35 protein-coding genes (2 of these 35 cut by a window edge) are annotated in these 57,671 nt (G+C 54.2%); 14 read left to right on the top strand and 21 right to left on the bottom strand.

Features of this window, described 5'->3' with window-relative positions; translation table 11 throughout:
* The 3 genes from BLX24_RS14915 to BLX24_RS14905 all read left to right on the top strand — a co-directional run.
* Position 1: a 1-nt sliver of a TVP38/TMEM64 family protein gene (locus tag BLX24_RS14915; protein WP_071503956.1), read on the top strand. The gene continues 620 nt to the left of window position 1, outside the view; a 1-nt sliver of its 621-nt coding sequence is all that appears in the window; its start codon lies off the left edge, out of view; only part of the stop codon is in view: it crosses the left edge, with 1 base visible at position 1.
* An 89-nt stretch (positions 2-90) separates the two neighbouring features.
* Positions 91-2,121, top strand: a complete 2,031-nt coding sequence (locus BLX24_RS14910) for a hypothetical protein (RefSeq protein WP_071503955.1) — start codon at positions 91-93, stop codon at positions 2,119-2,121.
* A gap of 22 nt (positions 2,122-2,143) precedes the next feature.
* Complete coding sequence (locus BLX24_RS14905; RefSeq protein ID WP_071503954.1) at positions 2,144-3,604, top strand: hypothetical protein; 1,461 nt, start codon at positions 2,144-2,146, stop codon at positions 3,602-3,604.
* Between the two features lie 195 nt (positions 3,605-3,799).
* Here BLX24_RS14905 and BLX24_RS14900 read toward each other — a convergent pair whose 3' ends face one another.
* Positions 3,800-4,723: an NADP-dependent oxidoreductase gene (locus BLX24_RS14900; RefSeq protein WP_071503953.1), complete on the bottom strand. Its 924-nt coding sequence runs from the start codon at positions 4,721-4,723 to the stop codon at positions 3,800-3,802.
* A 101-nt stretch (positions 4,724-4,824) separates the two neighbouring features.
* Between BLX24_RS14900 and BLX24_RS14895 the strand changes: the two genes are divergently transcribed.
* Complete coding sequence (locus BLX24_RS14895) at positions 4,825-5,214, top strand: winged helix-turn-helix transcriptional regulator (protein WP_071503952.1); 390 nt, start codon at positions 4,825-4,827, stop codon at positions 5,212-5,214.
* A 41-nt stretch (positions 5,215-5,255) separates the two neighbouring features.
* Here the strand turns inward: BLX24_RS14895 and BLX24_RS14890 are convergent, their stop codons facing one another.
* Both BLX24_RS14890 and BLX24_RS14885 read right to left on the bottom strand, forming a co-directional pair.
* Positions 5,256-6,071 (bottom strand): hypothetical protein, encoded by an 816-nt coding sequence (locus BLX24_RS14890; RefSeq protein WP_143092690.1) that lies wholly within the window; start codon positions 6,069-6,071, stop codon positions 5,256-5,258.
* 87 nt (positions 6,072-6,158) lie between these two features.
* Positions 6,159-7,169 carry a nucleoside hydrolase gene (locus BLX24_RS14885; protein WP_071504138.1) on the bottom strand — a complete coding sequence of 337 codons (1,011 nt, stop codon included), beginning with the start codon at positions 7,167-7,169 and terminating at the stop codon, positions 6,159-6,161.
* Between the two features lie 82 nt (positions 7,170-7,251).
* Between BLX24_RS14885 and BLX24_RS14880 the strand changes: the two genes are divergently transcribed.
* Positions 7,252-9,114 (top strand): outer membrane protein assembly factor BamB family protein, encoded by a 1,863-nt coding sequence (locus BLX24_RS14880; RefSeq protein WP_071503950.1) that lies wholly within the window; start codon positions 7,252-7,254, stop codon positions 9,112-9,114.
* A 101-nt stretch (positions 9,115-9,215) separates the two neighbouring features.
* Here the strand turns inward: BLX24_RS14880 and BLX24_RS14875 are convergent, their stop codons facing one another.
* The 11 genes from BLX24_RS14875 to BLX24_RS14825 all read right to left on the bottom strand — a co-directional run bounded on the left by BLX24_RS14875 (position 9,216) and on the right by BLX24_RS14825 (position 25,359).
* A complete protein-coding gene (locus BLX24_RS14875) occupies positions 9,216-10,250 on the bottom strand; it encodes a glycoside hydrolase family 43 protein (RefSeq protein ID WP_071503949.1) in 1,035 nt (344 codons plus the stop codon).
* Positions 10,251-10,457: 207 nt separating this feature from the next.
* Entirely contained in the window at positions 10,458-11,825 is a 1,368-nt protein-coding gene (locus tag BLX24_RS14870; RefSeq protein ID WP_071503948.1) for a Gfo/Idh/MocA family protein, read from the bottom strand.
* A gap of 417 nt (positions 11,826-12,242) precedes the next feature.
* Positions 12,243-13,604: a TolC family protein gene (locus BLX24_RS14865; protein ID WP_071503947.1), complete on the bottom strand. Its 1,362-nt coding sequence runs from the start codon at positions 13,602-13,604 to the stop codon at positions 12,243-12,245.
* Positions 13,597-16,698, bottom strand: a complete 3,102-nt coding sequence (locus BLX24_RS14860; RefSeq protein ID WP_071503946.1) for an efflux RND transporter permease subunit — start codon at positions 16,696-16,698, stop codon at positions 13,597-13,599. The genes BLX24_RS14865 and BLX24_RS14860 overlap by 8 nt, the downstream gene beginning before the upstream one ends.
* An 8-nt stretch (positions 16,699-16,706) precedes the next feature.
* Entirely contained in the window at positions 16,707-17,741 is a 1,035-nt protein-coding gene (locus BLX24_RS14855) for an efflux RND transporter periplasmic adaptor subunit (protein WP_071503945.1), read from the bottom strand.
* Between the two features lie 64 nt (positions 17,742-17,805).
* The gene (locus BLX24_RS14850; protein ID WP_071503944.1) at positions 17,806-18,204 is read right to left on the bottom strand and encodes a ferredoxin reductase domain-containing protein; all 399 of its coding nucleotides are present in this window, start codon (positions 18,202-18,204) and stop codon (positions 17,806-17,808) included.
* Positions 18,205-18,343: 139 nt separating this feature from the next.
* Positions 18,344-18,907, bottom strand: a complete 564-nt coding sequence (locus BLX24_RS14845; RefSeq protein WP_071503943.1) for a Crp/Fnr family transcriptional regulator — start codon at positions 18,905-18,907, stop codon at positions 18,344-18,346.
* A gap of 50 nt (positions 18,908-18,957) precedes the next feature.
* On the bottom strand, positions 18,958-20,352 hold the full coding sequence (locus BLX24_RS14840) for a glycoside hydrolase family 28 protein (protein ID WP_071503942.1): 1,395 nt from the start codon (positions 20,350-20,352) through the stop codon (positions 18,958-18,960).
* A 101-nt stretch (positions 20,353-20,453) separates the two neighbouring features.
* Positions 20,454-20,894, bottom strand: coding sequence for a nuclear transport factor 2 family protein (locus tag BLX24_RS14835; protein ID WP_071503941.1), 441 nt, complete (start codon positions 20,892-20,894; stop codon positions 20,454-20,456).
* A gap of 18 nt (positions 20,895-20,912) precedes the next feature.
* Positions 20,913-23,768 carry an exo-beta-1,4-galactosidase gene (locus BLX24_RS14830; RefSeq protein ID WP_083421997.1) on the bottom strand — a complete coding sequence of 952 codons (2,856 nt, stop codon included), beginning with the start codon at positions 23,766-23,768 and terminating at the stop codon, positions 20,913-20,915.
* Positions 23,769-24,006: 238 nt separating this feature from the next.
* Positions 24,007-25,359, bottom strand: a complete 1,353-nt coding sequence (locus BLX24_RS14825; protein ID WP_071503939.1) for a Gfo/Idh/MocA family oxidoreductase — start codon at positions 25,357-25,359, stop codon at positions 24,007-24,009.
* 944 nt (positions 25,360-26,303) lie between these two features.
* Here BLX24_RS14825 and BLX24_RS14820 point away from each other — a divergent pair.
* Positions 26,304-27,110, top strand: a complete 807-nt coding sequence (locus BLX24_RS14820; protein WP_071503938.1) for an RpnC/YadD family protein — start codon at positions 26,304-26,306, stop codon at positions 27,108-27,110.
* An 862-nt stretch (positions 27,111-27,972) separates the two neighbouring features.
* On the opposite strand, the gene BLX24_RS14810 is transcribed toward BLX24_RS14820, so the two are convergent.
* The 5 genes from BLX24_RS14810 to rhaM form a co-directional block, all read right to left on the bottom strand.
* Positions 27,973-31,599 (bottom strand): DUF4450 domain-containing protein, encoded by a 3,627-nt coding sequence (locus tag BLX24_RS14810; RefSeq protein WP_071504137.1) that lies wholly within the window; start codon positions 31,597-31,599, stop codon positions 27,973-27,975.
* A 208-nt stretch (positions 31,600-31,807) separates the two neighbouring features.
* Positions 31,808-33,307 carry a RagB/SusD family nutrient uptake outer membrane protein gene (locus BLX24_RS14805; RefSeq protein ID WP_071503936.1) on the bottom strand — a complete coding sequence of 500 codons (1,500 nt, stop codon included), beginning with the start codon at positions 33,305-33,307 and terminating at the stop codon, positions 31,808-31,810.
* A 123-nt stretch (positions 33,308-33,430) separates the two neighbouring features.
* Positions 33,431-36,613, bottom strand: a complete 3,183-nt coding sequence (locus BLX24_RS14800) for a SusC/RagA family TonB-linked outer membrane protein (RefSeq protein ID WP_071503935.1) — start codon at positions 36,611-36,613, stop codon at positions 33,431-33,433.
* Positions 36,614-36,886: 273 nt separating this feature from the next.
* Positions 36,887-37,786 (bottom strand): N-acetylmuramoyl-L-alanine amidase family protein, encoded by a 900-nt coding sequence (locus BLX24_RS14795; protein ID WP_229201811.1) that lies wholly within the window; start codon positions 37,784-37,786, stop codon positions 36,887-36,889.
* Positions 37,787-37,907: 121 nt separating this feature from the next.
* On the bottom strand, positions 37,908-38,222 hold the full coding sequence (gene rhaM / locus BLX24_RS14790; protein WP_071504135.1) for an L-rhamnose mutarotase: 315 nt from the start codon (positions 38,220-38,222) through the stop codon (positions 37,908-37,910).
* A 279-nt stretch (positions 38,223-38,501) separates the two neighbouring features.
* On the opposite strand from rhaM, the gene BLX24_RS14785 reads away from it, so the two are divergent.
* The 7 genes from BLX24_RS14785 to BLX24_RS14755 all read left to right on the top strand — a co-directional run bounded on the left by BLX24_RS14785 (position 38,502) and on the right by BLX24_RS14755 (position 51,952).
* A complete protein-coding gene (locus tag BLX24_RS14785) occupies positions 38,502-39,089 on the top strand; it encodes an RNA polymerase sigma factor (RefSeq protein WP_071503934.1) in 588 nt (195 codons plus the stop codon).
* A 68-nt stretch (positions 39,090-39,157) separates the two neighbouring features.
* Entirely contained in the window at positions 39,158-40,291 is a 1,134-nt protein-coding gene (locus BLX24_RS14780) for a FecR family protein (protein ID WP_071503933.1), read from the top strand.
* A 256-nt stretch (positions 40,292-40,547) separates the two neighbouring features.
* Positions 40,548-43,832: a TonB-dependent receptor gene (locus BLX24_RS14775; RefSeq protein ID WP_229201810.1), complete on the top strand. Its 3,285-nt coding sequence runs from the start codon at positions 40,548-40,550 to the stop codon at positions 43,830-43,832.
* A 14-nt stretch (positions 43,833-43,846) separates the two neighbouring features.
* Complete coding sequence (locus BLX24_RS14770) at positions 43,847-45,466, top strand: RagB/SusD family nutrient uptake outer membrane protein (RefSeq protein ID WP_071503931.1); 1,620 nt, start codon at positions 43,847-43,849, stop codon at positions 45,464-45,466.
* Between the two features lie 205 nt (positions 45,467-45,671).
* Positions 45,672-47,963 (top strand): GH92 family glycosyl hydrolase, encoded by a 2,292-nt coding sequence (locus BLX24_RS14765; RefSeq protein ID WP_071503930.1) that lies wholly within the window; start codon positions 45,672-45,674, stop codon positions 47,961-47,963.
* Between the two features lie 69 nt (positions 47,964-48,032).
* Positions 48,033-49,898 carry a 3-keto-alpha-glucoside-1,2-lyase-like domain-containing protein gene (locus tag BLX24_RS14760; RefSeq protein WP_229201809.1) on the top strand — a complete coding sequence of 622 codons (1,866 nt, stop codon included), beginning with the start codon at positions 48,033-48,035 and terminating at the stop codon, positions 49,896-49,898.
* Between the two features lie 5 nt (positions 49,899-49,903).
* A complete protein-coding gene (locus tag BLX24_RS14755) occupies positions 49,904-51,952 on the top strand; it encodes a c-type cytochrome (RefSeq protein ID WP_071503928.1) in 2,049 nt (682 codons plus the stop codon).
* A gap of 68 nt (positions 51,953-52,020) precedes the next feature.
* Here the strand turns inward: BLX24_RS14755 and BLX24_RS14750 are convergent, their stop codons facing one another.
* Together BLX24_RS14750 and BLX24_RS14745 are read right to left on the bottom strand one after the other, a co-directional pair.
* Positions 52,021-53,976: an Ig-like domain-containing protein gene (locus tag BLX24_RS14750; protein WP_143092689.1), complete on the bottom strand. Its 1,956-nt coding sequence runs from the start codon at positions 53,974-53,976 to the stop codon at positions 52,021-52,023.
* 177 nt (positions 53,977-54,153) lie between these two features.
* Positions 54,154-57,006 (bottom strand): glycosyl hydrolase, encoded by a 2,853-nt coding sequence (locus BLX24_RS14745; protein ID WP_083421994.1) that lies wholly within the window; start codon positions 57,004-57,006, stop codon positions 54,154-54,156.
* Between the two features lie 185 nt (positions 57,007-57,191).
* Here BLX24_RS14745 and BLX24_RS31710 point away from each other — a divergent pair, with 185 nt between their 5' ends.
* A protein-coding gene (locus tag BLX24_RS31710) for a sensor histidine kinase (RefSeq protein WP_083421993.1) crosses the window boundary here: on the top strand, positions 57,192-57,671 show its beginning. 1,716 nt of this gene lie beyond the right edge of the window; the window shows 480 of its 2,196 coding nt (coding positions 1-480); the start codon lies at positions 57,192-57,194; its stop codon lies beyond the right edge, outside the window.

The raw sequence follows: 57,671 nt of genomic DNA, 5'->3' as shown, positions 1-57,671 counted from the left end.
ACCTCCCCTTTATCACATCTATAAGCGATACCCCGCCTTTCTATTACCCTGCCTTTATATTCCTTTTCTTATTCTTAAACCTTTATCCATATGAGTATTTTTAATTTCCCGCGCATCAACATCAAAGGGTTGATGGCTGTCAATGTCGGCACGGCCAATAATGACGACTATTCCAATGACGTATTCCCCCCCGGAAGTCAATATGCAGGGCAGCCTGTCCGCCTGGCCGACTCCGTTAACGTTCAGCCCCTTATGTATGGCATGACCGACGACGAATGGATTACCTGGGTACAGACCAAGGGAACCTTCAGCGATCCGCCGGCAAAGACAACCGCGCTGCAAATGGCCCGTAGCGAGGGCAGTACAGCCACAGCCGATGCTCCTACATACCTCATTCCTGCTGAATGGAACTTTTATGGCGATATGGGCCTGACGATGATGGGCGTTGCGGTGCAGGGGGTAACGGATCCGGACAAGATCATTCCGGACTACCTGCTCAGCGAGCTGCAAACCGCTACGCTTTCGTTTAACAACCGCCCGGACCAAACAGGGCGCAGCACCGGAATGCTCATCGACATCAACCCGGAAGACCCCAGTAACTCGCAAATCTTCGCCGATTTCCTCTCACTGCAGTCGGGAAACAGCTTTCTTTTTTCGGGCAAACCCAGTAAGGCGATCACACGCTGGATTAATTTTCAGCGAAACGTGAATCTGACGGGACCCAATGGAGCGGCGGCATCTTTCCAGTGTGTTATTCCGCTCAGCGAGCTGCAGGGGCAACCTATTCTCGATGGTATGCCAAACCGGTCACCGTCAGGGCAACCATTGGCAGGGGTTGTCTGCCGGATGGTTATGTTCCGGTCTATGCAGGGAATCAATACGTTTAACTATCCGGGCGACACGTGGTTCGATCAGATTGAAGCCCTGTATGCGAAAAAGGGGCTGAATCCTACCTACGTTCAGCTTCAGGGAACGATAGCTCCCTGGTTTGAGGGGGAAATGAAGTCGGCGCCGACGGGGCGTTACCTGATCCCGGGCACCAATACGATACCGGTTCCGGCCGGCTGCCGGGCCAATGGGCCCGCCGTTGCCCTGGCACCGGCTATTGCCACCATCGACCCGGTAAACTACGTCGTCTCCATTGATCTGTCGGCCAGTCTACCCGAAAAGTATGCAGGTTCGTATGACCCCATGGAGACCAGTACCAACCCTAAATACGATTTCGGCACCTTATGCCTTGATATTGTGTATCAGGGCAATACAACCACAATTGCGTCTATTCCGTACACGGATATGGATAACGACAAGACAGGCTGGCTGTTCGACTTCCCTTTCGACGCCGGCCTGCTGACAGCCATACAGGATGGAACGCTGGCAATAAGCAGCCCAACCTACGGAACGTTGCTGTACGAATCGATATACTACGTCGTATCCGACCAATCGGGGGTGTATGCCGAGCAGGATACCACCGTAGCCACAACCAGCCAGTTCAGGGACTATGGGGCCGATACGACAGAAATTTCGTTTACGGTTTTCCGCAAAGGAGCCATCGACACCAACACACCGCTGGCGCTGTGGTACTATGATACAACGCCGAATCAGCAACCCGGCAACCGGCAACCGCTGATGCTGCCGTACACATCCGGCCAACCCATTTCGCTCCCCGTCGATAGTCCCGGGAACCGCCTGATAACGGCCGTACCGGCCACCTACTCACTGCCGCCACTTTCCTACGGGCAATTCAGTCTGCTGACATTTCCGATTATCAATATCCGGATACTACCCAATAACGTCGACTATAGTCAGTACTATGTCAATCCGGAGGACCCGCAACCGGTTGGTAATGAGCTCCTGACGTTTGATGTCATTTACAACGAAGTACTGAGAAACTATTACCTGCTGTACCCGGCCATGAGTATGCGTATTCCGCTCAATGACCCGACGTATTGGAACGATGCCGAAATGGCCGGCCGGCTTATGCAACGCATCAGCCTTGACTACTGGGCCCTGTCGGAAGCCATGCCACGTACGCGCGACCTCTCTGCCTCCCGGCGAACCCTGCTGACGGCCTGGTGCCTGAAGTTTTTCGGGAATACCAACGCTCCTTCACCAGTTGTTTAACCACTCAATCCGATCAAGCATCATGAAATCCTGTTTAAGCATCCTGCTGGCGGTCGTACTGACCGTAGCGAATCAGGCTTTTGCGCAGAACGCCAAAACAAAGCGCAGGCCCGCAACCACCAGCGTGCTGTCGGCTACGACAGCCGCTAACCAGAATACAGGCCGTATTTTCAGTCAGAAAGCGACCAATGTGCCTGCGTCAGCCCCCTTTTCGATCCAGATGTCTGCGATAAGCTGGACCGGAGCGCCTACCCTGCAATCGTATGCGATGGGTCAGTTTCAAGGCTATCTGCTCCTGATAGGTGGCCGGACAAATGGTTTTCACGGCACGTCTGATAATGAAAGCACCTTCCCGACCAAATACAGCAATACCAATATGTTTGTGCTGGATGTAGCTAATCAGAAGGTCTGGAGTTTGCCCGTCCCGGCTGCGGTCAAAGGTCAGTTATCCAGCTCCAACATGGAGTATGAGCAGGATGGTAACGTGTTGTATTGTATCGGTGGCTACGGCTCCAGCTGTGGCAACGATTCGGCCGCCTGCTATCAGACCTTCCCGACCCTCACGGCCATTAATGTGCCCAACGCAATCAATGCCATTCAAAGCAACAACCCGGGCGCATTAGCGGCCAGTATTCTAGCTGTCACCGATGAACGGATGCGCATTACGGGCGGCTCGCTCCACAAGCTGGGAAACTGGTTTTACCTCGTTATGGGGCATAATTATAATACTCAGTACAGAGGAGGCGTTACGGGTATTTACTCGCAGCAAGTCCGCAGGTTTCAGATCGGCAACACCGGCAGTAGCCTGTCTATTCAGAATTACCAGGCGTATAACGCTCCATGGAGCGGTGCTTTTCTGTCGGATCAGTTTCATCGGCGCGACCTGAATGTAGTTGAAACTGTGATGCCTGATAATACTACCGGTCTGACCGTATACGGTGGGGTATTCACGCAGCAGTCAGGCGCGTATCTTAACCCGATCTATATGTTCCAGACACCTGCCGGCAGCCCTTATTTTGGTATTGATACAACGTATAAACAGTCCTTTAACCTGTACGACTGTGCGCACATCGGGCTCTATTCGTCACGCACCCGCCAGATGATGACATCCTTGCTGGGAGGTATTACCTTTTATTACTATGACAAAAAAGGCAAACTTGAAGAAAGTAACCTGCTGAATTTCATGCCATTCAGCAATTGGGCCACAACTATTGTCCGAAACGCTGACTTTACAACCTATGAAATTCCTCAGCAAACCCCAACTTTACCCGGCTATATCGGGTCTGATGCTGTGTTCATCCCGGCGACCAATACACCGATTTATCCCGGTACGAAGGGGATTATCGACTACGATAAACTGGGTTCGGGACGCATATTGCTGGGATGGGTGTATGGGGGCATCGTTGCTACGGCCCCGCAAAGCAGTGAATTCAACCCCACATTTGCCAATAATAAACTATACGAAGTATATCTGAACCGATGAGCTGAACGTGTTGGCCAAACACTGAAAGGCACACCAGCAATTCAGACCTCCATCCGGCACGGCTCTCCCTGACAAACCAGTAGCGGTGCCGGATGGAGGTCGGGTCTGTCCGAACGTAATCAGATGAGAAATTTATGCCGGAATATTTCTCATCTGATTACGTATAAAAAGTGACTACTCCCTTGAAAAAACAAATTAACTAACGGCTAAAACTACCTTCCCATTTACGCCACCTGCCGAAACAAAATCCTGGGCTTGTGCCGCTTCTGCCAACGGAACTATTTTTGAGACAAACGCTTTAATTTTGCCCTCTTTTACCAATTGCAATCCGTTTTCTAAACTTTTAGACGTGAGGTTTGACGAAACAAACCGGGCGTCAACCTGATATTGCCGGGCTAATTCCGGCGAAGGCATTGCTGCGATGCTCAATAACTTTCCACCTTGTTTTAGTACGTCAAATAAGCTGGCTTGTGAAGGTCCGCCAGCACAATCTGCGACCAAATCTACGGCAATGCCTTGCTTTGAGATATCAGTTGTTTTATAATCAAAAACCTCATCAGCCCCCAGCTCCTTTACTATATCTACGCCCCTGCCCGATGCGGTGGCATATACATAAAGTCCTTTGTTTTTTGCCAGCTGTACCATCGTGGCTCCTACCGAACCGGCAGCCCCTTGAATCAGCACTTTTTGTCCTTCCTCTAATTTCCCTTCGGTAAACAAAATACTTTCTGCGGTACCAATGTTTACGGCCAGAGAAGTGGCTTCTTCAAAGGTAATATTACTGGGCTTGTGAGACACAAAGTTCTGATTAGCAACCACAAACTCTGCATAAGCATTCGCCATGGTTACTGCCATCACTTCATCTCCGACTGTAAAATTTTTAACATTATCGCCAACGGCTACCACAATGCCCGCAGCATCTAACCCCGGGACAAACGGCAACTGAACCGGTCGCATTTGTTGCATATACCCCATCCGGATTTTAATGTCCAGCGGGTTTACGCTTGCCGCCTTTACCTGTATCAAAACATCATCGGCTGTTTTGAGTTCTGGTTGCGGTATTTCATTAAGTACCAGCACATCGGATGAGCCAAAGTCATTGTATTGTATCGCTTTCATTTACGTTTTCTATTAAAATCGTTTGATCGTACAAACTTACTACCTTTGCCTAAATAACCTGTATTGCCAATAATCCGGGCATAGGCTAAAATAATAGACTAATGGAAAGTACCGTAATCAGAAAGACAAAAGAGTTTACACCCGGGAATTGCCCTGTCGTATATTGTATGAATATTATTGGGGGAAAATGGAAACCAAGCATCATTCACATGATACGGACAGACAGAAACCGTTACAGTATGTTGCTGAAAAACATAACCGAAATAAGTAAGCAGACGTTAACAAACCAGTTAAGAGAACTGGAAGCGGACGGCATTATTGACAGGATAATTTTTCCCGAAATTCCACCAAGAGTAGAATATAGCATAACTGACTATGGTAAAACCTTATTACCTGTAATTGACAGTATGTATCAATGGGGTGTTCAGAATATGAAAACAGACAACAAAGGATACTGTGATGACAACGGAAAACAGGACAGCAAACGATAAATCCTTATTCCCGGCATCCGTAAAACTATCGTAATCCTTCTTTACAATACCGACGCCAGCAGCCCCAGCAATACCACGCCGCCAAGGGTAGCCAGCCAGGTCCGGAGATAGCGGCGGCCTTCGCGTTTGCGTTCGTCGCGGGCCATGTCGCGGTAGAGCGTCAGGTCAGGTTTCAGCGCGCGGATCAGGAAATAAATACCGCCCGAGAGCACACCCGTTCCCAGCAAAAACACCAGTGCAGCCAGAAAGGCCTTTTCGGCACAGAGCAGCCCGCAGGCCAGCGGCACCGAGAAATAGGCCAGCGTCAGGCCCAGTAAAAACAAAAAGATGTAGCCAATCCGGGTACCGGTCAGGTCCTTGCCGGCTGGCGGGTCATCGCGGCGGAGCAGGGTCCGGAATACGTTGGCCTTCTTTTCCTGCCGCAACGCTTTTTCGCGGACATAATCGTTTTCCGTAGTACGAACCGCCCGCCCCGAATCACTGATGGTCTCGATACGGCTGTAACTGCCCAGCCCGCCCGACGGATGCAGGGTCTGCGAACGTTCTGCCCAAATCGCCCCGCAGGCCATGAAAACGCATAAATTCAGCGTAAAGGCGCCAAACAGACCGGCATGCTTCATCCGGCGCGATAGCTGCCCGACAATTTTCCCGTAGTCCTGCATACCGGCGGCAACCCCGACCAGCAGCGCTACCAGTCCGTGCAATACCCACGGCGACAGCCCCGCTGCCGGTTGTTCTGCGGTCCAGACACCGGCCCCGATGGTCACGCCGAGCAGTGCATTCAGGGTTTCAAACAGAATAATCAGGCCGATTGCCGGCAGCGCATGGCGATGTGCCCAAATTGAGATACGGTTCATAATGGTACAGGGAAAAGGGGTTGGTGTTGTGCCGCCAGCCGGCAGCATTTACCCGTAAACCACTGGCCTGTAGCTTCGTTCAGTTTCTTATTTTCCGGCCGGCTGATGCTGCATAAGCCGGTCAATAAGCGCCGTTACCTGTGGCACCGGCATGGCAGGAACAAGGTAAAAATGGCCCTTCCCCTGCTCATCCCAGGTATTTGATCCGTCGGCGGCCACCCGCATCCGTCCCGGTTTCAGGGTGTAGTAACCCGTGGTGCCCTTAATGGCGACCAGCACGGCGGTCTGATCCCAGCTCATGCGGCCATTACGGTCGCCTTCCGCTTTGGGCAGGCAAATGGCAAACACATCCTTAACCGGGCTGTTCCGGATAGCCGGATTCTGCACCAGCGGCAGGCCCGTTTTAATTTCCTTCCCGATATCAAACCCGCTCAGGATGACCTCCGTCGGCCACTGCCCGAACACCTGCTGAGAGGCGCCGGCATCTTTATGGACGTTGAACTCGCGGCCGTTGGGAAACCAGCCCGCCATACTCACCAGCCGGGCCACTTTCCGCGCAACCAGCTCCCGACCGGTCAGCGGTGAGTACCGGTCGCCGGGCGAGGCCAGCAGGTTGGCCAGATTGGTCAGAAAGCCAACGGTGACAATCGTGACACTGTGGTCGGGTTGCCGGGCCAGTACCTGTCGGTAAACGGTTACGGCATCGGCCGCCTGATCATTTCGCGTGATACGGTGCGGGTAGCGAACCACCAGCGTGTCGGACCAATGCTGAAAATCCCCTTCGTTTACTGCCGCGCCTTTGGGTACGCCGATGGGTATACGCGGACGCTTGAAGTAGGTATTGAACACATCCAGCACCGCTGCCACCCGCGGGTAGGTGGTGCTGGCGACGGTCGCCAGAATCTGTGCCTGCCCGCTGTCGGCCAGCGCATGCAGCAGGGCGATGGCTCCCACATCGTCGTAGTCCGGGCCCATGTCTGTGTCGAAAATAACCCGTACCGGCGGCCGGCCCACCGGCGGTTGACGTTGCTGAGCAGTAGCAGCCGCCGTACAGACAGCCACCAGAATGAGCGTAGAGAAAAGGATTCGGGTCAGCATTTTCTTAACTTGCAACCACATCAGGCCTATACGTGACAAACCGTTTATCAGCCGCCTCATGTGAATTACTTTATTAAACGTTATGCATACCAAAGCACTCCTTTTCCTTTTTCTATCTTTCTGCCTGTCCGTCAGCCTGTCCGTTGCGCAAACACCAGCCGAACGGCCCATACGGTTTGCCTTCGTGACGGATACGCACGTGGGCGCACCGGTTACTGCCGCCGAAGACCTGCAACGCACCGTAACTGACCTCAACAGCATGACCGACATTGATTTTGTGGTTTTTACCGGCGATGTGACCGACTATGGTTCCGACGAAGAGTTCCGGCAGGCGAAACAGATCATTGATGGCCTTAACAAGAAGTGGTATATTTTTCCAGGTAATCACGACACCAAATGGTCGGAAAACGGCTGCAACAGCTTCCGGAAGTTCTTCGGGGCCGAACGGTTTTCGTTTACTTTCGGCAAATACCGCTTCATTGGCTGTGGCAGCGGCCCTAACATGCGGATGTCGCCGGGACTGGTGGCCCGTGAGGACGTGCTCTGGCTCCGGTCGGAGGTGGCGCAGTTGAAGGGAACCAACCAGCCGGTTATTTTCATGAACCATTACCCGCTCGATGATGCGCTGGCCAACTGGTACCTGATGATCGACGAGCTGAAAAAGACGAATATTCAGGCAGCGATGTGCGGCCACGGCCATGCCAACCGCGCCATGGACTACGAAGGTATTCCGGGTACGATGGGCCGGTCGAATCTCCGCGCCAAAGACGCTGTCGGCGGTTATAACCTGGTGACGATTCAGAACGATATCATGACGTTTGCGGAACGTACGCCGGGCGGCGAAACCAAACCGGTCTGGCGGACGATTCCCTTGCGTGATCACCGGTTTGCGAGTGAAACCAAAACCTATCCCCGCCCTGATTTTCAGGCCAACACCACGTATAGCAACGTTAAAGCGGTCTGGGAGAAACAGGATAGCAGTGATGTCGGGGCCGGTATTACGGAGGCCAAAGGGCTTTGCATTTACCCGAACACGCAGGGCTACATCGTGGCGCTGTCGGCCAAAACCGGCGATACGGTCTGGAAATTCGCGACCGGCGGCAAGGTCTACGCCACGCCCGCTATCGACGGCAACCGCGTTGTCGTGGCCTCGACCGACGGGGTTATCTACTGCCTCAACCGCAAATCCGGCGCCCTGATCTGGAAACAGGAAACCGGCAAACCCATCGTTGCCTCCCCCTTGATCGACGGCAAGCGGGTGTTTATCGGTAGTTCGGAGGGGAAATTCCGTGCGCTGTCGCTCAACGACGGATCGCCGGTCTGGGCGTTTGGCGGCATCAACGGGTTTATCGAGTCGGTGCCGGTGGCCGACAAACACAACGTCTATATCGGTTCGTGGGGCTCCAGTCTGTATGCGCTCAACAAGGCAACCGGTGACCTGGTCTGGACCTGGACCAACAACAAGCTCCGGAATTTTTCACCGGCGGCCTGTGTGCCGGTGCTGGTCAACAACCGGCTGTTTATTCAGACACCCGACCGCACCGTGACGGCCATCGACGCACAAACGGGTAAAGAAATCTGGAAAACCAGCGAGCACAAGGGGTTTGAGTCCATCGGCGTATCGGCCGACAAAGCGCTGATTTATGTGAAGTGCATGCAGGATTCGGTCTGGGCCATTCCGACCGCGTCGGTGGATGGCAAAGGCAGCTGGTTTGTCAATTGCCGGTATGGCTACGAAATCAGTCCGTCGCCGGTAGCCGAGCGGGATAATTTCCTCTACGTACCGACCGACGACGGGGCTGTGTATGCGATTGATAAGCCGGCTAAGCAGGTGGCGTGGGTCCACAAGCTGTCAAATGCGATGGTGAACCGTATCTGGCCGCTGGGCAAACGCGAACTGCTGGTTACGACCATGGACGGCAAAATAGCGCGGCTGAAGTATTAAGGTTTTACAGGGTAAACTATTGATTTTAAACGTCGACAGGATTACAGGATGAACAGGATATAGACTATCCCGTTCATCCTGTAATCCTGTCAAAAGCTCCTTTATTCTGTCGGGGCGGCCATCGGTACTTTGGCGAGAGGTTTGCCGAAGTTCGGCGTACCATCGGCATTCCACGTAAACGGCTGCATGTGCGGGGCCCGTTTGTTGCCGCAGCCATCGGTAGCCGACGGATTGGCGTGGTAAATCATCCAGCTCTGTTTGCCGTCGGCCGAGGTAAAGAAGCCCCCGTGGCCCGGTGCCCAGACATTGTTTTCAGGCGCCTGCACAAACACAGGCGTCTGCGATTTTTTCCAGTTTTTCGGGTCAGTCAGACTGCCTTTGCCAGTGTATTGAAGCATGCCCAGGCAGTAGTCCAGCCAGCAGGCATTAGCCGAATAAATGAGGAACAGCTTGCCGTCGTGTTCCAGAAACTCGGGGCCTTCGTTGACGAATACCTTCGGTACTTCGCCGTTTTTCTGCCATTCCTGCGGCACATCGCCGTGCATTTCCCACGGCAGGTCCGGCTTCGACAGCCGGACACGGTCACCTTTCATCGTCCACGGGTTTTCGAGTTCGGCGATGTAAATATCCTGACGGCCGTTTATCGGTCCTTCCCAACCCGACCAGGCGGCGTACAGCTTGCCTTTAAACTCCTTAACGGTCAAGTCAATGGCCCAGTGATCGCCAGGGTCGGTGAGTTTACCTTTCAGTACCCAGGTTCCCTGCATCGGGTCCGGCGAATCGTTTTCGACCACCCACATCCGGTGGTTCACGTTCCGGCCGCTGTCGGCGGCGAAATAGACATACCATTTCCCGCGGATAAAGTGAATTTCGGGTGCCCACAATTCACGGGAATACTGTTCTTTGGGCGGCGGGGTATAAATGACCTTGTGTTCGGCGGTTGCCAGGTCGGCCATGTTTTTGGTTTTCCAGAGCGTCAGGTTGCGGCCGGTGGTGTTCATGTAGTAATACCAGCCGTCTTTCTGCACGACCCAGGGGTCCGGGCCTGAGTTTTTAATCGGATTCGTGAAGGTGCGCTGTGCATATAGTGAGGTGGTTACCAGCCACAGCAGCAGGAAAAGGATTCGGTTTGTCATTTCGTTTTTAAAGTTGCCACGAAGGCCCCAAGTCGAGAAGTAGCACAAAGTTTTAAAGAAATTTTCTTCGTGCACCTTCCGACTTCCCGCCTTTGTGGTTATTTTTTTCAGTTGCCACGAAGGCGCGAAGCCGGGAAGGGGCACAAAGTTTTAAAGAAATTTTCTTCGTGCACCTTCCGACTTCCCGCCTTTGTGGTTTAAAAAAAATTATACCTTCTTCGGGTCAGGGTGCACCCATGGCGCGCGGTACGGGCGCTGCAGGAGTTTGGTCGCTTCTTTATCGCCGACGATTTCGCGCTTCTGCGGGTCATAGACCAGCGGCCGGCCAAGCTGCATCGACAGGTTTGCAATCAGACAGCTTGCCGTCGAAATGTGCCCTTCTTCGATATCAGCCACGGGGCGGCCGTTCTTTTCAATCGCTTCGAGGAAGTTGAGCATGTGCAGGCGGGTGGCCGGAGCGGCATTCAGCTCAATGCGTTCTTCGGTCAGGTCTTCCGGATATTTCTCTTTTTCGTAGACGACATCCTTGTGAATCTTATCGCCTTTGCCCTGCGGGATAAAGTCGTAGCTCATCGTACTGGCCCAAAGCGTCCCTTTTTCGCCATAGAGCGTAAACGACCACGGATAGTCCGGATTACTAGGGGTTCCCCAGGTCCGGTGCTGCCACACACAGTTCAGCTCCGGATATTCAAAAATGGCCGACTGCGTATCTTCGATGTTTGATTTACCGTCTTTCTGAACATAGATACCACCCGTCGAGCTGATTTTCTGCGGCCAGCCCAGTTTCAGCATCCAGCGCACGGTGTCGAACATGTGGATACACATATCGCCCATTATGCCATTGCCATACTCCTTGAATGTCCGCCACCAGCGGATGTGCGGCAAGCCGTCGTAGGGCCGCAACGGGGCCGGACCCGTCCACATGTTGTAGTCCAGAAAATCGGGTACGGCCACCACCGGCGGATTACCGTTGTTGCGCATGTGGAAATAGCAGCACATCTCGACGTGCGAGACTTTACCGAGCAGACCCGCATCAACGATATTCTTTTTAGCGTCGATCAGGTGCGGGGTGCTTTTCCGCTGTGTCCCGACCTGTACCACCTTGTTGTATTTACGGGCGGCGGCTACCATGGCCTCCCCTTCCATCACGTCGACGCTGATCGGCTTCTGCACGTATACGTGGGCCCCCGCCTTCACCGCATCAATCGCCATGAGCGCATGCCAATGGTCAGGCGAGCCGATGAGGACAATATCCAGCTGATTTTCGGCCAGCAGTTTCTTGTAATCGCCGTACAGTTTCGGGACTTTTCCGGATTTCTGTCGCTGACTCACCAGTTTCCCGGCTGCTTCCAGCATATTTTTATCCACATCACAAAGCGCGACAACGTCGACATCGGCCACCTGAATCAGGCGAAACAAATCGCTTTTGCCATACCAGCCGGTTCCGATCAGGGCTACGCGGTAGGTTTTCATCGGCTTTGTAACGTCCATTGCCTGTGCGCCCATGGCAGTGAGCGCCAGTGAAGCGGTCGTCCCCTGAATAAACTGACGACGATTAAGATTGAACTGGTCCATGAAGTAAGTAAGGGTTTTGGCGCCCGCAAACGGCGCATTGATTCGTATCAATAAAGCCGAACCGTTGGTTTACATACTTATGGGCAGTTGCCCGGACGCTGGCCACAACACGTAGAGACGCAAGATATTGCGTCTCCAGCACCCAACATTACCCGAAACTATATTATAACACAATGGTCCCGGTAGAGACGCAAGATATTGCGTCTCTACAACCAACACCGCCCGAAACTATATTATAACACAATGGTCGCGGTAGAGACGCAATATCTTGCGTCTCTACAACCAACACCGCCCGAAACCTATACGATAACACAATGATCAGCCATGAGACGCAAGATATTGCGTCTCTACAACAAACACCGCCCGAACCTGTACTACAACACAATGATCAGCCATGAGACGCAAGATGTTGCGTCTCTACAGGGTTCCCGTCAGCAGGTTTACATCCAGAACCGCCAGCTGGTAGTTCAGTTGCGCGGCCAGAAGGTCAACCTGCGCTTTGGCCAGATTCGACTGAGCCGTCAGCAAGTCCGATTTCAGATTCAGACCGGCGGCCTGCCGGTCCTGCTGTACTTTCAGTTCTTCAGCGCGGTATCGGGCGGCTTTCTGCGCCACGTCGATCAGCGCCCTGGCCTGGCTTATTTTCCGGTAGGCCTTCTCCAGATCGCTGCTCACCTGCTCCTGCGTATTCAGCAGGTTTTCCTGTGCCTGCTGCCGGATCAGGTTGCGCTGGGTCATCACCTGTTTGTTAGCCACGAGGTCCTGCAGGTTCCATTTCAGGTTTACGCCCACATACGGGTTGTTAACCGGAAAAATCAGATTGCCCTGCTGGTAGGTATACCCTGCCAGCACGCCCACATCGGGCCGGTAGCTCTGCTGTGCGGCTTTAATCCCCAGCTGCGCTTTCTGCTGTCCCAGCGTTGCCAGCTGAATATCGACGTTATTACGCAGGGCCGACAAGGCCACTGAGTCCAGTGACGGCACGGCAATCTGCGTTAACTCGACACCGGCCAGCACCAGCGAATCGGCTTTGATGCCGGTCAGCCGTTTCAAATCCGTTTCGTAGTCTTCGCGCTGAATCGCCAGCTTCAGCAGGTTCTGCTCCTCGTCGGCAATGTTGGCCTGCAAACCGGCCTTGCTGACGTTGATGGTTTTGCCCGACCCCAACGCGCTTTCTACATCGTACAGTTTCAGCTTTGCCACATCGAGTTTAGACGCAGCTTCTGTCTGTTGCTGCTGATTGATCAGCAAGCCATAATACAGCCGCTCCACCGCCTGCCGGATTTGCAGGGCCGCTTTGCGCCGCTCCTGCTCCGAGACCTGAATGTCGGTCTGGTCGATGGCCAATCCGGTTTTTACCTTGCCCAGTTGGGTAATCGGCTGATAGGCCATGATCCCCGCGTTGATGGTATGGTGCTGCCCGAGATTAAACGTTTTTGTTTCGTTGGGCAAAGGCACCTGTGTGGTCGCATTCAGCGGCAACACCCCGAACGATCCCTGATCAATCACCAGCGAACCGGTATTGGCATTGTACTGATAGGTGGAGTTGACCGTTACCGACGGGTATTTTTTAACCTCGTCCTCTTTCAGTTTCGCCTGTTTTTCGGCGACCTGCAATTTACGGATCGCCAGACCACGGTTATTTTGCAGCGCCAGATCAATCGCTTTCTGTAAGCTGATCTGCTCCGGCTGATGTCCCGCCTGCTGGGCGGTGGCCGGATTGGCCGTCAACATCCCCATGATGCCGAGGCTGATATATAGTTTCGACGTGTTATACATGGTGAACAGGTTGTTTTTGGGCGGCAAGGATCTCTTTTTTATCGGACGGCTTAACCCAGGCGATGTACAGCACCGGCACCGTCAGCAGGGCCATGACCATCGACCAGAGCACCCCGACGGCAATAACGCTCGCCAGCGGACTCCACATCGGCGACCCTGACAGAATCATCGGCAACACCCCGATGGCCGCCGCCGACGCGGTCAGGAAAATAGGCCGCAACCGGCGCTTACCCGACTCAATGGCTGCCGTCCGGATGTCCATGCCGTGGTGCATCAGTTCGTTGGTGTGATCCACGAGAATGATCGCGTTCCGGACCACAATGCCCGACAGACTGATTAGACCCACAAAGGCGGTAAAGCCAAAGTTGTTGCCGGTGATGTAGAGCCCGAACAAGGCCCCGAACAAACTCAGCGGAATGGTCAGCATCACAATGGCCGCTTCCTTGAGGTTCCGGAACTGGAACAGCAGGATAAAGAAAATCAGGACCAGACTGATTACCAGTACCGTAATCATCTGACTGAACGTTTCCTGCTTGTTGGCAAACTCGCCGCCGTACTCAATCCGGTAACCGGCCGGCAGCTGAATCTGGTCGATAGCGGGCCGGATTTCCTTCAGGAGTTCGGCCGGCAGCACACCCCTACCGGTCTCGCTCTGCACTGTCAGCGTGCGGACGCCGTTGCGGTGCATGATGCGGCCGGTTTGCCAGCGCGGCACCAGATCCGCAATCTGCCGCAGCGGTACCCGACCGTTCGTAACCGGCGACGACAGGTAGGTATTGCCCAGATCGTCGGTGGTTTCGCGGTTCTGCTTATCGAGGCGGAACACCACGTCAATGGCGTTGTTGCCTTCGTACAGGGTCGTGATGGGTGCCCCGCTAAAGCCGGTGTAAATCATCTGCGAAATACCCGACGTGGTAAACCCGAGGCGGCTGGCTTCGTCTTTCAGCTGAATGCTGATGCCGTAATAGTCTTCCTGAAAATCATTGCGGACGAGAGCATTGCCGTGCGCGTTCTTCACGATCCCTTCTACCTGCTGACCAATGGTTTTCAACCGGTTAATATCATCCCCGATAATCCGGACCTCTACCGGCGCTTTCAGTGGCTGACCCTGTTGCAGCAGTTTAATCTGGGGCCGGCCTTCCGGAATGATGGCTTCTACCTTATCCTGTAACTCGTCGGCCAGTGCCTCGGTCGTGTGCTCATCGGTGGTGTTCACCAGAATCTGGGCGTAATTGCTGACCGGCACTTCCGGCGAAAAGTTGTAGTAAAAACGCGGGGCACTCGTACCGGCAAACGTGGCAAAGGACGTCACGCGGTCGTCTTTCTGAATCAGCTTTTCGACCTTTTTAATGGCCGCTTCGGTCCTGTCGAGACTGGTGCTGGTCGGCATCCAGAGTTCAACGACAAACTGGTTGCGTTCGGCTGCCGGGAAAAACTTCTGACGCACCCCGCCGGTGTACAGCAGTCCGGCAAAGACGATGGTAATCAGGCTCAGGCCGATGGTCAGTTTCGGGTGACGGATTGCCCAGTCCAGGGAGGCGTTGTAACCGTTCTGCATCCGGTCGAGCAACGACGTTTTCTTGGGCTCATTCACCGCATCCGGATCGTGTAAGCCTTTCTTAATGAAGACGTAACACAGCAGCGGTGTCAGGACCATCGCGACGATAAATGATGAGGCCAGCGCAATGGCAACCGTCCACGGCAGGGCATTGATAAACTCGCCGACCGAACCGGTCAGCAGAATCATCGGCATAAACGACGCAATGATTGTAACGGTAGCCGCCAGCACCGGCACCACCAGATCGCTCGCACTGCGCCATGCCGCTGTCCAGCGCTCAACGCCCTCGTCCAGTAGTTCGACATAGTTATCGGCAATCACAATCGCATCATCGACCACCATACCCAATACCACAATCAGGGCCGCCAGGGATACCTGGTGCAGCTCGATGCCAAAGGCGTGCATGAGCGCAAACGTCACCGCCACCGTCATCGGAATGGCCATGGCCGCTACCGACGCAATGCGGAACGGCAGTAAGAGTACCACCACAATCACGACTGAGATAATGGCCAGGAAAAACTCGTCGATAAAGTGCGACACGTTGTGGCCCACGACCTGCGGCTGATTCACAATCGTGGTCAGGGTCACATCGGCAGGGAACAGCTTTGTGGTTTCGGCAATTTTCTGATCAACGGCTTTTCCGAAATTCACAATGTTGTTGCCTTCGTGCATCTGCACCGTCAGGATCAGGGCCTTGTGGCCGTTGACGGTTATCCGGCTGGTCGGCTCCACATATTCGCGCCGGATGGTAGCAATGTCGCCCAACCGGACAATAGCCCCTGATTTTGAGGCACCGACAATCTGATTGGCAATTTCATTTTCTCTGGTAAAATAGCCGCTGGTATAAAGCGGGGCTTTCCGCGACTTCGTATCAATTGAGCCCGTGGCTCCGATGGTATTCTGAGATTGCAGCACCTTCACAACCTGCTGCATATCAACGCCATACTGCGCCAGCTTTTCGGAGTTTGACGAAACCGTAATCTGCTCCTGCTGATCGCCGACCCGTTTGATTTTCGACACGGCCGGAATGGTCCGCAGGTTGTCTTCCAGCTTTTGGGCGTATTGTTTCAGCTGCGCGAAACTGGCCTGGTCGCTTTCAATGCCGATCACCAGGGCTTCGGTATCGCCGAAATCGGAGTTTACGATTGGCCCCCGCACGCCCTGCGGCAGTTCCAGGCTTTTTACCACCAGCAGTTGATGGCGCAGTTTGCTCCAGAATACATCCGGATTCTTTACATTTTCCCCCAGTTCGACATTTACCACCACCATGCCGTCGCGGGTGGTCGAATAGGTTTTATCTTTCCGGACCTCTTCAAACTGAAACAGGTATTGCTCCAGCTTTTTGGTCACCTGATCTTCTACCTGCGCGGAGTTTGCTCCCGGATAAAAGGCTAGTACCAGACCCTGACGCACGGTAATTTTAGGGTCTTCGCGCCGTGGCATCGTCAGCAGCGAGTAAACGCCCAGCGCAAACACCAGCAGAAGCACCGACAGCGTGACCTGTTTATATTTTAAAGAAGCTTGAACGAAATTCATGACGTTGATTAGTTAGAAAGGCTGACAGAAGAACCATCGGTGAGCTTTTGCTGACCACCCGTAACCACGATTTCCTGCGGTGACAAACCGGCGGTCACTTCAATTTTGTTATCGACCAGCTGGCCCACACTCACATTACGGCGGAAGGCTTTTTTCTGCCCTTTATCGACCACAAATACATAGCTCTGGCTGTCGGTATCGTGTAGAATGGCCTCAGCGGGCAGCAACAGGCGTTCAACCGGCTGACTGGATTTCAGCGTGATTTCGGCGATCATCCCCGGCCGGATCAGTCCTTTCGGGTTCGGCAGTTCGATTTTGACCGTAAAGGCCCGTGAGGTAACGTCGGCCACCGAACCGACTTCTTTTACCCGGCCGGTAAAGGTCTGGCTCAGCGACGACACCAGAACGGTGGCCGGCTGGCCGATTTTGATACTATGCAACTCGCTTTCCGGGATATAGGCGTTTACGTTGACCTTGCTGATGTCTGAAACGACAAAGAGCGGCGTACCCACACCGGTGATTTCGCCCGTTTCGGCCAGCTTTTTCAGCATTACCCCGCTGATGGGTGCATATAATTTTGTATCTGAGAGGTTTCTGGCCTGTAGTTTCTGCTGCACTTTTGCCTGTTGCAGCCCAAAGTTGACCTTCGCAAAGTCGGCGTCGCTGAGGCTGTTGCGGTCGTGCATCAGTTTGAGGCGGCTGAATTCATCGCTGACCTGTGCCACCTGCACATCGGTCATTTCCTTAGCGATGCCGTAGTTGGTCGGGTCGAGGCTGGCTAAGAGCTGACCTTTGCGGACAACCTGCCCTTCGTCGGCCGCGATAAAGTTCAATTTACCGGCAACCATAAAGCCCAGCCGGACGGTGCGGCTGCCTTCAATGTTGCCGCTGATGGAGGTAGTGCGGTTGACCTGCTTGCGGCTGACCTGCTCCGTAACGACCGGAATAGCCGTTTCCTTTACCTCTGTTGTTTTTTCCTTTGTCTGACAGCCACTTACCAGTGCCGTAGCGATCAGCGCGATATAGAGTTTCTGGCTTTTCATAGCGATTAATACGTCGAAGAATGATGATGCAAAATTGACAGATGAAGCACTGCTTTCTTTTCATCTATCTTAAAAAATGGAGATGTATGGTTTCTTTCTTAATTCCTAAAAACAGAAGCTGATCCCGGACGACCGACACGAATTCCGGCATCCCGGCCACGCTGATCTTCAGCTGGTCGCGGGTGTTGGCGTTCAGCATGGTTTCGATGGTTGCCTGATGATCGAACCGGTTTTCCGGATCATATACCAGCGCGGGAATGAATTGAGTCGGGAAGTGACGGGACAGAATATGCAGCTCGGGTGCAAAGACGTGCGCTGATGTCCCGGATGCATAGATCAGGGATACGTGGGTTGAGGGATACCCGACCAGATTTTGTTTGATAGCCGGAAACACATCACCGATCCCTGACTCGTCGGTGATATATAGATAATGGACTGTTTTTGCCGGATGAATCGTTTTCATAGCCTATCCAATTAGTCATACAAAAGACTAATCAGCGGCCCTGATTTCTTTTCATCTGGATTAAAAAATCAGTATATAACCTGAAAGTAAGCTAAAATTTATTGTAAGGCCCTGATTTTGGCCGAACGAAGCGAATCGGTTAACGTTGCGCGCGTATCACGCTGAGAGTCTGCTGGGTAATGCCCAGATACGACGCAATATGGCCTAACGGAGCGCGCTGGAGAATGGACGGATACTGCGCCAGCAACGTATTATACCGGTCCTGCGCCGACTGAAACTGGAGGGCATACAACCGGTCGGAAAAGGTTTTCAGGGTCTGGATCAGTAGTGTCCGCATTATTTTTTCCAGCTTATCGTGCTGGTCAATCAGCTTTTCCAGATCGGCATAGGGTATCGACCGGACCACTGATTTTTCCAGCAGTTCGAAGCCATAGGGAGACGTCCGGCCATAGAAAATATTTTCGATGGCCATAAAAAAGGAGTTTTCCAGAATAAAATGATGGGTTACATCTTTGCCGTCGGGCTTGATATAGTAGGTACGGGCGAGGCCCTGTTCGATAAAATAAACCTTCTGCGAGGTATTGTCGGGCAGCAGGAGTTTGTGCCGCTTCGGAAAAACGTCACAGGCAACCGCCTGATCCAGTTCGTGTTCCAGTTCGGGAGAGAGAGAGACCAGTTCGTTGAGGTACGCCGTTAGTTCCATGCCGTTTCGATTAGGGCCGGAAATTAGCCGTAACTTACCGGAAAGCCAATTTAAAACGTAACTCCGGTGCTTTTTTTCACCTCCAGCGGTTTGCTGTCTTTACCGGAAATGCTGACTTTATTGACAATCCAGTCTTTACCAAACTCGATACTGCCCGCCTGTGCAGCGTTGATAGACACGTTATCTAACCGGAAGTTTTCCAGCAACGACTGTCCTGAGCCCTCGGCCCGGATCCCCCGCTTAGCATCTAATACCGTAAGGTTGGCAATCCGGATGTCGCGAAAGTGCGGTATACCCCGTTCGGCCGGTTCGACTTTTTGCAGCATGGCTTTCCAATGGGGCGGTAAGCTGGCTTCGGTATACCCCGCCGGCAAGGTCGAATAGCTGTAGCTCGGGTTCCAGTTCATGGTTACCTCAATGGCGGTACCGACCCCGTCCATCGTAATGTCTTCCATCGAAACGTCCTCCACGGTGCCGCCCCGCGTCATGGCCGATTTGAGCCGGATACCGACGCCGGTTCCTTTAGCCTTCAGATTCCGGGCAATTACGTGCCGGATGCTCCCCGACGTTTCACTGCCAAAGGTAATCAGCCCCCCGCCCGCACGGGCAATGCAGTCTCGGATAAGTACGTATTCGGTTGGCCGGTTTACACGCAGCCCGTCCCAATCGCGGCCTGCTTTCAGGCAGAAATCATCGTCGTTACAGTCGATGTCGCAGTTCTGCACCAGTACATAGCTCGATGAGTCAATGTCAATGCCGTCGGTGCTCGGGCCGTGACCGCCGATATTGTTCTGAATCACCAGACCGTCGGCCGTTACGTGGTCGGAATACAGGATATGAACGGTCCAGAAACCGGCCTGTTGCAGGGTAATGTCTTTCAGCGTCACATCCGACGAATTGGCCACCAGCAGCGTACGCGGGCGTTTGGCGTCATAATCAACGATCCAGCGCAGGCCTTTCGGCTCGTATTCTTTCCGCATGGCCCAATAGCTGTCCCAGAACGGTTTGCCCTGTGCGTTAACGGTCCCCTCGCCCACTACGGCCACGTTGGTCTGCCCGAGTACGTTGATCAGGGCGGCGGGCCACTTCATTTCAATGCCCGCAATCCGTGTGTCGATTTCGGGATAATCGGTCAGTGACTGGCTGCCGAGCAGTTCAACCCCTTTGTCAATCCGCAGCGTAACGCCTTTCTTCAGAAACAGCGAACCGGTCAGGTATTGCCCGGGCTGAAAGGAAACCACGCCGCCGCCTTTGGCCGCACAGGCATCAATTGCCTGTTGAATGGCGTTGGTGGCCAGCGTTTTACCATCGGCTACGGCACCGTATTGGTTGGTCAGGAAAACGGTTTTGCGGGTTGGTTGCTGACGGGCACCCACCTGCTTTACCCACGCCGGATCCGGTGCACTGAAGAGCGTCAGCCAGAACGAAAGCCAAAGAAGAATCATACACTAAACTTCCTGATTAACAAATTATTACTTTACCACATAGCCACATGGAAACCATAAGTTTTTACCCTATTTGTATTATATGGCTATGTGGTAAACCATTACTGAATTTTAACGGCTTGCCGGGCGAAGAGCTTCCAGGTACCTTTCTGCTTTACCCACACTGTCAGAATCGAGATTTTAGCAGTTCCCGGTACGCCTTTGTCGTTAGTTTCGCCGTATAGCTTGTGCCGTACCCAGGCCGTATTACCCGACACCGTAACGGTCTGATCGGTCAGTTCGATGGTTTTGAAATCGGATGTACCGCTGACAAACGCCTCCACAAATTCCTTTTTGTCTTCGACGCGGCCGTTGGAGTGGCCATAGCTCAGTTCCTCGGCCGCTACCGATTCCAGCGTGGCGCGGTCGCCGTTCAGCATGCCTTGCCGCAGTTTTTCAACGGCCTGTTCAACATCTTTTTTGTCATCGCCCTTTGTGGCGGCATTAGCAGTACAAACAACGGCGATCAGCGCAATCGCCAGCAACATTTTCAGTGTTTTCATGTGTTTTTTCAGTTTATTTTACATCCGGCTTTTCTTCAGTTCATCAGGACTATCGGCCGTAAATGCCTTGAAGGTATCGCGGGACGGGCTGTTGAACAAAGCGCGGATTGTTGTTAAATCTACCGATGTTTCCGGGGCAAAAGCGGCGGTCTGCATATACGCCCGCAGGCTCCGGAACAACTGACGGGCAACGATCCGGTGGTCGGGGTCGCTCAGCAGGTCGGCACTGCACAACATCAGTTTCCCCGCCCCTACCTTTGTTTCCAGAATCATGCCCAGCCGCCGGTTCAGAAACCAGGTATCGATGGGCTGTACAATCGGCCGGAACGAGGCCGGAAAATCTTCGAGGTTCATCACCTGTGCCTTATGTACAATCTCCCACCATTGCAGGTTACTGTGCGGGTCGGTCGGGAACTGCCCAAATGCCGGATGTGCGGGATTCACCACGAAGCCGAGCGTGTGCGGCGGCCGCATCTTAAACCACGATGTATTCCAGAATACCGGCAGAAAGTGCTGCACCACCTCCTTGCCTTTTTCAATTTTCCCGGCCGCCTGCAGGAACACCTTCCCCCCGTTTTTCAGAACAGTCTCCGCTTTTTCGTCCAGGGTTGTCGTCACATAAATATCATCTTCGGCTAAGGCCGGCAGGGTTGCCGGATAGACCCACACCTCCCAGCTGTTGGCAACCGCCGTGCCCGGCATGGACACTTCCAGGGTGAGCTTTGTGGCCTGCTGTATAGCAGCCAGCGGTACACTGACCGTCCCGACCGGCTGATTCGTGCCGATGGAAAACGACTGTGGCGCAAAGGCCCCGCGTGCCACCACCTTTCCGGCCGGACCGGTCAGTGTCCAAATAAGCCGTGCATTGGTCAGCGGAGACCTCCCGAAATGGGCCAGTTCTACCGCTGCCTCCATCGTCTCATCCGACCGGTATACGAACTTCGGCAGTCGTGCCAGCGGCACCGTTTCGCTACAAAACTTCCTGAACGCCTTCGCGTTGACATAGCCTTTTTCGTCCCAGAACGCGTCCAGCAAACCGACCAGCGCCGTTCCCTGCCCCGAGTAGTCATTCAGCGACAGCAACTGAAACCCCGCGCCGCCGGGCGTCCGGAGCGACCACTCAATTTCCTGCTTGTAGCACAGTACCTGCAACTTACCGGAAGCCATCAGAAACTGATCGCCCTGGTCGCCCATGCCCCGGTCGGTCAGGTCTTCCTGAAACAGCTCCATGTTGCGGGCGCGGTACACGCCGGTGTATTTTTTGATTTCCTTGAAATTCGGCGTTGCGCACCACTGCCCCATTTCGTGCGTCAGGTAGGGCACCGTAAAGCCTTCGAGCTTTGAGCGGTAATCGCCGGTACTCTCCGGTAGTTTGTCGTAGGGCAGGTTGCGGGGCCCCGACTTAACCATAAATTCGTTTTCGGGCACCAGCGGCCAGCTCATCCCGACCGACGCCCCGGTGTATTTCCGGCGCGGGTCTTTGGCCATCCAGTAGGTACAGAAAGCCCCCAGCCACTTCGCCTGGTTGCGGCCCGCGGGTTCGTTGCCATAGGCCAGCAGACAGTACGAGGCATAGTTGCCATACGATCGGGCCATGCGGTCGGTTTCGTCGTAGAGGTACTTGTCAACGGGTTTGCCATCGCCCAGCGACGTGCCGTGGTTGCACCAGCTCGGCCCTTCGGGTTGCAGGTAAAACCCGACCTTATCGGCAGCGATAAAGGCTGCTTCGGGCGGACAGTACGAGTGGAAGCGCATGTGGTTCAAGCCGTATTGTCTGGCAATCCGGAAAATACGCTCCCAGGCCGGTACATCCATGGCGGCATAGCCCGTCAGCGGAAAATCACAGTTTTCGACCGTCCCGCGCAGGTAAACCGGCCGGCCGTTGACGGTAAACCGCGTCCCCTGAATGCCGACTTCCCGCATCCCGAACTGTACTGCCCGCCGGTGCTCCTGCTGACCCGACCGGACACTAACCTGTAGCTGGTAAAGCGCCGGATCAAACTCGTCCCATGTCAGCAGGCCGTCGCCCATCGGATAGACAATGTCCAGGATTGCGGAGGTACCATTCAGCGTAAACGACTGCAAAACCGGCGGGACGACATGCTTTTTCGCCGTGTTGAACGCCGACGCTGCTATCCGGAGGGTACCGGCCGCATTGGGGGTCAGGCTATTGATTGTCACCTTCACCCGCGCAAGTTTTTGCATCAGATCAGGATACACCTGCACATCGTCTACCCGGACAGGCGGCATGGCCTGTAATTCCATACGGCCCACAATGCCGTTCCAGTTGCCCTGCGTATGGTCGGTCAGGCTGTGCGAGTCCTTGCCGACATTAATGTCCTTGATCCGGTTATCGATCCGGATGGTCAGCGTGTGTTTACCGGGCGGTAGCTTACCGGTGAGGTCAAACACATGGGGAGCCACCAGACTATTCTGCATCCCGATTTCGGCATCGTCGATCCAGACGCGGGTTTCCGTATGCGGTCGTTCCAGAAACAGTTCAATGTGCTGATTTGCCCAGTTGGCGGGAATAGTCACGTCTTTCTGGTACCAGGCAGCGCCGACATATTCCTTCACCGGCGTCAGCCAGAACGGGAATTTCAGGTTTCCCGGCTGCCGGTACTTCGCCATGCGCGGGTTGAAGTACCACGAACTGTCGTAGATGCTGCCCGTCCACTTGGTTTGGAGCGTAATGTCGCTGCCCTTGCCGTTTTCGGCCATAGAGCCCGGCAGTTTAATGGTTTCGGGCAGTTTACCGGCAAACCACCGGTCAGCCACACCCTTATCCGCCGCATCGGTCCGGAACCGCCACTGCCCTTTCAGATCAATGGCGGACGATGCCCATGCCGCGTTACCGGACACGACCAGCCACATTACCAGTAGAGACGCAATATATTGCGTCTCAAACCACCCCAATAACGTTCTGAACCTGAATAAAGGAGACGCAAGATGTTGCGTTTCTACCTGCCTAAATAACGTTCTGAACCTGAACAAACGAGACGCAAGATATTGCGTCTCTACCTGCCTAAATAACGTTCTGAACCTGAATAAAGGAGACGCAAGATGTTGCGTCTCTACGGTTGGCGCCATACAATTTCCGTTATCCCCCACGTTACGATTTGACAGCCAGCGGTTTCAGTCCCGTCAGGTCTTCGATCCGGACGGGTTGACCGGTCTGGATGCTTTTGCGGGCACCGATGCCGACCAGAATCGCCATGGCTCCGTCGCGGCTGCCGGCGGCCTGCCGGAAGGTGTCTTTCGCCCCGGGATTCCGGAAGATTTTGTCCCGCAGCCGGGCATCGCCACCACCGTGGCCTTCGGCCTGCGGTACTTTAATGTACTCGACCTCGCCAAAGTTTTTCGACAGCATCAGCTCGTCATACGGCTCAATGGTCATTTTGCCCGACTCTTTAATCCACGCCTCTAAACGGCCTTTTGTGCCGTTGAATGCAATCCGGTAGCCCTCATACGGCGAGTACGTTGTCAGTGAGTAGCTGACATTCACCCCGTTGGCATAATGAATCGTGGCCGCCATTTTGTCGAAAATATTGATATCTTCCTTAAAGACACAGCCGTCGCGGTGGTAGCCGTCGTATTTTTCGTTATCGACATACAGCGCTGTCAACCGCTTATCTTTGGTAATATCCCAGTAGTAGTTACAGTCTGATTTGTGCGGGCAGGCGCGGCAGTTTGTGCTGCGGAACGGCCCGTTTTTGCCGTAGTTTTCCAGTGCACCCTGCGCATAGACCGACTCCGGTTCCGACTCCAGCCACCAGTTCAGCAGATCGAAGTGGTGACTCGCCTTGTGTACCCACAGCGATCCGCTGTTTTCGCGCAGCCGGTGCCAGCGCCGGAAATAGTCGGCCCCGTGGCGGGTATCCAGATACCAGTGAAAATCGACCGACGTAATCTTGCCGATGGCCCCTTCGCGCAGCAGTTCGTAGATTTTCTGGCGGTGCGGCGAGTAGCGGTAGTTGAAGGTTACGGTCACTTTTTTGCCCGTCCGCTTTTCCGCATCCAGAATCGCCCGGCACTTGGTTTCGTCGGTGGTCATGGGCTTTTCGGTGATGATGTCGGCCCCCATTTCCATACCCTTGATGATAAATTCGTCGTGGGTCGCGTCTACGGTGGTTACGATGAGCAGGTCCGGTTTGGTTTCCTGCATCATTTTCTCAAAGTCGGTATAGGTCGCACAGGACACGCCCAGCATTTTTTTGGCCGTTTCGGCGCGGCCGATGTTTTTGTCGCACAGGCCGACAAACTCAATGATATCCGCAAACTCCCTGACGACCGGCGTACCCCACATACTCGTGCCGCGGTGGCCGGTACCGACCATAGCCACTTTACGTTTGGCCATCGGCGCGGCCAGGGTTGTCAGAGGAGATGCCGCCACCAGACCGGCGGTTGCCAGAGAAGACTGACGCAGAAAGTCGCGTCGTGACAGGGTATTCAGATTTGTTTCCATGGAAGGTAAGGAGCCGTATAAGCGATCCCGGGTAAATGGTATTAACCGGATGTCAAATTTGATTTTATCTTTCAGCCAAACTTTCCCGCACCCTCCTGTCTCGCGGCAAATTGCACCGGTTGTGCTTATTCAGGCAGGTGTCCGTCTAATGGTTTTGTGTATGCTTCTTCCGTGGGCGTTAAGCATAGTTTGTAGCCTAAGAATCTGCCCTGACATATGGCTAAATATATGTTGTTTCTTTCTTTAATCACTGTTAACTTTTGACAAAAACGATGAGGAACGTAGTAGCAGCTTGCCTCTTGTGCGTAGTGTCGTACCTGGATAGTGGGTATTTATTCTATACTACAACGTTGAAATCACACACGTTAAATGAGCAACGTGCAACATACCTGCGTGTTTATCCGGCTTTTTTACAAAATCCGTCCGCTTTACATATTGGCTTCTTGCTATGTAGCATTCTTTCAATCATCCTGTCATATCCATTCCGAAATGATCCTTATTACCAGGCAATCAGCTGGCTGGTTATTATTTTCAATGGATTGATGATTTCCTGGAGATTGTTCATTATGATGTAAATTTCGCTTGTTAGGCGTAGTGTGCACTACGCCTAACGAGGGGCCTGAGTAAACATTTGTCTTGCACCCTGTCCGATGAGTTCTGTTTCAGGTATTTTCTGGCGAGGGTTATTGCAAAGCGTCAAGGCATTCATTAAGATTGCATCATAAGTAAGCAACGGTTGGGTGCGAGTCCATAAAATGCTTGCGGGGTAGCTTTCGGGCGATAACATAAACGACCCGACAAGGTAAACTATTCGGGAGTTGGCTGGGTTGCTGTCGACAAGCCAACTGCCCCGAAAATCAGGCCTTGGGGTCTCCATTTCTGAGCTTCGTTCGACAGGCTAATCGCCCCAGTGCGGTTTTGTCGATTTCGGGTAATTTTGACTCATGGGTAAACAAGTCAGTCAGTACGACAAAATATTCAAAGAAAATATTGAGGCTGTCATTCCGAGTTTGATGCAAAATATCCTCGGTATTACAGCAGTCGAGTCAGAAGAATTGCCGGACGACATTCAACACACCAAAGAGCGTAAGCCTGATGCGCTAAAGAAAATCAAGGATATCCAGGGTAGTACATTTGTTCTGCATCTTGAATTTCAGTTGGTTGACGAACCAGAAATGGTGTATCGCATGGCTGACTATCACATCATGCTGGCTCGAAAATACAAAATACCCATCCGTCAGTACGTATTGTTTCTGGGGGCTGGCATCCCCAAAATGGACACCCGATATGAAAGCGAGTTAATGAGGTATGAGTTTCCGCTGATTGCTTTTACTTACCTTGACTATCACACATTTCTCAAATCGGAACAGCCTGAAGAAGTGATTTTAGCAGTACTGGCAGATTTCAAGGGGGACAGCCCGGAAACGGTTCTACATCAAATCATTCGGTGGGTTGAAGAAACGACCAAAGGGGATTTAGCGTTAAAAAGATATTTCAGCCAGTTGCGTGTGTTAGCGCAGTTGCGTAATTTAGGACAAACACTCAGAGACCTCGCTATGGATAGCATCACTAAATTTGTAAGTGTCGAGAAGGACGCAGCTTACATGATGGCCCAAGAAAAAGAGCAGACGAAGTTTGTCAGCTATTTGTTGAATGAGACAAGCCATTCCGTTGAGCAGGTTGCCGCAATAGCAGGCGTATCAGCCGGGTTTGTTAAAAGTGTTCAGCAAAAACTTTCCAAAGATAAATAGCCCATGTTGTGGCTTAATATGCCACCTTTCCCGGCGACAGGCCGTACGTCCCGAAGTCAAATTTTGACAGCCCAACCGTCCATGTGTGTACATGTCTCCCTACGCTACGCCATCATCACATGGTAGCGTTGGGTGCAGGCTAAAAGCAGTGCTTCAGATTCCGGGTTGCGGTTGACAAGTTTAAGGCCGCAGAAGGCAGCTTTAGGCCTCCTGTTCCGGGTTGCGGTCGGCAAGTCAACCGCTCGGACAGGCATGGTTTGAAAAGCAAAGCGGATGCTCCGACAAAACAAGCATTCCGGCAGTCAGGATTGATATAAAATTTATATACTATGAACACGAACCAAAAAGCCTGGTTATCCAACCTCTTCGTCGTTCTACGCATCGCCTTTGGCCTTTTTCTTTTAGCTATGACGATACTGGCTGATTCGGCTTGGGTACGGTTGCTTTGCCTGTCTTCAGCCGTGCTGCTGATTCACAGGGCTTATTCCGTCATAGTCCGCTCTAAGCAGAACGAGTTGGAGTAGAAGCGGATTAATTACCTCGTTGTGGGGTTACGGTGGAATTAGCTGCATTTACTATGGAGTAAAAAATATTATAGCTCTTCAACGGAAAAGTGAAGTCAAATAGAAAGCGGTTGTTATGAGTTGTTGTTCGCTCTGCGCGGGGCAGATCCCCGTCGACAAGACTCGCGTCCCGTCGGAGGGTTTTCAGCTAGCACGTTTAAAACGCTAAAGCTACCCCGTGTTCATGACTATGCAGAACGAAACCAGACATTAATAGATACTGACCTTCTTCGAACAGGATACCGGTTAGAGACCGGCTTTCACACGGACGTAGCAGATCTTCTGCACTCCCCCCACCCCTACTCCCGCACCAGCGTCACCGCCAGCAGCCCGATAATTACGTCGTTGGCGATGGCCCGTACCCGCAGTTGTTTTAAGGTCTTGCCCGGCTGAAGCGGCAGGTCCAGCACGGTGGCCGCCCCGCCGTCGATGGCGCGGTTCGTGAATCCCTTGATGCTGGTATAGTCTGTCTCCCCGCGTACGATCCTGCCGGTTTTCAGATGCACCCGGTACGGCACCGGCTGCGCCAGCCGGAAGGCATAGCCATCGGCATAATAATCCTGCTCAACCGGCCACCAGGTATCGGGGTTGCGCAACGCTAACCGGTCACGGGTGCCGTCGGTGTACTCCACCAAAACCTCTCCGTTGTCGAGCTGACTCTGCATCGGGTTGGAGGTGCCCGCCATCAGCAGGTAAGCGTGTGCGGCACGGCCGGTCAACGGTACACTGGCTTCGTGCGGGTAATTATCCCACTGCGAGACGAACAGCGTGTTCGGCTGCGTGCCAACGCCCGGCGTCCGGAACGGGATACCGCCCGGCAGGTAGATCTCCTCTTTTGCACCGGCGAGCTGCCGCAGACCGGCGTCATCAATAACCGCGTCGGTGTTCGGGTAGCACCAATTGCCGATGCCCTGCTCCGGTAGCTGCAACGTGGGCGAATCAGGGCGGGGCGACAGGTACTTATTGCGGAAAAGGTTGGTAATCCGGTCATTGAACAGCCCGGTCATCGGGACGGGTTCCGTGCGTTTGGGCGATGTGGTGGCCGTCCAGTTCATCAACTGACCGGTTGCCGACTGACCACCCTGCCAACGCAGTGCCAGGACATTACTCCCCAACACAACCTGACCGGCGGGCACCGTAATCTCGCCGGACGTACTCCCCGCAGCCACCGAAACCGGCACACTGTAGGTTGAATTTACCCGCAGGGTTCCCCGAACCGGTGTCTGCGTATGGTTCACGATCCGGAAGCGCAGTTCGGGGCTTTCTGCCGTCGTCGTGCGTTCAAACGATATCGGGTCGGTTACGGTAATGTGCAGCGGCTCCCACCACGTAAATGCCCCCTGACGCAACTGAACAAACATCGTCCGGTGGCCTTTTTCGCCCGTAACGACCCCCTGAAGCTGGTGCGTATTCTTCGCTAACCGTGTCAGTACCTGCTGCGGGTCAGCCACCTGCACGACCGTCGCTTTATTGAACTGCGCCGATAACGCCGCGCCAATCGCCTGTTCCGGCAGGGTCGGTGCGGCTTCCAGCGCGGCCCCCGACCAGACAAGGTCTACCTCATACTGTGCTGCGGCTTCAGCCTCTATCGCCACCACCGGATTACCAACCGAAGCCGGTAAAACCGACCAGGAAACAGGCTTCCCGTTGACGGTCACCTGCGCGAGTTGTTCCGTATGCGCTTTTACCTGAAGCCGGAGCGCCATCGGCTGACCAAAGGTTGGCTTGATCACGTAGCGTTCGGTGGTCTGCCCGCCCCTGCGTTCGCGGGTGAACGAAAACTGCACGTCGGGAATCGTCAGCTGAGCCGTATCCCAGGCATCAGGCAGGCCCGGCCGGATGGTCAGCGTATGGCTCAGGGCATCGGGCACAATCCCGAACAGGCCCTCCACCACCGACCGCGCCGCCATGCCCACCGGATCGGCAAAGTCGCGGTAGAGCTCGCCCCGGTTGGCATCGTAAAACGACAGCTGCTGAAAATTGCCCGGACTGGCGCCCACATACATGCTCTCGACCAGGGCACTTTTCCAGAGACGGAAGGCTTCGTTCGTACGCCCGCCCTGCCAGTAGGCCAGGCTGGTGTGCATCAGTTCGGCCAGCACCACATTATTCAGCGACCAGTCATACGGCATCCAGTTGGTGGTTGACAAGGTATACAGGCTGGTGTCGGCCAGGCCCGCCGCCCGGATCGGGATGTGCGGTATTTCATGGTCGACATACCGGAGAGTCTGGTAGGCCCGCATCAGATCGGGCACGTCGGAGTCAATGGCGTGGTAAACGGTCCAGAGTCCGGCCGCCGGATGCAGCAGTTGTTTGCCCAACAAATCCTTGTATTCGGCATACCAGCCTTTGCGGGGTAACCAAAGCTGGCTGTTTACCGCCCGTAAAATCTTATCGGCTTCCTGCCGGTATGGTTCCGGATTCTCGCCGATGAGCGACGCCAGCCGCGCGGCCATGCGGTTGGCACGGTAGTTATAGGCCGACGAATGGGTCACCCCGCCCCCGCTGTACTGCAAGGCATCGCTGGCCCAGATACAGCAATACGCATCGTAAAGGCCGTCGTTATTGGCGTCGAAATTGCGTTTTTCCCAGGCAAGGTGGCGGGTCAGCACCGGCCAGATTTCACGGACAAAGGCCAGATCGCCCGTCCAGTTGATGTGCCAGAGGAGTTCGTCGATGTAGACGAGGTTCATGTCATAGTGGTGCGGCCGGAAATCACCGTTGGGGTTCCGGCAGATGTAGCCGCTGCTGAACACGGTATTCCCCAGCTTTTCCTGCTGCCGGGCGAAATGCAGCAGGGTGTCCGGCACATTCGGGCCCGTCAGCGGTTCGGTAAGCTGCGACTTGGCATAGGCCCGGAAGTGGGTCCGCGACCGGTCGTGCCAGCCCAGCGGATCACCGGCATAGGGTCCCCGCCAGCCATTCAGCCGCATGCGCCAGGCCACAGCCCCATGCATATACGTGGGGGTTTCCCAGATGGCATCGGCCGCCACGCTCAGGGCACCACCCAACGTATTGATCCATGGGTCCGGCGTCCGGATAATGACCCGGTTAGCCAGGGCTTTCCGTGCCTGTTCGGCTTGTAGGGCCAGCACCGGCAGTTCGGCGGCGGTCAGTGTCTGACGCGCACCAGGCACCTGAATACCGGCAAATACCGGCATACCGGTCGCTAACTCCACCGACCCGACTACCACCGGCGCACTGGCAGCTTCCGAACTCAGCAGCTCAGCCGGAGAGGCTTGTTTATCGGCGTCACCGGTTTTCTGCGTGGTACCGGCGGGGAACGTCCCAATCAGTTTTCGCCGTTGAGTAGCCGCGCCGAAATGAAGCGTAAAGCCGGACGCGTTCAGGTCAATCTGGTTGGCCGCACAGTTTTCGGGTTTCAGGTAAAAGCTCGATTCCGGGTCGGCACCGATATCACCGTCGCGGTTCAGCTTTTTACCCGTCGCACCGCCAAAGGCATACACCAGCGATACCCCTTCGGGCAACGTTCCGGTAGCACGTGCCTCGACCAACAACCCCTCGGCATCGCTCATGGCCCATACCGTCAGGTGCAGCGTGGCTTTACCTAACAAGGCGTCTGTTATTTCGTAAAGCATCGACCCCGGCCGGTAGCGGGCAGTGACCCTGTCGGCCTCAATCAGCCACTTACTTTTCCCGTTTACCACAATCCCAAGCCGCATCGTACCGCCGACGCCCGGCAGGTAGAGCGCAAACTCCGGCAAATCGCCTGCTTCGGCGCGGAAGGCGGTATTAGTCCCGTACAACGCCCTGTTGAAGCGTCGCTTTCCGTTGACCGTCACAAAATCGTCGCCGTCGGGGCGGTAATGCAGGGTACGCGGCTGGTTGTGCCAGCCCGGCGGCATCTGGGCAAACAGCGCTGTATGCAGGCAAAAGCCGGTAAGCAGCAAAACGAGTTTTCTCATAATAAACAAAACTTCCCGAAAGCAAAGGCAATCGGGAAGTCGGTTTACAAACAAATAATCAGCAAACTATTTTAGTAATGGATAATGTGTAATGAGCAATGGATAATGGCTTACGCTACCCCCCCCTCATTTCACATGAGTAATCAGTCAGGTCCATCCCATTATCCATTTTACATTATTCATTTTACATTATTCATTATCTATTTTCCTAATAACCGGCGTTCTGGACGTACAGACCTTGTTTTACGTCCAGCTCGGTTTGCGGAACCGGATACAGGATGTAGTTTTTCTGGAACGGCTGCATTACTTTCTGCACGTCTTCAGCCGTAATCCATGCCGGTATCACGGTATCTACTACCCCAAAACGTACGAGGTCATGCCAGCGCGAGCCTTCCGCCGCAAATTCGAGCCGACGCTCTTTCAGCAACTGTGTCAACGTAACGTTGGTCGTGGCAGCCAGCCCGGCGCGTGTGCGGAGTTGGTTCACGATGGCGTCTACATCGGCCTGCGTACCCGACGCCCCGCGCAGGATACATTCGGCTTTCAACATCAGCATATCGGCATATCGGAACACAATAAAGTTGATCGGCCAGTCAACGCGGTTGGTCGGCACCTTGGTCAGGTCAACGTATTTCTTGAAAAACGAGCGCGTTTCGGCCACCCCGTTGTAGACATAGCCCGACTGGATGGTAAATGCCTTGCGCGTGTCTTTGGCATCATAGGCGTTCAGCAGATCGGTCGATACCGGCCGGATCGTCAGACCACCCTGCACCGCTTTTCCCTGCGACTGAAACCAGGTATCCGGCACCAGTACCCACGGGAACGTACCACCCACCACCGGGCTCAGACCGGTCTGGTACTGAATATCAAAAATCACTTCGGCACTATTCTCGTTGGTATACGAGAATACGCTGGTATAGCTTGATTGCAGGGAAAATTTACCGCTGGCAATGATTTCGTTCAGCAGGGTCAGTGCATTGCCCCACTCGTTGGCACCTACGCCCGGTCCTTCGATGTCGTAAGTTTTACCCGAGCGCGTCATATATACCAGTGCCAGGGCTGCCTTTGCGGCAAATTTGGTGGGCCGGCCTTTGTCGGCCGCTGCATAGGTTTCGGGCAGGTTAGTATTGGCAAACTGTAAGTCAGAAATGATCAGTTTGTACACGTCTTCGACCGGACTGCGCGGAATCGACAGTACCTCGTTGGCCGTAGCCGGTTTGTCGATTACCGGCACCTTGCCAAACCAGCGCACCAGGTCAAAGTAAAAGAATGCCCGCAGGAACTTCGCTTCGGCTTCGAGGCGCGTTTTCAGGCTCTGGTCGGTAATCACCTTGCCGTTTTTCGCCAGCTGATCGAGCAGGACGTTGGCACGGTATACGCCGTTGTAGTTGGCACTCCAGGCGTCTGACACGTATGGGTTCGACGCAATCGTTTTGTGGAAGCTGTTGATACCCTCCCAGTCACGGACACCGCCATCCGAGACGGCATAGAGGTTATCCGAACGGGTTTCGGAGAGGTTCAGCTGCCGGTCCGGGTAACCCCGCAGGTCGTTGTAGATTGCGTTTGAGGCTTGCAGGAAGTCATTGGTCTGCGTGTAGAACGTAGCCGTTGTCGCCTGCGAAATAGGAATCTGCGTCAGATCGCTGGTACACGAAGCCAGCACCAGGGTCGTTAAAGCAGGGAGTATATAGGATTTGAATGATTTCATGTTTGTCAAAGTAAACGTTGATAATGTAAAATGGGCAATGGATAATGAACAATGTGGCTGCTTTCGCGGGGCCGGTCAGTCTTTATCCTTCATTGTACATTTTTCATTATACATTATTCATTATTAAAACGTTACGTTCAGACCAAATACCAGTGAACGGGGCAGTGGCAGCCCGCCGTAATCACCCGGCTCCGGATAGGATGAGCTGCCTGACAGGTCGGTGTTCGACGCTTCAGGGTTGAAACCACCTTTGTATTTGTCAAAGCCGAAGAAGTTTTCTGCCGTCACATAAATCCGTGCGCCCTGAACGAATTTCGTTTTCATCAGGCTACCCAGGTCATAACCCAGGGTAATGTTCCGTACCCGTACGTAGTCCGACGAGTACAGCCAGTCGGTATTTTTAATCCGTCCGAAGGTTGAATACGCCTTACCGACAACCCCGGCGCCCGGATCTGACGGCGAACGCCAGCGATCCCGGTAGAAGCCCAGAGCGTTGTCGGTGAAGCCCTGACCCGTACGGCCCAGTGCCCGGCCCAGCAGGGAGTAAATCGAGCCGCCGTTCTGGCCCTGTACCAGCACCGTCAGGTCAAAGCCTTTATAACGCAGGGTGTTTGTGATGCCCCACATGTATTTCGGCGTCGGCCGGCCCACAATCACACGGTCGTTGGCATCAATCACGCCATCGCCGTTGGCATCAAAATATTTCGGATCACCTACTGTTTCTGACCCATAGAGAGCCGCCTTGTTATCGATGTCCTGCTGGCTCAGAATACCAATCTGCTTCACCACATAGATGCTGTACAGCGGCTGGCCTATTTTCAGGATGGAGTGCGAAATGTCAAACGACGACGGAATCAGGATCTGATCCTGCCCACCGGCCAAGGCGACAACCTTATTGGCGTTGTGGCTGAAATTTAGCGACGTATTCCATTTCAGCGCACCGGTTGTGTTCCGTGTGTTCAGTTCAATCTCCCAACCCGTATTCCGGACACTGCCTGCGTTGCTCAGGTAAGAGGCAAAGCCGGTGGCCCCCGGAAGCGGCACGTTCAGCAGCAGGTTTGTATTCAGTTTGTTGTACACATCAAACGCAGCCGAAATACGGTTATTCAGGACCGATACATCGAAACCAACGTCGAATGTCCGTGAGTTTTCCCAGCCCAGGTCAGGGTTGGTTACCCCTGCCGGCGCCTGACCAACCGCTGCTACGCCGTTGAAGGTGTAGTTGTAGGTGCCCAGCGTCGGGATGGTACTGTAATCACCGATGTTGTAGTTCCCCGACGTACCCCAGCTGGCCCGCAGTTTCAGGTCGTTCACGACCGGAATGGCTTTCATAAAGGCCTCTTCCGATACACGCCAGCCTACCGATGCCGACGGGAATACGCCCCAGCGCGTGTTGGCTCCGAAGCGCGACGAACCATCGCGGCGGATACTGGCCGACAACAGATACTTGCTGGCGTAGCTGTATTGTACCCGGCCGAAGTACGAAATCAGGACGTTACGGGCCTCTGACGTGTTACCGGTTACCCCGTTGGCGGCGTTCAGCGTTGTAATGGCGTTGCTGCTGTAGCCGCCGTTTGAACTCAGCGAGGCTGATTCGATTTTATCCGAATTGTAGGAAAGACCGGCCAGTAAGGTCACATCGTGTTTTTCGGCAAACACTTTGCCGTATGTCAGCGTGTTTTCATTGACAAATGTGCGCTTCCGGTACGTACTGAATGAGCCCGAAGTCAGCGTCGTCAGCTGGGCCAGCCGGGTCTGGTACGAACCCGCTACGCTGTACGGGGTGTATGACTTCGACGCGTTGTCGGTGTTGTCCAGGTTAATGGTTGTCCGGAAGTTCAGCCCCGGGATGATCTGATAATCCGCGTAGGTCGATGTCAGCGTACGGAACCGTTTGGTTTCACCGATGGTGTTCTGCAACTTGCCGATCGGGCTGTTCGGCGACACACTCCAGCGATACTGGCCGTTATTACCCACGTTCGGGTAGACCCCCATCGTATCTTCCTGTACCGGTGTAAAACTCACCATCTGGTGCAGAATATTGTCCTTGCCTTCTACGCCCGGATCGTTGTTGACCGAATAAGTCGGGGCAATGTTCAGACCCAGTTTCAGTTTTTTGCTGGCATTGACTTCCACGTTGGCCCGTGCCGAATAAGCGGTATAGTCGGTGTTGATCACCATACCTTCCTGACGAACGTAGTTTCCTGAGACGTAATATTTCACAAACTCGTTGCCGCCACTGGCCGACAGCTGATGGTTCTGGGTCAGGCCTTTGCGGAACGCTTCGTCCTGCCAGTCGAGGTAACGCAGACCAGGGTGGCCCGGCTGTGCCCAACGGTCGTCGGTCATGTAGGTCGTATTTACCTGCCCGACCGGCAGGCCCAGAATGACGCGGCGCTGTTCGTTGGTTTGCGAGGCCGTCCGGTTGGGAGCCGAGGCCACCCACTGGGCATTGATCATTTCCGTGGCGCGGTCGACCCACTCATCGGCGCTCAGCATGTCCAGTTTACGGCTACGCTCCATGTACCCCGTAAAGGTATTCAGCGTTACTTTCGGCCGGCCCGACTGACCACGTTTTGTTGTAATCAATACAACCCCGTTGGCTGCCCGCGACCCATAAATCGCTGCCGCCGCCGCATCTTTCAGGACCTGAATGGATTCGATGTCGTTCGGGTTGATATTGTCCAGCGGGTTACCGGTGGCAAAGTTACCCGAACCGTTGGGGCGGGCCGTGGCCAGCGGGAAACCATCGATGACATACAACGGCTCATTACCGGCCGTGATCGAGCCCGTACCCCGCACCTGAATACTGAAGCCTTTACCCAGCGCACCGCTTGTCTGTTTTACCTGCACACCGGCCATCTGGCCCACCAGCGCCTGATCGACGCGGAGAATCGGCCGCTGGTCAATGGTTTTGGCATTAAACGATGCTACTGCTCCCGTGACATCGGCTTTCTTGGCTGTACCGTACCCGATCACCACCACTTCGCTCAGGGATTTGGTATCCGGCTCCAGCTTACTATTAATCACCGACTGGTTTTTTACCGGAATCTCCTGCGTCACATAGCCAATAAATGAGAAGGTCAGAACGGCATTCCCGGCGTTGTTCAGCTTCAGGGTATAGGCCCCTTTAGCATCCGTAACAGCACCCGTACTTGACCCTTTCTGCACAACATTCACGCCCGGAAGCGGTTCGCCGTTTTCGGATGTTGTAACGACACCCGTTACCACCTGAGCCATCGCCATACTGCCGAGCAGTAGCAGCGCGCCCAGGGCGAACGAACATACATAGAACAATTTCCTCATAGTATATCAAAGGTTTGAAACTGATAGTATTTACCAAATAGTACTTTAGTAGCTACAAATTTGACTTAATCGGGCACATCTACCCTCCCGTACTTACCTGTTATGATTTTTTTTTGAATAAGTAAGCCATTGCCAGGACGGATGTATTGTATCATTTGTATACAATTTCCGGATGAGCTGCCAGTCCCAAAAACACGAAGCCGGGCGGTCTGTCCCTGTTCAGGAGACAGACCGCCCGGCTTCGGACCGGTTTACTGATAACACCGCTACTGGCTACTGCCGCATATAATCGGCCTGAATGCCTTCGTAAATCCAGTTTGCCAGCGCCTGACGGTTATCGGCAATCAGGAATCTGCGCTGGTCTTTGGTATTCTGGATATTACCTAATTCAATGAATACGGTTGGCGGGTGGCTGTTTTTGACCACATACAAGCTGCTACGTTCGGAAACGCTGCCCAGATACGAGCGGTTGGGCTGACAGCGGCGGTAACAATTCCCGAAACGCTGCTGCAGGGTGGTGGCCAGCCGTTTACCGGCGACGCTATCCTGATGATGATAAAAAAACACGTCGATCATTTCCCGCTCGCTCCGGCTATCCACATGGATGGCCAGCAGCCGCTGGTAGGCACCCTTATGTTTTTTATGTAGCCTGTTGACCGCGTCTGTCCCTTGCTTCAGCCGCGCCGTCTGGTTCAGCGGAATCGCCAGATTTGGGTACGCAACCTCATCATGGTCGAGTTTCAGGATTTTTTCGTCCCGGATTCCATCGTTTTTGTCCTGTACTGTCATGTATACCTGTGCTCCGTGCTCCACCAATACTCTGGCCAGGCGAATAGTTACGTCATAGGCATATTCATCTTCAGCCAGCTTATGCGCCCCGTACTGGCCAATGGCCCCGGGGTCAGGACCACCATGCCCGGGCGCGAGGTAAAACACGGCACCGCTCAGTTTCCGGTCTTTCACAACAACCCGTGCGTACTTTTCACCCAGCAATGGCATATGCACCACACTGGTGGCGGCTGTCACTTTTTTACTGTCAAGCCGTTTGGTTGCGGTGGCACGGGCGGTCATCGGGGCCACCGTTGCCTTTTTGGCCGACAGTTCTTTTTTGGGCTTGCTCATGACCGGCTGCATGGTTCCGGCTGCCAAAGCCCATAGCAATGTGTGAAGCACGATTTTCTGCCCTCTCCTCATTCCGTTACACATCGCTTTTCCGGGTAGTACGCACGTATTCATTATTCAGTTAACGACTTTTAAGACAAATAGATTGAGTCAGATTTATCGAATGAACCGGTTAGTCCATATGAAATACCCGTTCGAGCGGGGTCACCACCGGCGAGTTGTCAGGATTGGTATCCATCAGATCGGCCATATAGGCCCACCAGCGCTTCATGATATCGAGCGCGGGCAGTGTATCCGTAGTGTGTCCTTCTGTCCGCTTCTGAACGGCAAACAACCGGCCGGTAGCGCGGTCCAGAAAAATTGAATAATCACGGACACCGGCTTCGGTCAGCAACGCCGACAATTCGGGCCAGATTTCATCATGCCGTCGTTTATATTCGGCGTCAACACCAGGCTTCAGTTGCATGGTAAAGGCAATTTCTTCCATCATATTCAGGGTTGGGGTAAACTGTTTTGGATGATCTTCAGCAAATTGGGGGCCAAACTTAGGAAACTCTCTTTATTTTTTAAAGCATCGCTTACTTAGCGTATACCAGGTCTTGATTCCGGTTACGGTAGCCGTTGCTCAGGGAATGGATATTACACCCTGGGTTCTCTATCGTATCAATATGGCAATTAGTAGTTTTGATTGGACTAACCAAAACCGTTTTTTTGTGTTAAATTTGTCTGATAGTGGCTCAATGCCCGGTATTATTTTTTGGCTGACTTGTCTACATATCAAAACGAATCTGTCCTCTGGAATGCGTTCCGGCAAGGAGATATAGAAGCCTTTGAGCAAATTTACCGGACGCACTCGACGGCACTGCTTAGCTATGGAAAACGCCTGTCCACCGATCACGATCTGGTGAAAGACGCCATCCAGGACATATTCATCGAAATCTGGAAACGCCGGGAAAACCTCCGCGACCTGCACACGATCAAATTTTACCTGTTCCGCGTACTTCGGAACCGGTTGACTAATTTGCAGCAAAAAGCCCTGACAGTCAGCACCGAAGATGCTCCTATTGATGAAGAACTGCTGCTGACACCGTCCATTGAACTGATTCTGACCGAAGAAGAAACCCTGACCGACCAGCAACACCGGTTGCAGCGCGCGATTGAGGCGTTGCCTAACCGCCAGCGCGAAGCCATCATGCTGGCGTTCTTCCATAACTTCAGCAACGACGAAATTGCCCGCATCATGGGCATCAATCATCAGTCAGTGATTAATAATCTGAACCGCGCCTTTGCCTCGCTGCGGGTTTCGCTGACCGATTTCTCCCTGGTTCTCTGCCTGCTTTTAAACTATTTTTAATTTTTTTTAAAATCCATGAGTTGTTCGGGCCAATGCCGCTCTATTGTCTGTAGAACGGTGCCTGACGCATGAAAGAAAAAAATTACCGACGGGAGGATTTTGTTGCCGATTCCTATTTCCGGCAATGGGTCATAAGCCCCGACGACGCCTCTTCAACATACTGGCAGCTCTTTCTGGACCAGCATCCCGAACAGCGGGAAACGGTCCGGCAGGCGACTGATCTCGTGCATAAATTAAGCGAGGTTACAACGCGGCTGGCAGGTCCGGCAAACCGGAGCGAAGAGGATGCGATCTGGCAGGCTATTCAGCGGGAAATTGTACAGAACCAGGAAGCCCCTCTTACCCATGAACCGGTAATTCGGCCGGTATGGAGCCGTTTCGGCCGGGTGGCGGCGGCATCCGTTGCTGTTGTTGCCGGCCTGAGCTGGTGGCTGCTCTACCCGACCACGGCACCGCTTCAGAAAACACGGACTCACCAATCTGCTACGTCAAGACCACTGCAACTTGTCGAAAAAATAAACACCACCCAACAGCCTGTCTTTGTGGTTCTGACCGATGGCAGTTCTGTTATCCTGCAAAAAAACAGCCGCCTGCGATACGACAAAACGTTATCAGGCAATCGCCGGGAGATTACCCTCGAAGGCGAAGCATATTTCGACGTAGCCAAAGACCCACATAAACCCTTTATCGTCTATGCCAACGATCTCGTAACAAAGGTATTAGGCACCAGCTTTAACGTTCGCGCCTATGCCGGCGCCAAAGATGTTGTGGTTACCGTCCGGTCGGGCCGGGTAGCGGTTTTCCCACAGGCAGACATTACACGTGCACCCGAACAACTTACTTCTGATAAATTGACCGGAATGGTCCTGTCACCAAACGAGCAGGCTGTATTTAACCGTACAGACGCCCGTTTGGTGCAGACCAGGCCGAACGAAACGGCAGACGCCCGGGCGCTTGCGTTTCAGCCTGTCAGTTTTGATTATCAGGCTGTGCCGGTTCGGGAAGTATTTAAAGACATTGAAAAATCGTATGGATTACCGGTTGTTTTTTCTAATCAGGCAGTCGGCAACTGCCGCCTGACCGCTGACTTACGGGAAGGAACGCTGGCGCAAAAACTCGACATCATCTGTGCTAGTGTCGAGGCAAACTGGGATATACAGGCTACGCAAATCGTTGTATCAGGAAGAGGCTGCCACCCTTGATCCTGATTTCCTGTAGTCATGTTACCAAAATTCCTGAATTATTAACTAATACTATACGTTTACGATGGCTTAACCGCGTTATCAATAAAAAAGGAGTCAGCAATGCACCACCATCACTGACTCCCGAAGATCCCCAGGTCCCGTATAGAACATCCGAAAAACGGATGGCGGGGAAGATTTTGCCTAACCAAAAAACAAAACCCGATTCAAAGTTATGAAAAGACACCTATTCTCCAAGAATATTGGATGGACTGTCATGAAGTTAACTTTACTACAAGTAATATTAGCAGCATTATTTACGAATGTTTCTCTGGCACTCGATGGGCGGGCGCAGGGAGCATTGGATCGTCGGATTACACTTCAGATCGCTAATAAACGGATAAGCGAGGTGCTTGGCCGGCTGGAAAAAGCAGCCGACGTTAAGTTCTCCTATAGCCCTGATCTGATCCAGGCAAACCGGCAGGTTTCCCTGCGGGCTTCTAATGAGAGCCTGGCCAGCGTATTGACCGAACTCCTTGAGCCGCTGTCGATCCGTTACGAAATGATCGGCAACCGGATCGTCCTGAGCCGTGGTTCACTGGTCTTTCGGGGCAATCCCTCTGCCCTCAAACTGCCGAATATCCCGTTATCGACGGCGATGCCTCCTCTGACCGTTCGCGGCCGGGTACTCGACGAAACCAATAAGCCGGTACCAAGCGCTACGGTCGTGCTGAAAGGTACGTCAACCGTCGGTACGGTAACCGATGTGGAAGGCCGCTTCAGCCTGAACGTGCCGGAAGGAAATTCGGTCCTGGTAATTTCGTCAATCGGCTTCAAGTCGCAGGAAGTGCCGGTAAACAACCGCCTGACCATCGACGTCATTCTGGAATCAGATGTCCGTTCGCTGAATGAGGTAGTCGTGGTTGGTTACGGTACGCAACGCCGCGCCGAGGTAACCTCAGCCGTTACGTCGGTGAAGGTGGAAGACTTCAACCAGGGGGGTACACGGAACGCACTTGACCTGATCCAGGGTAAAGTAGCAGGTCTGCAGATTACCCGTACGCAGGGCAACAACCCGAACTCAGGTGTGGCCATCCAGCTGCGGGGTATCGTTTCGATCAACGGTGACCGCTCACCGCTGGTCGTTATCGACGGTATTCCGGGCGGTAACCTGGACCTGCTGCAACAGGACGATATCGAATCGTTCGACGTCCTGAAAGACGGTTCGGCTGCTGCCATCTACGGTACACGGGCCAACGCCGGCGTTATCCTGATTACGACGAAAAAAGGCAAGGCCGGTCCTGCCCGCTTCGACTACTCGACCTATGCCCAGCGCGAAGTAGTCGCCAAACGCCCACGCTACCTGACAGCCGAAGAATGGCGGAACTACCGCAATGACCCGACCAACGTAAAGGCCGGTCAGATGCAGGACCTGGGTGCGTCAACGGATTTCTACGATCTGCTGCTCGACAAGCAGAACATCAGCCAATATCATAACCTGGCCATGTCGGGCGGTAGCAGCAACAGCAACTACCGGGCATCGATGTATTACAACGAAGCCAACCCGATTACGATCCAGAACTGGCGCCGTCAGTACGGTGGCCGTCTGAGCTTCAACCAGCGCGGCCTGAACGACCGGTTAACGGCCCAGGTGAACCTGGCGACAAACTTCAACCGTGCCAACCTGCTGGGTGGTTCAAGCGGCGACTTTGAAAACGCGCTGGGCCGGAACCCGACACAGCCGGTGTTTGATACCAACGGTAAATACTACGAAGAAGGCTCGACCACGAACCCGCTCGGCCGCCTGAATCAGGAGAAAAACCGCCGCGACCAGCAGACAACATCGGCTGACGTACGGTTTACGCTGGAACCAATCGACGGACTGAAAGCCTCGGTATTCGGCGCCCTGATGCGGGATTCGCAGAATGACAACGAATACCGCCGGACGGATTCGCGTTTCTCACAAATCGGTACGCTGAACGGTACGCCGGTAAACGGTACAGGCTACGGCCGTAAGCGGAATTACCTGTCGAACAACTACACGTTTGAGTCGACACTGGAGTACAGCCATCGTTTCAAGGAAGATCACTCGATCCGCGCTCTGGCTGGTTACAGCTACCAGTACGGTGTGGCCGAGTCGTTCGAAGCAGCCAACTCGGGCTTCCTGAACAACGCGTTTGAAGAAAATAACCTCGGTGCCGGTAACTTTATCCAGCTGGGTAAATCGTCGCTGGCCAGCGGCAAGGAAGACAATAAACTGATCGCCTTCTTCGGCCGGATCAACTACGATTACAAAGACAAATACCTGTTGCAGTTTATCCTGCGTCGCGAAGGTTCGTCACGTTTCGGTGCCAACAACAAGTTCGGTAACTTCCCGGCGGTATCGGCGGGCTGGAACATCACCAACGAGCCGTTCATGAACCAGTATACGTTCATCAACAACCTGAAACTCCGGGCCGGTTTCGGCGTAACGGGTAACCAGGGGATTCCGAACTACCAGTCGCTGGTACGGCTGGGTACGGGTAACCTCTACCTGAACGACGATGGTGTATGGCGTCAGACGTATGGCCCGAACAACAACCCGAACCCGAACCTGCGCTGGGAACGGAAAAACGAAGTAAACGTCGGTCTGGACTTTGGTCTGTTCAACAACCGTCTGTCGGGTGCCATTGAGGTGTACAAACGCCGGACAACCGACCTGCTCGGTAACTTCAACACGCAGCTGCCGCCGTATATCCAGTCGACGCTGTTTACGAACGTAGGTACGGTTGACAACAACGGTATCGAAGTAACCCTGAGCGGCAACATCATGAAGAAAGGTGATTTCCGCTGGGATATGGACCTGATGGGAAGCTGGCAGAAAAACAAGCTGGTTGCCTTCTCTGACGACGTGTTCAAAGTTACGTTCCTGACCTTCGGTGATATCGGTGGTTTCGGTGCCCTCGGGCCGGCCATCCGTACGATTGAAGGCGGTCCGCTGGGCAGCTTCTACGGGAAGCGTTTCGCCGGTTTCACACCGGAAGGCAAGTGGTTGTTCTACAAGGCTACGGGTGAGGCGGTAACAGCCGACAAAATCGTCCCGAACGACGACTTCTCATACATCGGCAACGGTATTCCGAAATACTACCTGTCGTGGACAAACAACCTGAAGTACAAGAACTTTGACCTGACCGTTTTCTTCCGCGGCAAGTTTAAGTTCGACATCCTGAACCTGCAGCAGGCGTTCTCGGGTAACAAAGTGTATCTGCCAAACAACGTGTTGCTGGACGCCATTACGCGCAACAACCAGATCAACGACGTATTGCAGTACTCTGACTATTACCTGGAACGCGGCGACTTCGTGAAGCTGGATAACCTGACTCTGGGCTACAACTTTAAGTTCAAGACGCCGTTTGTCCGCAATCTCCGTCTGTATGCAACAGGACGCAATCTGCTTACGATCACCGGCTACCGGGGCTTAGACCCTGAAGTAGACGATACAGGGCTGGCCCCTGGTATCGACGGCCGCGGCTTCTACCCGCGCACGCGCTCATTCACCGTTGGTCTTAATGTCGGATTTTAATCAGAACCTACCCTATGAATCGCATAACAAAAGGACTTTTGATGACCGGACTGGTTGGCGTGATGTCTGGCATGAATGCCTGTACAAACCTCGACGAAACGCTGTATAGCCAGATCAGTGCCGATAACTTTTATAATAACCGTCAGGAAATTCTGTCGGCCGTACTGCGGCCTTATACCCACGCCAATGCCTGGATGGCCCCGACCGGCCAGCGCAGCTTCTGGCGCCTGAACGAATTCTCGGCCGATCAGCTGGCATGGCCGCAAAAAGGCCGTCACGGCTACGACGACGCGCAGTGGATCCGTCTGCACGGCCACAGCTGGGTATATACTGAAAGCAACATCTGGGACCCATGGCGGCTGATTTTTACCGGTATCGGTTTTTGTAACAACACCATCGGCGATTTCGACAAGATCAACTTCCAGGCGGCCGGTGTTTCTAACCAAGAGCGCGATGCCTTCCTGGCGGAGCTGAAAGTGTTCCGGGCCTACCACTACATGAAGCTCATGGACCTCTACGGCAACATCCCGCTCGTGACAACGGTGGGAACGCCCCTGAGTCCGCCGACGGTGCCGCGTGCTGAGATCTTTGCCTTCGTCGAAAAAGAGCTGAAGGAAAACGTTGACAAACTGCCGAACCTGAGCAAGGCCATGATCGGCCGGATTACCAAGGCGGCCGGTTATTCGATGCTGTCGGAACTGTACCTGAACGCACAGGTGTGGTCAGGTACGGCGCGCTGGGATGAGTGTATCGCGGCTTGTGACAAAATCATGAAAGGCGAAACCGGCGGTCTGAACGGCACTCCGGCGCTGGACAGTGACCTGCTCGCTACGTACAGCAACACCAACGACAACTCAAAAGAAATCCTGTTCCAGCTGGTGTATGACTACCAGCTTACGCCGACACGCTGCGGCTGGAGCGGCGACTTCTACCACTTTGCCCAGCGGTTCATCTACGACGGTGACGCCAACGGCAACAATGGGGTGGTGGTTATCCCGAGTGCCTACGATGCGTTTAAGGACAATGACCTCCGGAAATCGACCTGGATGCTGATCGGTCCGCAGGTGTATGCCGCCAACCCGTCGCAGCCGGTGCTGGCAACGGAAGAATACAAAGGCAAGCAGCTGGTATTCGTGAAGGAAATCCGTCGTGCGTCGGAAGGGGGCACCCGTTCGACGATGATCGACGGGGAGGAAAACAGCGGCGCGCGCTTTAATAAGTACCGCCCCGGCCGTCAGTCGGAAGCGAAGTACTGGAGCAACGACTGGGCGCTGTACCGGTTGACCGACATCTATTTCAACAAGGCGGAAGCGCTGATGCGTAAAAACAACGGAACGGCCACCGCCGAAGCCGTTCAGCTGATCAATGACACCCGCAAACGGGCGTTCAGCGCGGCTGATTTCGCCAAGGAAGCCTATACAACCACTACCCTGACGATGCCGGAACTGCTGGCAGAGCGTGGTCGTGAGTTTATCTTCGAAGGCAAGCGCCGGACCGACATGATCCGTTTCGGAGCGTTCCATACGTATTCATGGTGGGATCACCAGCCAAGCAACGAATCGAAGAACCTGTTCCCGATTCCGCAGCTCCAGATGGCGGCAAACCCGAACCTGAAACAAAACCCCGGCTACTAATCCAGCCTAACCCTTAACAGCCCCGGCCTGAGGAGGGCGCTCCGGCAAACTCCTCAGGCCCGACGGGGCAAACGCAGTTGAGATTGTGTGGTTTGTGATTGAGTGATCCGGCCCGCGCTCAGGGTATTCTGTCTTTACTCACCGTTCAGGGCTATTTATTGTGAATCCTGTACCCGGTTACCAACAAACCGGGGGATTATATAAAATGAAAAAACGCCTAATCGCTTTACTACTCACTACCGGTTTGGCTTACCAGGCCAACGCCCAGCAAGTTACCAACGTTACCGACCCCGTCGAGTGGATTAACACCCTGATGGGTACCGACTCTAAACCGTCGCTTTCCAACGGAAACACCTACCCTGCCATTGCCATGCCCTGGGGGATGAATTTCTGGATGCCGCAAACCGGCAAGATGGGAAACGGATGGGCGTATACGTATGCATCCGACAAAATCCGCGGGTTTAAGCAGACGCACCAGCCGTCGCCCTGGATGAATGATTACGGCCAGTTCTCGATTATGCCCGTCAGCGGCAAACTCCGGATCGACGAAGACAGCCGGGCTAGCTGGTTTTCCCACAAAGCCGAAGTGGCCAAACCCTACTACTACAGCGTCTACCTCGCTGATCACGACATTACCACTGAAATTGCACCCACAGAACGGGCTGCCATGTTCCGGCTGACGTTTCCCAAATCCGACAGTTCATTTGTTATTCTCGATGCGTTCGATCGTGGCTCATACGTAAAAGTGATCCCGTCGCAACGGAAAATCATCGGGTATACGACTAAAAACAGCGGCGGGGTCCCTGCCAATTTCAAAAACTATTTCGTGCTGACGTTCGACAAACCGTTTGCCATGGCGCAGGGCTGGAAGAACTATAAAATCGCGAAAGACACCCTCGAACTCCAGGCAGCTCACGTGGGCGCGGTGGTCGGGTTTAAAACCACCAAGGGCGAACAGGTACATATCCGCGTTGCCTCGTCGTTTATCAGCTACGAGCAGGCCGAACTGAACCTCCGCGAACTGGGCACTGACTCGTTCAACGCCGTGATGGCCAAAGGCAAGGCGGCCTGGAATAAAGAGCTGAACCGCGTGAAAATCGAAGGCGGCAGCATCGATCAGACCCGTACGTTCTACTCGTGCCTGTACCGCGCTCTGCTGTTTCCGCGTAAGTTTTTTGAGATTGATGCCGCCAACAAGGTGGTTCACTACAGCCCCTACAACGGCGAAGTACGGTCGGGCTATATGTTTACCGACACCGGCTTCTGGGATACGTTCCGGTCGCTGTTCCCGTTCCTGAACCTGATGTACCCGTCGCTGAATAACCAGATGCAGGAAGGTCTGGCCAACGCCTACAAAGAAGGTGGCTGGTTGCCGGAATGGGCAAGCCCTGGCCTGCGGAACGTGATGGTGGGATCGAACTCGGCGTCAATCGTGGCCGAAGCCTATCTGAAAGGCGGCCGTGGCTACGACATCAATACTCTGTATGAAGCCCTGCTGAAAAACGCCAATAACGAAGGCCCGATGGATGCCGTTGGCCGCCGTGGCGCGCAGTATTACAACAAACTGGGGTATGTGCCGTACGACGTAAAAATCAACGAAAACGCCGCCCGTACCCTCGAATACGCCTACGATGACTTTGCTATTTACCAGCTGGCCAAAGCCCTCAAACGCCCGCAGGCCGAAATCGACCTGTTTGCCAAACGCTCGCAGAACTACCGAAACCTGTTTGACCCGCAGACCGGTCTGATGCGCGGTAAGAATCAGGACGGACAGTTCCAGACACCGTTCAACCCGTTTAAGTGGGGTGATGCCTTTACGGAAGGCAACAGCTGGCACTATACCTGGTCGGTTTTCCACGACGTGCAGGGCCTGATCGACCTGATGGGCGGCCGGCAGAAATTCGCAGCCAAACTGGATTCGGTGTTCAGCCTCGCGCCGGTTTTCGACGAAAGCTACTACCGCGGTGTTATCCACGAAATCCGGGAAATGCAGATTGCTAACATGGGCCAGTATGCCCACGGTAACCAGCCGATTCAGCACATGATTTACCTCTACAACTATGCCGGTGAACCGTGGAAAGCCCAGTACTGGCTGCGTGAGGTCATGAACCGCCTGTATCTGCCGACACCCGACGGCTATTGCGGCGACGAGGACAACGGCCAGACCTCGGCCTGGTATGTGTTTACGGCCCTTGGTTTCTACCCTGTCTGCCCCGCCAGCGATCAGTACGTAATCGGCTCACCGCTGTTTAAAAAAGCAACCCTTACCCTGGAGAACGGTAAAAAAGTGGTTATCAATGCTTCTAACAATAGTGTTGATAACCGGTACATCAATACGGTTTCTGTAAATGGTAAACCCTACGCCAAAACGTGGCTGAGCCATCAGGCGCTGTTGCAGGGAGCGACCATTGATGTCAACATGAGTGCCACGCCGAATAAACAGCGGGGCACGAAGCCGGAAGATGCCCCGTATTCGTTTTCAACTGACAAAAAATAAACACGCCGATCCGAACCCTTAAACACCAAATTTAATCCTTGTTTTTCAATGCTCACAAAACCCTCACAAGTGCTTACGCGTTCGGTTGCCACCGGCTGCTGGCTGCTGAGCCTGGGCCTTTTCAGCCCGGCTATGGCCCAGAACGGACAACCGAACACGGTTTCGCTCAACGACTTGAGTGCTTTCCGGAACCCGGGCGGCGGTAACGTCGGCAAAAACTGGCAGATTGCCAGCGATGTCACCGCCGATTTTGCCAAAACCAATGTGCTGACCAGCAAATCCGGCTCCGGTGTGTTGGTGAACCTGCCGACCGACCGCGACAAAGCCAACCTGCTGTCGGCGCTCGAACATGGCGACATAGACATGGAGCTTGAGTACATGATGGCCAAAGGCTCGAACTCAGGCATTTACCTGCAAGGCCGCTACGAAATTCAGCTGATCGACAGCTGGGGCCAGAAAACGGCGAAAATCGGCGACAACGGGTCGATCTACCAGCGCTGGGACGAAAGCCGTCCGGAAGGCCAGAAAGGGTACGAAGGCCATGCCGCCCGCCAGAACGCTACCAAAGCGCCCGGCCTGTGGCAGCGCATGCGGATTTCGTTCCAGGCACCGCGCTTCGACAAGAGCGGTAAAAAAATCGAAAACGCCAAAATCCTGCGCATCGACCTGAACGGCGTGACGATCCACGAAAACGTGGAACTGACCGGCCCGACCCGTGGCCCGCTGAAAAACGATGAAGTAGCCATTGGGCCGCTGTTGATTCAGGGAGACCATGGTCCGGTAGCGTTCCGGAACATCCGTTACATAGTATACAACAAGCCACGCCCCGAACTGACCGGTCTGACCTATGCGGTATACGCCGGCCAGTATGATAAGGAAAATGCCCTGGGCCAGGCGGCTCCCGAAGCAAAGGGAACGGCCCCCAAACTGACGGCCAACGTTACCGTTAGTCCGAATAACTTTCTAGTGCGCTATTCTGGTTTACTCAACATTAAGGAAGCAGGCGAATATGCCTTCAATCTGGCCGGTGCAGGTGGATTTACCTCCATGAAAATCAATAACCAAACGGTTTTCCCATGGGCTAACTCAAACCGCCGCTCTTCGGCCTCTGTTTCATTGCCGGCCGGTGAATTACCGGTTGAAATTATCTACTCGAAAGTGCAGGGCCGTGCTACGCCGTCAATCGGTCTGTCGCTCCAGGGTTCAGGACTGCGGGAGTTTTTCATCGGCGATAACCTGGCCGAAGGTGGCTTCAACGACAACGGTCCGATCCTGATCCATGCGCCGAACAACACGATCCTGCGCAGCTTCATGGACGTTCCGAACGAGAACGGCATGGGCCGCCGGATGCGGGTCACCCACGGGATTTCGGTGGGTAGTCCGAAGCAGATTCACTACACGTATGACCTCGACAACGGCTTTCTGGTGCAGGTATGGCGCGGTCAGTTCCTGGATGCAACACCGATGTGGAACAGCCGGGGTGATGGTTCGTCACGCCCGACAGGTATGGTACAGCGCCTTGGTTTACCACAGCTGATGCTGAACAAACTGAGCTCGCCACAGGCCGCCTGGGTGACCGACACGACCGGTACGGGTTTCAAAACAGAAGGCTACTCGCTTGATGAAAGTGACCGCCCAACGTTCCTGTACACAATCTACGGGTCAGGGGTGCAGGATGTAATCCGTGTACTCGACAACGGCAGCGGCGTGCAGCGCGACATCACCATCAGCAATCCGGCGGCTAATCTGTATGCCCGCCTGGCCGATGGGGCCACGATCGAAGCAACCGGCGACGGTTCGTACCTCATCGACGGCAAGTCGTACTACATCAAAACGGCAGGTAATGTTAAGCCGGTTATCCGTCCGGCAGGCAACCGCCAGGAACTGATTGTTCCGGTCAGCAGTGGTAAACTGAGTTATTCGATTCTGTTCTAAACTCCATGAGAAACTTACATAAACTTTTGCTTTCCACCTGCCTGATGTCGGCCTTCCTGTCGACGGCTCAGGCGCAGGAATCTCCGAAAGAAGAAGATTTTTTCCGGATCATGCGGGTACCGGCTCCGGAAGGTACCCTGCTCGAAGTCGGCGGTCTGACTGTACTGCCAAACGGTGATCTGGGCATCGGTACCCGTCGCGGCGATGTCTACATCGTTGAAAACCCGACGAGCCGCCGGCCATTCTTCCGTAAATTTGCCTCAGGCCTGCACGAAATTCTGGGGCTGGCCTACAAAGATGGCTCGCTCTACTGTGCGCAGCGCGGTGAACTGACCAAACTGGTCGACTCCAACAAGGATGGTAAAGCCGACCTGCTGAAAACGGTTTTCTCGTGGCCGTTATCGGGTCACTACCACGAATATAGCTTCGGGCCTAAAATCGCGCCGGACGGTTCATTCTTTGTATCGGGCAACGTAGCCTTCGGTGACGAAGAATGGTGGGCGGGCGAAAGCCGTGTCCCGTGGCGGGGCTGGGTGATGCACATCACCGAAGACGGTAAAATGGAGCCCTGGGCAACGGGGGTTCGTTCTCCGTGCGGCCTCGGTATGATCGACGGCGAGCTGTTCTACAGCGATAACCAGGGCGACTGGATTGGTTCGGGCGGTGTATGGCACCTGAAAAAAGGCGCGTGGGTGGGTCACCCGGCCGGTCTGCGCTGGAGCAACATGCCGAACTCACCGGTGAAGCTGACGCAGCAGCAGCTGTATGCAAAAATTGACCCGCGGAAACGCCGGAACGAGCAGGGCCGCGCCATTAAGCCGGAAAACGTAGCCGACGAAACACCGATTCCGCTCTATACGCTGAAAGAACAGTTCCCTGAACTGCAGCTACCAGCTGTTTGGTTGCCACACGGCATTTTCGGGATTTCAAACTCCGAAATTGTTTCCATTCCGGAAGGCAGCTTCGGGCCGTTCAGCGGGCAGATTCTGGTCGGTGATCAGGGGCAGAGCAAGATCATGCGGGTGTACATGGAGAAAGTTAACGGCGAATTCCAGGGAGCAGCGTTCGACTTCCGCGCCGGTTTCCAGTCTGGTGTACTCCGGATGGCCTGGGGCAACGACGGCTCCCTGTTTGTCGGTGAAACCAACCGTGGCTGGGGCTCTGCCGGTGAAGCAACCGAAGGCTTGCAGCGACTGGTCTGGAACGAAAAAATGCCGTTCGAGATGAAGGCGGTCCGTGCCATGCCGGACGGCTTCGAAATCGAATTCACCTCGCCGGTTGACCGCAAGTCGGCCGAAGATCTGGCATCGTACTCGGTCAGCAGCTTTATCTACAAATACCACCCGGTATACGGTAGTCCGCCGGTAAACCGTGAGACCAACGCGATCAAAGGGGTTAAGCTCTCGGCTGACGGTCTGAAAGCCCGCATCATCGTGGACAACCTGCGTCGCTACCACATTCACGAAATCCGTCTGGACGGTGTTCGCAGCACCGATGGCTCGTACTCACTGGTTCACCCGCTGGCGTTCTATACGCTGAACAACATTCCGACGGGTCAGAAACTGGCCATGAGCGAAGTCAGCACATTCAGTTCCGAAACCCCCGCCCCCGTAGGGGCGACCCCAAGTGGTCGCCCTGAAACCGGCAATGGTCGCCCTGAAACAGGCACCAATCGCCCTGAAACAGGCAGTGGTCGCCCGAAAACCACGCCAAAAACCGCGCCAAAAACCGGTGCCGCCACCAAACCGGCATCCACGAAAACCGAAGCGGTTGCCAGCGCCAAAGCACCAACGTACGACGAAGTTAAAGGCTTGTTAGCAAAGCACACCTGTCTGGCCTGCCATCAGGCGAACAAGCGGCAGGTAGGTCCGGCCTATTCCGAAGTCGCCAAACGCGGATACACGAACGAACAGATTGTTGAACTGATTCACAATCCGAAGCCACAAAACTGGCCGGATTATGCGACAGAAATGCCGCCGATGCCGCAGGTTCCGAAGGCAGACGCGTTAAAGATTGCCGCCTGGATCAACTCCCTGTCGACAGAAAAAAAGTAGACTAAAACTAACAGCAAAAAAGCCTGACCGCATTGTGTCAGGCTTTTTTATTTTGTGTAAAAAAAGTTCTATCGACAGGCAGTACCGGTCACCACTGTCTGCACGGCGGCCGAACAATTGCCGCTTGAGGCAGTCATGGTATAGGTCCCCGGCGTGGTGACTGCCGGTATTGTAACCGTATGGGCGCCAGCCTGCCGGTATACGGTTGAATAAACAAAGCCATTAGGACCCGTCACGACAAAACTACTACCGACACCGATGCCGCTCAGAGCAACCGAACAGGTGCCGTTGCCCAGCACGCCCCCTGCCGAAACACTGCTGACAGCGGGTTGGCTCCCCACCGATACCGATGTCGTAGCGGTTGTGCTCAACCCGTTGCTACTCACTGTCAGCGTGTAGGTATAATTTCCGGGGCTCACACCATTAAGCGCCTGCGAAAAGGTAGTGGCCGCCGAGGTCCCCGACAGTGGACTGCTTCCATTCGTCAGGGTGTAGGCATAGCTACCGGTCACATTACTGACTGTAGCCGTTAGTGTTAGAGGAGTACCTTCACAAACCGAAGCCCCGGCTGACGCAAAACCACTTACGACAGGTACTGCCGCAATTGTAAACGAATTAGTACTGCTTATGATACCAGTATTTCCTACATCATCAGTTGCCCGGGCTTTGACCGTATGAGCGCCCTCCGAGAGGGCACTGTTGATCGTATACGACCAGTTGCCGGATGCGTTTGCCGTGGTGGTTCCGATGTCTGTGTTATCAATCGTAACGGTCACAGTGCTGCCGGCCTCTGCCGTTCCGCTAACGGTGGGCCTGGCGGAACTCAACACCGCGCCGTTGGCAGGGGCACTCAATACCGGTGCCGGGGGAGCCGTAGTATCTACCGTAAAGGTATTCGTATTGCTATCCGGCCCCGTATTTCCCACATCATCGGTTGCACGGGCTTTTGCCGTGTGTGACCCATCCGACAGCGCACTGCTTATAGTAAATGTCCAGTTGCCGGACGCATCGGCCGTGGTGGTTCCGATGTCTGTGTTATCAATCGTAACGGTCACAGTGCTGCCGGCCTCTGCCGTTCCGCTGACAGTAGGTTTGTTGTTGTTTGTTCTGGAGCCGTTGGCCGGGGCACTTACCACAGGTGCCGGGGGTGCCGTGGTATCGACGGTAAAGGTATTCGTATTGCTGTCCACGCTCGTATTACCGGCATCATCGGTTGCACGGGCTTTCGCCGTATGTGAACCATCTGCCAGGGCATTGCTGAGGGTAAACATCCACTTACCGCCTGCATTGGCCGTAACCGTACCCACCGACGTTCCGTCAATCAGAATAGTTACAGAAATATTAGCTTCGGCCGTACCTCTGACGGTAGGTTTGTTGTTGTTGGTTTTAGAACCGTTGGCCGGGGCTATGACCACGGGGGCGGGTGGCGGAGTCGTGTCAATATTCCAGGTATAGGATGCCGGCGTTGGGTCGGGATTGCCCGCCTCATCAACCGCCCGCACCTGAAACGTGTGCGGTCCGTCGGCAAGGCCGGTATAGGTTTTCGGGCTGGCTCCGGACGAAAAGCCTGTGCCATCCAGCTGAACTTCGTAGGTAAGATTTCCGGGCGCTGTCACATTATCCGATCCGGTAAAGGTAAACGTCGCAGACGATGAGTTTGTCGGATTTGGCGGATTCGACGTAAGGGTTGTATCCGGCGGGGTTGTATCCGGCGGGGTGTTTCCACTGACCGTGGCCTGAGCGGCACTGCGCTGCATGGCAGCGTTGGTACGCCGGCGTTTGTATTCCAGGGCGCGGGTTAACCGCACCGTATACTGCCAGCTACTTGTTTCGTCGACTACAGCCGACGTAGTTAAACCGGTAATGCCATACTCGGGCATACTGACAATCGTACCGGATTGCCCTGATTTAGCATCCAGTCCAAAGCTAATACCGCTATGACCAATCGTAAGGAAAAGCAGGGTCAGCATCACATGCCACCAGTGCTTCACGCGCCCTTCCCTATGCAGGTAATGTGTTTTCATATGCAGGGTTAAGTTGTAAAAATTCAGCACTAATTAACGTAATGGTAATAATAGAAACTAACATATATACCATAAATAGTAAAAGACACATAACGAACTCATTTTGCCGGCCGCTGGCAGGCTCATAAAAAAGCTCCGGATCTACATCCGGAGCTTTAAGACTAAAAGCAGCACCTCTTAAAACGTCCGCTTTACCGGCCGCAGCGTCACCGGCCCGAGCAGACCCGAAGGTCGGGGCGACCAGTTTTCGGCCGTGAAGTTGCCGTCGGCACCACGGTTTTCGCGCAGCCGGGGCGACATATTGACATTATAAAACGTTTTCCATTCCACCTTGTGCTTGTCCATGTCGGCAATGCGGTTGGCCATTCCGTTTGATACCGTTACGACTAGTTTATTGGTCGCTGCCAGCGCACCGGCCGGAATTTCCAGCTGGTAGACCGGCCCCAGTACCGTACCGAGGTTTTTGCCATTGAGCTGCACGCGGGCACTCTCGGCCACCCTGCCCAGATCGAGTACCCAGGCATCGGCCGCGCCGGCTGGTTTGGCAAACGTCAGCGTGTAGGTGGCAGTTCCTGAGAACCTCTTCACATCCTCCCCGTCCAGCTCGGTCCACGACCCTAGTTTCTCCGTCGTTACCGGCGCGGGCAACGCAGGCCCGCCCGACACGAAGCTGATCGTCCATTTGCCGGTCAGCGGAACGGCCCCGGCCACGGGTTCGGTATATGGATAACCCGTCGCTTTGATCATTTTAGCAGAGGTTTCGAGAATGCACGACTCACCCGGCGGCAACTGCACATACACGTCCATACCGGTTGCCGATGCCTGCTTCCGGGCCATGCCCATTTGCTCCGTCATCGGGTTATACATCGCTACCGAATTCGCTTTGGTTGCCAGCGGCACCCAGCCGTCGATGGCCTTATCGCTCCAGTTGGTGATAAAATAGTACTGCCCTTCGGCATGGTCGCGGCGAATAAATTCCAGACCACTGTCAACCATCGTTTCGCGCGGCACACCCGCGGCGTTGAGCGTTGCGTCGAGGTTGGTGCCAACAAAAACACGCCCCTGCCCTGCTTTTGCCTCGCGGATACCGTTGGTTTCGGTGAATGTCAGACCAGCCAGCAGCTTTTTGAAAGCCGCCTGACGGGCTGCCAGGTCAGCCAGGCCCGGCACTTCGTCGGGCAGTTTGGCCGCAAAAACGATAGTGGCCCCCTGCTGTGCCAGTTTTATGAGTTGCTCAAGCGTTGGCAGCGGCATATACTGCGCTTCCGGGACAACAATGGTGCGGTAGCTGGTACCGCCGGTTTGCAACCTGCCGCCCGTAGTCGTTACCCCGAGCAGTTGCTTATCCGAGATAAAGTCAAAGCCATAGCCCCGCTCCCACAGGTCTTTGGCATGATGCTCGACCGGCAGCCCCTTAAACCCATGATCGATACCATCGAAATGCTGAAGCAAAACCTTACCCTGACGGGTATACGCATCGTAGATCGGCAGATATACCAGCACATCATTGCCCGCTTTGCCCTGCTGCAGAAACGACTGACAACGGGCGACGTATTGGTTCAGCTTACCGAAGTCGGTCCAGAAGCTGTTGTTCGGGTTAAAGTGAACGGCGGCATAAAACAGCCAGCCCGGCCAGGGTGCATTTTGGGGCGAGTAGTTGGTCCCGTGATAAAACGTGTGGTTGACGCCCCCGAGCAGAAACCGGTCCATGGCCTTTTTGACATCGCTCAGTTTGGTCAGAAAATGCTCGTTTTCCCAGGTCGCCGATTCCGACGAAGTCAGTTTTTTGCCCGTCACGTGGGCCGCCGACGAGGCAAATTTAATCCGCATGACGTCGATGCCCTCGATTTCGGGAATGTCGGTGATGGCGTAAAGATCAAGAATATTGGCCGGTGAGCCGTGGGCCTGATTCCGGATGATTTTACCGTGTTTCTTCGCCCAGTCTGACCAGACTTTGGTGTAGTTTTCGAGCAGCAACTCCGAGATGGTTTCTCGGTAGTCGCTCAGCACCCGTTTGTTTGGCTCCGTATCAGGCTTGCCGAAGAGCGCAGGCAAGTGCAGCCGCAGGTCATAGCCGCGCCGCTTTTTAAACTCGCCAAACATGGCCGGTGTCCAGTTGCTTTCGCCGCTGGCATCGTCTACCTCATACGAATCGTTGAAGAACGCCCGGAGGCCGGTCAGATCACGGCCTTTAAATGCCTTGTCGAAATGGCTCAGGTAGTGCTCTGTAGCCGGTTTCGAGAAGTGGTCGATCACATCGCCCTCGCCGCCCGGTCCGGCGCGTTCAACCATTTTGCCGTGCCAGCCTTCAAAAACGGCGTACAACGTCCAGGTTCCCGCCGGTGCAGTCCAGTTCAGCTTACCGCTGCCGTCTACCTTCGCGGTCAGGTCAATGATTTGCCCGTTATCGGCATAGGCCATCAGGCACTGCAACGGCAGCGGTTTTTCGAACCGTACCTGATCAAAGGCATGAAGCTGAAGATCCGGATTCTTTATGATCGGTTCAACTAGTTGTTTGATGTCAATCGGCTGGCCGACAATCCGCGTGATGGGTTTCTGGATGTAGCTGACCGGCTCCGTCAGCTGGTCTCCGGCCTTCAGCGTAAACGTTTTCGACGCCACATACTTACAGGCATCGGCCTGGTCGACCCACGGGCCACCAAACGGCCACCCTGACGCCTGTGCCATATCGACGCCCATATTCAGGCGGCGGGCTTCTTTCAGCGTATGGCCCAGGACGTCCATCCATTTCGGCGACAGAAAGTTAATAAACTGGTTTTCGGCGCCTTTGACACCATAGATCGGCGTTATTTCGACACCGCCCAACCCTGCTTTCTGATACTGTTCCATCAGCCGGGTCAGATCGGTGGGGTTGACAGCGCTCCCCATCCACCACCACCGCGTCCAGGGTTTGGTCTCCTGCGTGATGGCCGGCCATTTGGGCTGCGCCTGTGTTAGGGTTGAAAGAGCAAAGGCGGGAACGAGCGACAGGTATATGGCTCGTTTTACCAGTTTAGTTGATATATGCATTGCTTTTGTCAAGGCTTGCGCGTTTATGCTTAAAAGAAGAAAAACCTGACATTCTAGCCGTACTGTACTTATCTGCTTTTGCAGAAATGTACTATCTTTCGGTATCATCCTTGCCAGCACGGTGCTTATCAATTGCCGGGGATGTACTACTATTGATATGCTGGTAACAGTCTTTCCCCCAACTCATGCGCTATTTACTTCTGGTTTTACTGTTTTTTTCGGGTCGGATTGCTTTCTGTCAATTTGTTTCCGGAAATAGCGAGGGCCTTAATTTTGAAGCAGATGACTGCCGTTTCAAAGCCGGTGACTCGCTTGTATGGGCACAACCTGCCTACACCGACAAACACTGGGCCGTTTTTGAAGATACTCCCCAACAACGGGCAGCCATTAAACAGGCCAAAACAGCCTGGTTCCACCACCGGATCTATGGCAATGAACGCTATAAACAAGAGCCCTGGGAAATCATTATTCAACAGACCGGCAGTTCGGAGCTGTATCTTGACGGCAAACTGATTGCCACTATCCGGCCAGACAAAAGGCAACAGGCAGATAACCTGATGGCATTTGTGCATATCCCGGTCACACTACCCGACAGCGGTAAACACCTGCTGGCTATTCGTTACCAATACAAGGCTGAAAAGGTTTTTTTTGCAAATACGCATATT

This window comes from Arsenicibacter rosenii, from assembly GCF_001870735.1.
Classification (GTDB): Bacteria; Bacteroidota; Bacteroidia; order Cytophagales; family Spirosomataceae; genus Arsenicibacter; species Arsenicibacter rosenii.
This window is presented reverse-complemented; position numbering and strand designations above follow the sequence as displayed.

Excerpts from the sequence above, each read along its gene's own strand:
- BLX24_RS14910 (WP_071503955.1), top strand. The coding sequence starts at position 91 with ATGAGTATTTTTAATTTCCCGCGCATCAACATCAAAGGGTTGATGGCT.
- BLX24_RS14905 (WP_071503954.1), top strand. The coding sequence starts at position 2,144 with ATGAAATCCTGTTTAAGCATCCTGCTGGCGGTCGTACTGACCGTAGCG.
- BLX24_RS14900 (WP_071503953.1), bottom strand. The coding sequence starts at position 4,723 with ATGAAAGCGATACAATACAATGACTTTGGCTCATCCGATGTGCTGGTA.
- BLX24_RS14895 (WP_071503952.1), top strand. The coding sequence starts at position 4,825 with ATGGAAAGTACCGTAATCAGAAAGACAAAAGAGTTTACACCCGGGAAT.
- BLX24_RS14890 (WP_143092690.1), bottom strand. The coding sequence starts at position 6,071 with ATGAACCGTATCTCAATTTGGGCACATCGCCATGCGCTGCCGGCAATC.
- BLX24_RS14885 (WP_071504138.1), bottom strand. The coding sequence starts at position 7,169 with ATGCTGACCCGAATCCTTTTCTCTACGCTCATTCTGGTGGCTGTCTGT.
- BLX24_RS14880 (WP_071503950.1), top strand. The coding sequence starts at position 7,252 with ATGCATACCAAAGCACTCCTTTTCCTTTTTCTATCTTTCTGCCTGTCC.
- BLX24_RS14875 (WP_071503949.1), bottom strand. The coding sequence starts at position 10,250 with ATGACAAACCGAATCCTTTTCCTGCTGCTGTGGCTGGTAACCACCTCA.
- BLX24_RS14870 (WP_071503948.1), bottom strand. The coding sequence starts at position 11,825 with ATGGACCAGTTCAATCTTAATCGTCGTCAGTTTATTCAGGGGACGACC.
- BLX24_RS14865 (WP_071503947.1), bottom strand. The coding sequence starts at position 13,604 with ATGTATAACACGTCGAAACTATATATCAGCCTCGGCATCATGGGGATG.
- BLX24_RS14860 (WP_071503946.1), bottom strand. The coding sequence starts at position 16,698 with ATGAATTTCGTTCAAGCTTCTTTAAAATATAAACAGGTCACGCTGTCG.
- BLX24_RS14855 (WP_071503945.1), bottom strand. The coding sequence starts at position 17,741 with ATGAAAAGCCAGAAACTCTATATCGCGCTGATCGCTACGGCACTGGTA.
- BLX24_RS14850 (WP_071503944.1), bottom strand. The coding sequence starts at position 18,204 with ATGAAAACGATTCATCCGGCAAAAACAGTCCATTATCTATATATCACC.
- BLX24_RS14845 (WP_071503943.1), bottom strand. The coding sequence starts at position 18,907 with ATGGAACTAACGGCGTACCTCAACGAACTGGTCTCTCTCTCTCCCGAA.
- BLX24_RS14840 (WP_071503942.1), bottom strand. The coding sequence starts at position 20,352 with ATGATTCTTCTTTGGCTTTCGTTCTGGCTGACGCTCTTCAGTGCACCG.
- BLX24_RS14835 (WP_071503941.1), bottom strand. The coding sequence starts at position 20,894 with ATGAAAACACTGAAAATGTTGCTGGCGATTGCGCTGATCGCCGTTGTT.
- BLX24_RS14830 (WP_083421997.1), bottom strand. The coding sequence starts at position 23,768 with ATGTGGCTGGTCGTGTCCGGTAACGCGGCATGGGCATCGTCCGCCATT.
- BLX24_RS14825 (WP_071503939.1), bottom strand. The coding sequence starts at position 25,359 with ATGGAAACAAATCTGAATACCCTGTCACGACGCGACTTTCTGCGTCAG.
- BLX24_RS14820 (WP_071503938.1), top strand. The coding sequence starts at position 26,304 with ATGGGTAAACAAGTCAGTCAGTACGACAAAATATTCAAAGAAAATATT.
- BLX24_RS14810 (WP_071504137.1), bottom strand. The coding sequence starts at position 31,599 with ATGAGAAAACTCGTTTTGCTGCTTACCGGCTTTTGCCTGCATACAGCG.
- BLX24_RS14805 (WP_071503936.1), bottom strand. The coding sequence starts at position 33,307 with ATGAAATCATTCAAATCCTATATACTCCCTGCTTTAACGACCCTGGTG.
- BLX24_RS14800 (WP_071503935.1), bottom strand. The coding sequence starts at position 36,613 with ATGAGGAAATTGTTCTATGTATGTTCGTTCGCCCTGGGCGCGCTGCTA.
- rhaM (WP_071504135.1), bottom strand. The coding sequence starts at position 38,222 with ATGGAAGAAATTGCCTTTACCATGCAACTGAAGCCTGGTGTTGACGCC.
- BLX24_RS14780 (WP_071503933.1), top strand. The coding sequence starts at position 39,158 with ATGAAAGAAAAAAATTACCGACGGGAGGATTTTGTTGCCGATTCCTAT.
- BLX24_RS14775 (WP_229201810.1), top strand. The coding sequence starts at position 40,548 with ATGAAGTTAACTTTACTACAAGTAATATTAGCAGCATTATTTACGAAT.
- BLX24_RS14770 (WP_071503931.1), top strand. The coding sequence starts at position 43,847 with ATGAATCGCATAACAAAAGGACTTTTGATGACCGGACTGGTTGGCGTG.
- BLX24_RS14765 (WP_071503930.1), top strand. The coding sequence starts at position 45,672 with ATGAAAAAACGCCTAATCGCTTTACTACTCACTACCGGTTTGGCTTAC.
- BLX24_RS14755 (WP_071503928.1), top strand. The coding sequence starts at position 49,904 with ATGAGAAACTTACATAAACTTTTGCTTTCCACCTGCCTGATGTCGGCC.
- BLX24_RS14750 (WP_143092689.1), bottom strand. The coding sequence starts at position 53,976 with ATGAAAACACATTACCTGCATAGGGAAGGGCGCGTGAAGCACTGGTGG.
- BLX24_RS14745 (WP_083421994.1), bottom strand. The coding sequence starts at position 57,006 with ATGCATATATCAACTAAACTGGTAAAACGAGCCATATACCTGTCGCTC.